The sequence below is a fragment of the Paenibacillus sp. G2S3 genome, assembly GCF_030123105.1.
GTDB lineage: Bacteria > Bacillota > Bacilli > Paenibacillales > Paenibacillaceae > Paenibacillus_AQ.
On the sequence record NZ_CP126095.1, the window covers coordinates 519,043 to 576,713 of the forward strand.

The 57,671-nt window shown below is 46.0% G+C and carries 52 protein-coding genes, 1 tRNA gene, 6 pseudogenes and 2 riboswitches (2 of these 61 only partly in view); of the genes and pseudogenes, 41 read left to right on the forward strand and 18 right to left on the reverse strand.

Features of this window, described 5'->3' with window-relative positions:
• From QNH28_RS02320 to QNH28_RS02330, 3 genes are all read left to right on the forward strand, one after another.
• A protein-coding gene (locus QNH28_RS02320) for a response regulator (RefSeq protein ID WP_283909998.1) crosses the window boundary here: on the forward strand, positions 1–579 show its end. It extends 984 nt beyond the left edge of the window; the window shows 579 of its 1,563 coding nt (coding positions 985–1,563); its start codon lies beyond the left edge, outside the window; the stop codon is at positions 577–579.
• A 147-nt stretch (positions 580–726) separates the two neighbouring features.
• A complete protein-coding gene (locus QNH28_RS02325; RefSeq protein WP_283909999.1) occupies positions 727–1,530 on the forward strand; it encodes an AAC(3) family N-acetyltransferase in 804 nt (267 codons plus the stop codon).
• A 38-nt stretch (positions 1,531–1,568) separates the two neighbouring features.
• Entirely contained in the window at positions 1,569–2,207 is a 639-nt protein-coding gene (locus QNH28_RS02330; RefSeq protein WP_283910000.1) for a histidine phosphatase family protein, read from the forward strand.
• Between the two features lie 63 nt (positions 2,208–2,270).
• Here QNH28_RS02330 and serS read toward each other — a convergent pair whose 3' ends face one another.
• Complete coding sequence (gene serS, locus QNH28_RS02335) at positions 2,271–3,569, reverse strand: serine--tRNA ligase (RefSeq protein ID WP_283910001.1); 1,299 nt, start codon at positions 3,567–3,569, stop codon at positions 2,271–2,273.
• Positions 3,570–4,064: 495 nt separating this feature from the next.
• Between serS and ssuE the strand changes: the two genes are divergently transcribed.
• On the forward strand, positions 4,065–4,613 hold the full coding sequence (ssuE, locus tag QNH28_RS02340) for an NADPH-dependent FMN reductase (protein WP_283910002.1): 549 nt from the start codon (positions 4,065–4,067) through the stop codon (positions 4,611–4,613).
• 107 nt (positions 4,614–4,720) lie between these two features.
• Positions 4,721–5,383 carry a hypothetical protein gene (locus tag QNH28_RS02345; RefSeq protein ID WP_283910003.1) on the forward strand — a complete coding sequence of 221 codons (663 nt, stop codon included), beginning with the start codon at positions 4,721–4,723 and terminating at the stop codon, positions 5,381–5,383.
• An 85-nt stretch (positions 5,384–5,468) separates the two neighbouring features.
• Here the strand turns inward: QNH28_RS02345 and QNH28_RS02350 are convergent, their stop codons facing one another.
• The 4 genes from QNH28_RS02350 to QNH28_RS02365 form a co-directional block, all read right to left on the reverse strand.
• Complete coding sequence (locus QNH28_RS02350) at positions 5,469–6,500, reverse strand: ribonucleotide-diphosphate reductase subunit beta (RefSeq protein WP_036682584.1); 1,032 nt, start codon at positions 6,498–6,500, stop codon at positions 5,469–5,471.
• 241 nt (positions 6,501–6,741) lie between these two features.
• Positions 6,742–9,075: a ribonucleoside-diphosphate reductase subunit alpha gene (locus QNH28_RS02355; protein ID WP_283910004.1), complete on the reverse strand. Its 2,334-nt coding sequence runs from the start codon at positions 9,073–9,075 to the stop codon at positions 6,742–6,744.
• 55 nt (positions 9,076–9,130) lie between these two features.
• On the reverse strand, positions 9,131–9,646 hold the full coding sequence (gene nrdG, locus QNH28_RS02360) for an anaerobic ribonucleoside-triphosphate reductase activating protein (protein WP_283910005.1): 516 nt from the start codon (positions 9,644–9,646) through the stop codon (positions 9,131–9,133).
• On the reverse strand, positions 9,643–11,628 hold the full coding sequence (locus QNH28_RS02365) for an anaerobic ribonucleoside triphosphate reductase (RefSeq protein WP_283910006.1): 1,986 nt from the start codon (positions 11,626–11,628) through the stop codon (positions 9,643–9,645). Before QNH28_RS02365 ends, nrdG begins: the two co-directional genes overlap by 4 nt.
• A 233-nt stretch (positions 11,629–11,861) precedes the next feature.
• A riboswitch (cobalamin riboswitch) is annotated at positions 11,862–12,096 on the reverse strand.
• A 373-nt stretch (positions 12,097–12,469) separates the two neighbouring features.
• Here QNH28_RS02365 and QNH28_RS02370 point away from each other — a divergent pair.
• From QNH28_RS02370 to QNH28_RS02385, 4 genes are all read left to right on the forward strand, one after another.
• Positions 12,470–12,778: an MTH1187 family thiamine-binding protein gene (locus QNH28_RS02370; RefSeq protein ID WP_283910007.1), complete on the forward strand. Its 309-nt coding sequence runs from the start codon at positions 12,470–12,472 to the stop codon at positions 12,776–12,778.
• 94 nt (positions 12,779–12,872) lie between these two features.
• Positions 12,873–12,944: transfer RNA gene (locus tag QNH28_RS02375), tRNA-Thr, on the forward strand.
• A gap of 206 nt (positions 12,945–13,150) precedes the next feature.
• Complete coding sequence (locus QNH28_RS02380) at positions 13,151–13,282, forward strand: YjcZ family sporulation protein (RefSeq protein WP_283910008.1); 132 nt, start codon at positions 13,151–13,153, stop codon at positions 13,280–13,282.
• Positions 13,283–13,690: 408 nt separating this feature from the next.
• Positions 13,691–14,233, forward strand: coding sequence for an NAD(P)H-dependent oxidoreductase (locus QNH28_RS02385; protein WP_283910009.1), 543 nt, complete (start codon positions 13,691–13,693; stop codon positions 14,231–14,233).
• A 61-nt stretch (positions 14,234–14,294) separates the two neighbouring features.
• On the opposite strand, the gene QNH28_RS02390 is transcribed toward QNH28_RS02385, so the two are convergent.
• A complete protein-coding gene (locus QNH28_RS02390; RefSeq protein WP_283910010.1) occupies positions 14,295–14,669 on the reverse strand; it encodes a winged helix-turn-helix transcriptional regulator in 375 nt (124 codons plus the stop codon).
• 453 nt (positions 14,670–15,122) lie between these two features.
• A complete protein-coding gene (locus QNH28_RS02395; RefSeq protein ID WP_283910011.1) occupies positions 15,123–15,515 on the reverse strand; it encodes a YhjD family protein in 393 nt (130 codons plus the stop codon).
• A gap of 490 nt (positions 15,516–16,005) precedes the next feature.
• A riboswitch (cyclic di-GMP riboswitch) is annotated at positions 16,006–16,096 on the forward strand.
• 108 nt (positions 16,097–16,204) lie between these two features.
• On the opposite strand from QNH28_RS02395, the gene QNH28_RS02400 reads away from it, so the two are divergent.
• The 10 genes from QNH28_RS02400 (at position 16,205) to QNH28_RS02445 (ending at position 28,262) form a co-directional block, all read left to right on the forward strand.
• Positions 16,205–18,652, forward strand: coding sequence for a choice-of-anchor A family protein (locus tag QNH28_RS02400; RefSeq protein WP_283910012.1), 2,448 nt, complete (start codon positions 16,205–16,207; stop codon positions 18,650–18,652).
• Positions 18,653–18,824: 172 nt separating this feature from the next.
• A complete protein-coding gene (locus QNH28_RS02405) occupies positions 18,825–19,760 on the forward strand; it encodes an alpha/beta hydrolase (RefSeq protein ID WP_283910013.1) in 936 nt (311 codons plus the stop codon).
• A 730-nt stretch (positions 19,761–20,490) separates the two neighbouring features.
• Positions 20,491–20,880, forward strand: a complete 390-nt coding sequence (locus tag QNH28_RS02410; protein ID WP_283910014.1) for a NusG domain II-containing protein — start codon at positions 20,491–20,493, stop codon at positions 20,878–20,880.
• The gene (locus QNH28_RS02415) at positions 20,864–21,421 is read left to right on the forward strand and encodes a Gx transporter family protein (protein ID WP_042123757.1); all 558 of its coding nucleotides are present in this window, start codon (positions 20,864–20,866) and stop codon (positions 21,419–21,421) included. The genes QNH28_RS02410 and QNH28_RS02415 overlap by 17 nt, the downstream gene beginning before the upstream one ends.
• A gap of 29 nt (positions 21,422–21,450) precedes the next feature.
• Positions 21,451–22,305, forward strand: coding sequence for an ATP-binding cassette domain-containing protein (locus tag QNH28_RS02420; RefSeq protein WP_283910015.1), 855 nt, complete (start codon positions 21,451–21,453; stop codon positions 22,303–22,305).
• Complete coding sequence (locus QNH28_RS02425; protein WP_283910016.1) at positions 22,296–23,201, forward strand: energy-coupling factor transporter ATPase; 906 nt, start codon at positions 22,296–22,298, stop codon at positions 23,199–23,201. Before QNH28_RS02420 ends, QNH28_RS02425 begins: the two co-directional genes overlap by 10 nt.
• Complete coding sequence (locus QNH28_RS02430; RefSeq protein ID WP_283910017.1) at positions 23,194–23,985, forward strand: energy-coupling factor transporter transmembrane component T family protein; 792 nt, start codon at positions 23,194–23,196, stop codon at positions 23,983–23,985. Before QNH28_RS02425 ends, QNH28_RS02430 begins: the two co-directional genes overlap by 8 nt.
• 43 nt (positions 23,986–24,028) lie before the next feature.
• Positions 24,029–25,954, forward strand: a complete 1,926-nt coding sequence (locus QNH28_RS02435) for a peptidase U32 family protein (protein ID WP_283910018.1) — start codon at positions 24,029–24,031, stop codon at positions 25,952–25,954.
• 97 nt (positions 25,955–26,051) lie between these two features.
• Positions 26,052–27,338 carry an aspartate aminotransferase family protein gene (locus tag QNH28_RS02440; RefSeq protein ID WP_283910019.1) on the forward strand — a complete coding sequence of 429 codons (1,287 nt, stop codon included), beginning with the start codon at positions 26,052–26,054 and terminating at the stop codon, positions 27,336–27,338.
• Positions 27,339–27,377: 39 nt separating this feature from the next.
• Positions 27,378–28,262, forward strand: a complete 885-nt coding sequence (locus QNH28_RS02445; protein WP_076300130.1) for a UbiA-like polyprenyltransferase — start codon at positions 27,378–27,380, stop codon at positions 28,260–28,262.
• A 607-nt stretch (positions 28,263–28,869) separates the two neighbouring features.
• Here QNH28_RS02445 and QNH28_RS02450 read toward each other — a convergent pair.
• The 4 genes from QNH28_RS02450 to QNH28_RS02465 all read right to left on the reverse strand — a co-directional run bounded on the left by QNH28_RS02450 (position 28,870) and on the right by QNH28_RS02465 (position 33,382).
• Positions 28,870–29,850: a polyprenyl synthetase family protein gene (locus tag QNH28_RS02450; protein WP_283910020.1), complete on the reverse strand. Its 981-nt coding sequence runs from the start codon at positions 29,848–29,850 to the stop codon at positions 28,870–28,872.
• 17 nt (positions 29,851–29,867) lie between these two features.
• Positions 29,868–30,317, reverse strand: a complete 450-nt coding sequence (locus tag QNH28_RS02455) for a hypothetical protein (protein WP_042184507.1) — start codon at positions 30,315–30,317, stop codon at positions 29,868–29,870.
• A gap of 245 nt (positions 30,318–30,562) precedes the next feature.
• Positions 30,563–32,443 carry an FAD-dependent oxidoreductase gene (locus QNH28_RS02460; protein ID WP_283910021.1) on the reverse strand — a complete coding sequence of 627 codons (1,881 nt, stop codon included), beginning with the start codon at positions 32,441–32,443 and terminating at the stop codon, positions 30,563–30,565.
• 48 nt (positions 32,444–32,491) lie between these two features.
• Positions 32,492–33,382 (reverse strand): FMN-binding protein, encoded by an 891-nt coding sequence (locus tag QNH28_RS02465; RefSeq protein WP_283910022.1) that lies wholly within the window; start codon positions 33,380–33,382, stop codon positions 32,492–32,494.
• Positions 33,383–33,841: 459 nt separating this feature from the next.
• On the opposite strand from QNH28_RS02465, the gene QNH28_RS02470 reads away from it, so the two are divergent.
• From QNH28_RS02470 to QNH28_RS02490, 5 genes are all read left to right on the forward strand, one after another.
• Positions 33,842–34,045 (forward strand): CsbD family protein, encoded by a 204-nt coding sequence (locus QNH28_RS02470; RefSeq protein ID WP_042184513.1) that lies wholly within the window; start codon positions 33,842–33,844, stop codon positions 34,043–34,045.
• A 219-nt stretch (positions 34,046–34,264) separates the two neighbouring features.
• A complete protein-coding gene (locus tag QNH28_RS02475; protein ID WP_283910023.1) occupies positions 34,265–35,677 on the forward strand; it encodes an ATP-binding protein in 1,413 nt (470 codons plus the stop codon).
• Positions 35,678–35,772: 95 nt separating this feature from the next.
• Positions 35,773–37,047, forward strand: coding sequence for an MFS transporter (locus tag QNH28_RS02480; RefSeq protein WP_481858348.1), 1,275 nt, complete (start codon positions 35,773–35,775; stop codon positions 37,045–37,047).
• 19 nt (positions 37,048–37,066) lie between these two features.
• The gene (locus tag QNH28_RS02485; RefSeq protein ID WP_283910024.1) at positions 37,067–37,732 is read left to right on the forward strand and encodes an oxidoreductase; all 666 of its coding nucleotides are present in this window, start codon (positions 37,067–37,069) and stop codon (positions 37,730–37,732) included.
• Between the two features lie 93 nt (positions 37,733–37,825).
• Positions 37,826–38,206: a RidA family protein gene (locus QNH28_RS02490; RefSeq protein ID WP_076285938.1), complete on the forward strand. Its 381-nt coding sequence runs from the start codon at positions 37,826–37,828 to the stop codon at positions 38,204–38,206.
• Positions 38,207–38,289: 83 nt separating this feature from the next.
• Here the strand turns inward: QNH28_RS02490 and QNH28_RS02495 are convergent, their stop codons facing one another.
• On the reverse strand, positions 38,290–39,066 hold the full coding sequence (locus QNH28_RS02495; protein ID WP_283910025.1) for a TspO/MBR family protein: 777 nt from the start codon (positions 39,064–39,066) through the stop codon (positions 38,290–38,292).
• Positions 39,067–39,566: 500 nt separating this feature from the next.
• On the opposite strand from QNH28_RS02495, the gene QNH28_RS02500 reads away from it, so the two are divergent.
• Positions 39,567–42,653: a DEAD/DEAH box helicase gene (locus QNH28_RS02500; RefSeq protein ID WP_283910026.1), complete on the forward strand. Its 3,087-nt coding sequence runs from the start codon at positions 39,567–39,569 to the stop codon at positions 42,651–42,653.
• A 32-nt stretch (positions 42,654–42,685) separates the two neighbouring features.
• The gene (locus tag QNH28_RS02505) at positions 42,686–43,489 is read left to right on the forward strand and encodes a hypothetical protein (RefSeq protein ID WP_283910027.1); all 804 of its coding nucleotides are present in this window, start codon (positions 42,686–42,688) and stop codon (positions 43,487–43,489) included.
• Between the two features lie 50 nt (positions 43,490–43,539).
• Here QNH28_RS02505 and QNH28_RS02510 read toward each other — a convergent pair whose 3' ends face one another.
• Positions 43,540–44,214, reverse strand: a complete 675-nt coding sequence (locus QNH28_RS02510) for a GTP pyrophosphokinase (RefSeq protein ID WP_283912031.1) — start codon at positions 44,212–44,214, stop codon at positions 43,540–43,542.
• A gap of 305 nt (positions 44,215–44,519) precedes the next feature.
• Here QNH28_RS02510 and QNH28_RS02515 point away from each other — a divergent pair, with 305 nt between their 5' ends.
• Genes QNH28_RS02515 through QNH28_RS02530 form a run of 4 tightly spaced genes read left to right on the forward strand, consistent with a single transcriptional unit; the run spans position 44,520 to position 47,115 of the window.
• Positions 44,520–45,302 carry a zinc ribbon domain-containing protein gene (locus tag QNH28_RS02515; protein ID WP_283910028.1) on the forward strand — a complete coding sequence of 261 codons (783 nt, stop codon included), beginning with the start codon at positions 44,520–44,522 and terminating at the stop codon, positions 45,300–45,302.
• A gap of 33 nt (positions 45,303–45,335) precedes the next feature.
• On the forward strand, positions 45,336–46,154 hold the full coding sequence (locus tag QNH28_RS02520; protein WP_283910029.1) for a TrmB family transcriptional regulator: 819 nt from the start codon (positions 45,336–45,338) through the stop codon (positions 46,152–46,154).
• Positions 46,155–46,176: 22 nt separating this feature from the next.
• Positions 46,177–46,479 (forward strand): hypothetical protein, encoded by a 303-nt coding sequence (locus QNH28_RS02525; protein ID WP_042184527.1) that lies wholly within the window; start codon positions 46,177–46,179, stop codon positions 46,477–46,479.
• 42 nt (positions 46,480–46,521) lie between these two features.
• Complete coding sequence (locus tag QNH28_RS02530) at positions 46,522–47,115, forward strand: xanthine phosphoribosyltransferase (RefSeq protein WP_283910030.1); 594 nt, start codon at positions 46,522–46,524, stop codon at positions 47,113–47,115.
• A gap of 57 nt (positions 47,116–47,172) precedes the next feature.
• On the opposite strand, the gene QNH28_RS02535 is transcribed toward QNH28_RS02530, so the two are convergent.
• The 5 genes from QNH28_RS02535 to QNH28_RS02555 form a co-directional block, all read right to left on the reverse strand.
• Positions 47,173–47,469: a hypothetical protein gene (locus tag QNH28_RS02535; protein ID WP_283912032.1), complete on the reverse strand. Its 297-nt coding sequence runs from the start codon at positions 47,467–47,469 to the stop codon at positions 47,173–47,175.
• Positions 47,393–48,175: a diacylglycerol/lipid kinase family protein gene (locus QNH28_RS02540; RefSeq protein ID WP_283910031.1), complete on the reverse strand. Its 783-nt coding sequence runs from the start codon at positions 48,173–48,175 to the stop codon at positions 47,393–47,395. The genes QNH28_RS02535 and QNH28_RS02540 overlap by 77 nt, the downstream gene beginning before the upstream one ends.
• Positions 48,176–48,286: 111 nt before the next feature.
• Positions 48,287–48,625, reverse strand: coding sequence for a DUF4870 domain-containing protein (locus tag QNH28_RS02545; RefSeq protein WP_283910032.1), 339 nt, complete (start codon positions 48,623–48,625; stop codon positions 48,287–48,289).
• A gap of 91 nt (positions 48,626–48,716) precedes the next feature.
• Complete coding sequence (locus QNH28_RS02550; protein WP_349655054.1) at positions 48,717–49,448, reverse strand: serine hydrolase domain-containing protein; 732 nt, start codon at positions 49,446–49,448, stop codon at positions 48,717–48,719.
• On the reverse strand, positions 49,343–49,732 hold the full coding sequence (locus tag QNH28_RS02555; RefSeq protein WP_283910033.1) for a hypothetical protein: 390 nt from the start codon (positions 49,730–49,732) through the stop codon (positions 49,343–49,345). Before QNH28_RS02555 ends, QNH28_RS02550 begins: the two co-directional genes overlap by 106 nt.
• A gap of 469 nt (positions 49,733–50,201) precedes the next feature.
• Between QNH28_RS02555 and QNH28_RS02560 the strand changes: the two are divergent.
• The 11 genes and pseudogenes from QNH28_RS02560 to QNH28_RS02610 all read left to right on the forward strand — a co-directional run.
• Positions 50,202–50,391: pseudogene (locus QNH28_RS02560) on the forward strand (hypothetical protein).
• A gap of 395 nt (positions 50,392–50,786) precedes the next feature.
• Positions 50,787–51,832 (forward strand): annotated as a pseudogene (gene coxB / locus QNH28_RS02565) (cytochrome c oxidase subunit II).
• Positions 51,833–51,957: 125 nt separating this feature from the next.
• Positions 51,958–53,828: pseudogene (gene ctaD, locus QNH28_RS02570) on the forward strand (cytochrome c oxidase subunit I).
• Positions 53,800–54,426: a cytochrome (ubi)quinol oxidase subunit III gene (locus QNH28_RS02575; protein ID WP_283910034.1), complete on the forward strand. Its 627-nt coding sequence runs from the start codon at positions 53,800–53,802 to the stop codon at positions 54,424–54,426. Before ctaD ends, QNH28_RS02575 begins: the two are co-directional and overlap by 29 nt.
• Before the next feature lie 5 nt (positions 54,427–54,431).
• A pseudogene (locus tag QNH28_RS02580) lies at positions 54,432–54,757 on the forward strand (cytochrome C oxidase subunit IV family protein).
• 79 nt (positions 54,758–54,836) lie between these two features.
• Positions 54,837–55,699, forward strand: a pseudogene (gene ctaG / locus QNH28_RS02585) (cytochrome c oxidase assembly factor CtaG).
• Between the two features lie 81 nt (positions 55,700–55,780).
• Positions 55,781–56,244 (forward strand): annotated as a pseudogene (locus QNH28_RS02590) (DUF420 domain-containing protein).
• A 133-nt stretch (positions 56,245–56,377) separates the two neighbouring features.
• Positions 56,378–56,524 carry a hypothetical protein gene (locus QNH28_RS02595; protein WP_283910035.1) on the forward strand — a complete coding sequence of 49 codons (147 nt, stop codon included), beginning with the start codon at positions 56,378–56,380 and terminating at the stop codon, positions 56,522–56,524.
• Positions 56,525–56,728: 204 nt separating this feature from the next.
• Positions 56,729–57,265 (forward strand): IS110 family transposase, encoded by a 537-nt coding sequence (locus QNH28_RS02600; protein WP_283910036.1) that lies wholly within the window; start codon positions 56,729–56,731, stop codon positions 57,263–57,265.
• Entirely contained in the window at positions 57,259–57,435 is a 177-nt protein-coding gene (locus tag QNH28_RS02605; protein WP_283910037.1) for a hypothetical protein, read from the forward strand. Before QNH28_RS02600 ends, QNH28_RS02605 begins: the two co-directional genes overlap by 7 nt.
• Before the next feature lie 5 nt (positions 57,436–57,440).
• Positions 57,441–57,671 carry the 5' portion of a transposase gene (locus tag QNH28_RS02610; RefSeq protein ID WP_283910038.1) on the forward strand. It continues 171 nt past the right edge of the window, so 231 of the gene's 402 nt are visible here — the first part of the coding sequence; its start codon is at positions 57,441–57,443; its stop codon lies beyond the right edge, outside the window.

Genomic DNA, 57,671 nt, shown 5'->3' on the forward strand with positions numbered 1-57,671 from the left:
CAAACTGAGTATTTGAAGGAAATGGACTTGTCTTATCTCGAGAGCGTGGGGCAGAGTATCAATGAGCAGGTACTGGATGAAGTATTTCGGCTGTATGGGGAAGCCTCGGTTGAGGTGTTAAAGCTATATCGTACGGTTGGTAACATGTATAACTATCGCCATTTCCATGATTACTATCGTGCGCTTGAGAATTTGCTCCTGAGTGTGAGTGATTATATTGTAGGGGTGCGCTCTGCTCATACGGAGCATGCTGACATGGAGGAAGCGCTGAACTATATTGAAAAGAACTATGCTCGTCCACTAAATATGGCTATGGTTAGTAACCATGTTTCTTTGAATTATTCCTATTTTAGCGAAGCCTTCAAGGCATATACTGGTGAGAATTTTGTTATTTATTTAAAAAAGGTACGCATCCGCCATGCTAAAGAACTGCTAGCGAAAGACTGTGGCAAGCTTGCTGAAGTTTCGGAGAAAGTAGGTTTTGAGAACAGTAAACAATTTGCCCGTGTATTCAAAGAGTTGGAAGGGATCTCTCCAGGGGATTATAGAGCCAAAATGCTGTCTAAAGATTTGTCGTAAACGGCAGGATAGGAGCTTTAGTATAAATATCATTGCTGTACTGTACCTTGATGGGCGTTAAGGGTGTCGTTAGAAGTGATCCTCCTATATAATGGCAGTGAGAAGCGTTGCTAGGATTAGCAGCAAGAGAGTTTGGAGGAATGAAGGGTGGAAGAAATTCAAGGCAATTTGATTACAGTTCAGACGTTGGCAGAGGATTTTCGGCGACTGGGTGTAAAGGCGGGGATGACGATTATACTGCATTCGTCCTTCAAATCACTAGGCCAATGGGTGGCAGGTGGCCCGGTTGCCGTTATTTTGGCGCTTGAGGAGGTCCTTGGAGAGTCAGGTACACTTGTGATGCCCACGCATTCTAGTGATCTGACGGACCCCGCTGGCTGGAGTAACCCGCCGGTGCCCGAATCTTGGTGGCAGAGTATCCGTGAGCAGATGCCGGCTTATGATCCAGACCTGACCCCACTGAGGGGAATGGGGGTTATTCCGGATTGCTTCCGTAGACAAAAAGAGGTAAAGCGCAGCGATCACCCCATTCATTCATTTGCGGCTTGGGGCAAGCATAGGGATGAGATTATATATGGCCACTCCCTCGAATACGGTTTGGGGGATGACTCTCCATTAGCTCGTATTTATGATCTGGGGGGAAGTGTGCTGCTGCTAGGCGTAGGGAATCTAAATAATACTTCATTACATCTTGCTGAATGCCGGGCCTTCTATGAAGGAAAGAAGGAAGTCATTGGCGGGGCACCTATACTAGTGGATGGTCATAGACAGTGGGTGGAATTCAAGGAGCTAGATTGGAACTCTGACGATTTCGTTGAACTTGCTGAGCAATTCGGGCAAGAGACAGGGCTCATTACAAATGGTCATATCGCCTCAGCTGCAGCTCAATTGATTCCACAGCGTGAAATTGTTGACTATGCGGTGAACTGGATGGAGCGAAACAGGAAGTAGACTATCTCTGGATTTGGGATTAGGAGGAGAAGCAACGGATGAGTACTACAACGATATATCTAACGCGGCATGGACAGACAGAATGGAATGTGCAGAATCGTATGCAAGGTCATATGGATTCTGCGCTGACGACGCTTGGCGTACAACAGGCGGAATGGTTAAGCCGGGGAATGCAGGCTAAACATCTTGATGTCATTTATGCAAGCTCCAGCCCAAGAGCGCTGCGTACAGCTGAGATTATACGCGGAGAGCGGGATGTTCCGCTGAAGATTTCCGATGCTTTCAAAGAAATTGGCATGGGCGTATGGGAAGGCCGAGATTCTGCTGAACTGGCAGCTCAGTATTCAGACCAGCATCGTTATTTCTGGAAGGAACCCGACCGGTTTAAAGTGGAGGGTAGCGAGACCTTTGCAGAGGTGCAGACAAGAGCGCTAGAGAAGCTTCAGGAAATTCTTACTGCCCATCAGGGGGAGACGATTCTTATCGTAACGCATACGGTAGTGATCAAGCTCTTGATGGCTTATTTTGAGGGCAGAGAGTTGCCTAAGCTATGGGATCTGCCTTACATATATCCAACCTGCTTATCCAGGATTGATTTTACGGAGGGCGTGCCGGAGATTCTGCTGCACGGGGATACAAGTCATTATGAAGAGAATGAGGCTGGGATGGAAAGTTGATTCTAAAAAAAGAGACGATTCCTTAGAGCGTACGGCACCTTGGAAATCGTCTTTTTTTTTCTGCTATTTATCTGCCGGTTGTTGTGGAAGCTCAAGCCGCTCTAATCCGTCCATATATTTGCGCAGCGCCTGAGGAATATAGATAGAACCATCCTCTTGCTGGTGATTCTCCAGCAGCGGAATCAGAATTCTTGGTGTAGCCACTGCGGTATTATTTAAGGTATGGCAGTATTGTAAGCGACCTTCCGCATCCCGATAACGGATGCCCGAACGACGAGCTTGGAAATCAAGAAGATTAGAAGCCGAATGGGTCTCACCGTATGCGCCTCTGCTTGGCATCCAAGTCTCAATGTCATACTGCTTATGCGTCTTCAGGGACATATCCCCTGTGCAGACGGCCATGACTCGATAGGGCAGCTCTAATAGCTGGAGAATGTGCTCGGCATTCGCGAGGATCTCGTGAAGCATATGGTTCGAAACACCTTCGTCATTCCGGCATAAGACGACTTGTTCGATCTTCGAGAACTGATGTACACGGTATAGTCCGCGCACATCTCGCCCCGCTGATCCAACTTCACGGCGGAAGCAAGTCGACATTCCAGCTAGTAGCATGGGTGTGTCTAGCTCCACAATCTCGTCGCTGTACAGTGAAACTAGCGACACTTCCGATGTGCCTACGAGCCAGCGATTATCTCCGCTTAACTCATACGTCTGATCCATCCCTCCAGGGAAGAAACCAGTGCGTTCCAGCGCTTCCGGTCGGACAATTACGGGAACATCCATCGCGGTGAATCCGCGTGCAGTGAGTACATCTAGGGCCAGTCTTTGTACAGCGAGATGTAACATCAGGCCGGCTCCTTTGAGCACATAGCTGCGAGGACCGCCTGCTTTGACGCCACGGGGAATATCAATGATATCGTGGAGTTCACCTAGCTCTACATGATCACGAGGCGCAAAGCCGAATTCCGGCACCGCTCCGTTCAACCGCAGTTCTACATTATCGTTATCATCGTGGCCGATGGGTGTATCCTGCGACACCGGATTCGGTGCGAGCAGCATGAGCTCTCTACAGCGGCGTTCAGCCTCGTTCAGATCTGTTTCCAGCAGGCTTAGCCGATGATTGAGTTCTCGTACCTGTGCTTTGACGATTTCTCCAGCAGGGCGGTCACCCTGCCGTAATAATCGTTCAACCTCTTTGGTTAGCCCATTACGTTCGGCTCTCAGTTGTTCTGTTTCTTGTCGCAGGCCCCGGCGCTTCTCATCCCAATCCAGTAATTCATTCAGTGGGAAGTCGATTCTTTTCCAGGTGGCAGTGTTTCTTACTAGTTCTTGATTATCCTTAATCCAGTTCATTTCCAGCATATCGCTCGCTCCTTTTTGTTTAAAAGATAAGAAAGTGTAAGTTTCACACTTCACTTTATCCTTCTATTTCTCGCACAAAACTTACCGTCCTTATAAGACGCCGAAGATATTTATGCTTGAAAAAACGCAAAAAACGCCCTCATCCATGGGACGAGGAGCGTCAGCTCGCGGTGCCACCCAGGTTGATCGAATCTCCTTAACAACAGGAAAAAATTCGACCCTCTTTGGTCTTCGCGGTAACGGGCGAAACCCGGTGAACTTAGGGAGTCATTATAGGCTCCGGTCGCAGACGCCTCACGGTTGGATGCCGGTCATTGGCCTGATTCTTGGATTTAATATTGTTGCTTAGTATATCGCAAGAGTGGGATGAGCGCAAGCGTTTATGGTTTGACAATAATATCTAATCTGCGATAGGATTAATATTAATTTAAAGTATTCCTGTCGGGATAAATGTTTGCAGTGTGAGCTGCTTAATGGGATGAAAGAGGTGGAGAAGTGGCTAAAATTGTTGTGATTAACGGAACGCCTTCTTTGGTATCGCGCATCAATGCAGTTATAGAGTATGCGGAGGCAGGCTTAACGGATCAGGGTTTTGAGGTTGAGCGTATTAACGTTGCAGAGCTGCCAGCGGAAGATTTGATTCATACCAAGTTTGAGAGTGATTCTATCGTCAAAGCGAACGGTCTTGTAGCCGAAGCGGATGCGGTAATCGTGGTTAGCCCTGTTTATAAGGCCTCTTATACAGGTGTACTAAAGACCTTCTTGGATCTAGTGCCACAGAAGGGATTAGCCGGCAAAATCGTACTCCCGCTCTTCATGGGTGGCAGTCTTGCACATCTTCTCACGATTGATTATGCTTTGAAACCTGTGTTGTCTGTACTCGGTGCACGCTACATTCTTGGTGGAGTGTATGCTGTGGATTCTCAGGTGGTTCGTAATGATCACGGAGTGGTAGAGCTTGCTGAGGAGCTGAAGCTACGTCTGAATGATGCGTTAGCTGAGCTTGCAGAAGAAACTACACATCGTGTGGAACGTAAGGCATAAGATAAACAGCACTCCGATGTGGAGTGCTCCATAATAAACGTATAAGCGTCTCTTTCCTACCTGGTATCAGGGAAAGGGACGCTTTTTGCATACTATTTCATTTTTGGATGTGGGGAATAGAATTGAAGAACGGACGTTTATTTCTTATCATAGCCTATTTATTGCTTGTTATTTCAGCTTGCAGTCCACAGGATGATCGGGTCAGTGATGCCAAACCAGATGAAGCATATCAACGATGGAGTTATGACGTTGGTTCCATATTTGGAGACAAACCGTTTAAGCTTCCAGTCTATGATCCAACAATAGGCCCTCTTGAGATGGTCTACAATATCTCTGAATCTTCTTTTTCATTCGAGTTATACCGTTCAGAGGCTTATGGAATCCGAAAGGAGCTATCAGGTCTCCATACCGTAAATGATCTCTATTACTCTTTTTCTTATATGGATCCAAAGCGAAGGTTAAGCGATTCCGAGATTGCCTCCCGTTTTGGTCTTGAAGTGGAGCCATCTCCCAGCCTTTCAAAATATGAGAGGGGAGATATCCAGATTTATCAGCTGGATGGTAATGACAATGGTGAAAGGCAACAATCCATCCTGAATTTTTTGGAGGAAAAAAAGATTAACTCTGCCCAGATTCTAATCTTCGACTTGGAGAATAATACGAATCTAGAATTTCATTTCGTGAGGGAAGAGCATAGTGAAGTAATATCATTTTCTGTGCAAGCGCTAAACGAATTGGCAAGGTATCTGGGGGATATCGACAAGGAGTAGACATTGTAGACATAGCAAAAAGGCCATCTCACTGTGAAAGTAGAGAATGGCCTCTTTTTATATACGGATCGTTATATATCCAGTCTTACAAATCGTCGAATCCGTTATCGTCGCCAACTTTACCATAGTTACGGGACTTGGCTTCGAAGAAATCGGTTTTCGTAGCATTCAGTGCATCGTCGGAGAAAGGCTTGATCCAAGGCATGCAGTTAACATCAACACCTTGGTAAGCTTTTTCCATACCCATCAAAGTCAGACGCTTGTTCGCTGTATATTTGATGTAGTCGCTAAGCTCGTTAAGGTCAATACCGCGAACATTAGTAAGGGTGTAGTAAGCCCAGTTGGTTTCAAGCTCTACTGCGCGGTCGATCGTACGATACACGTAATCCATGTTCTCTTTAGTGTTCAACTCAGGGAAATCTACAAGCAGCTGCTTAAATACTTCTGCGAAGAAGTAGCAGTGCTGATTCTCGTCACGTTGGATATAAGAGATCATTTGGCTGGTCGCCATCATCTTCTGGTCACGGGCCAGATTGTAGAAGAAGGCGAAGGTGCTGTAGAAGAAAATCCCTTCCAAGATGAGATCCGCTACCAGCGCATGGAAAAAGGTCTGTCTCGTAGGGTTATCACGGAACTCTTGATAAATATCAGAGATAAACTGATTGCGTTCCAGCAGGACAGGGTCTTTTTTCCAATATTCAAAAATTTCTTTCTGCTCACTTTCCGACACGATAGAGGAAAGAACATAGGAATAGGATTGGTTATGCACCACTTCTTGTTGGCCAATAATGGCAGAGATAGCTTCTAGAGAAGAGTCAGTAAAATAACGCTTCACGTCGCTTACGAACATCGTCTGCATCGAATCCAGCACAGCGAGTAGGGAGATATTAATCTTAAATACGCGTTGTTCCTCGGCATCCAGCATCGGGAATTGTTGCGCATCCTTGGACATTGGGATTTCATCCGCGATCCAGTGATTAAGCAGCAGCACCTTGTACAGCTTGTACATATGTGGCATGCGGATATCGTTCCAGTTCAGAATACCGGAGCACTCACCGTCGATGATGCGTGTGGATTGGTTGGGCGCTTCAGTGTTAAAAATCTTTTGTAGTTGCATTTATTTTCCCTCCATTTTTTTGCGCGGTTAATTCGTCTTGTCTGATCTTTAATTAAATTAGGTTGATGAAGTAACGGAGAGAAAGTTTGGAGCTGTAGGAGCGATAGCGTTCGCCTTTATCCTCGGATTTCTACCGTGAAGACGGTATAAATCAAGAAACCTGAGGATAACAGCGACCGGAAGCCCAAACATTTCTCGCAGTTACGATTAAATCACCAAATTTTTTAAAGCAGTAAGACTCTTAGCTAGCGCAAGAATCACACTCTTCTATTGTCAAAGCACGGCTACGCACATAATAAGTTGATTTCAATCCGCCCTTCCAGGCATTCAGATGCAGCTCAAGGAACTCGGTAGCCTTGATGTCAGGACGAACATACAGGTTGAAGCTTTGGCCTTGATCGACGTGACGCTGACGAGCAGAAGCCATGCGAATCGACCAGTTTTGGTCAATCGTAAATGCAGTTTTGTAGTACCAAATCGTCTTGTCGGACAGATCCGGTGCTGGGTTAGCGATCTTGTAAGTTGTTTTCTCTTCATAGGAAAGCAGTTCATACAAAGGATCAATGCTGGCTGTGGAGCCGGCAATAATCGATGTGGAGCCGTTCGGTGCAATCGCGAACATCCATGCGTTACGAACACCGTCTTTAGCCACTTCTTCTTGCAGCTCGCGCCATTGTTCAGTGGTTACATATTTACCTTCTTGTTCACCGCTAACGTAGCCTCGTGAAGTAAAGTATGCACCTGTCTCCCAATCGGAACCGGCGAACTTCGGATAACGGCCTTTTTCACGGGCAAGCTCCATGCTCGAACGAACCAACAGGTAGTTGATGTGTTCATACAAATGATTGTTATATTCTACGGCTTCATCGGATTCCCAACGAATGCCCTTGAGTGCCAATAGGTGATGCAAGCCGAATGTGCCGAGACCTACTGCGCGGTACTGGCTGTTCGTGTATTGTGCTTGCAGAACTTCAATATTATTAATGTCGATTACGTTGTCCAGCATACGTACTTGGATAGGTACAAGTCTTTCCAGCACACCAGCTGGAATTGCACGTGCCAAGTGAATTGAATTCAGGTTGCAGACTACGAAGTCCCCAGGGATTTTGGAGATAACAATCCGGGTCTTGCCATCTTTGGTTACTAATTCTTCCTGTTCAATAACGGTAGCGGATTGATTCTGCATAATTTCAGTACATAGGTTGGAAGAGAAGACCATACCTTGGTGACGGTTCGGGTTCGTCCGGTTAACCGTATCACGGTAGAACATATACGGAGTACCTGTTTCAAGTTGCGATTTCATAATCCGTTTCATGATGTCGATCGCAGGAACGGTAATCCGGGACAATTCCAGATTGGCTGTAGCTTCAGCATATTTTTCACGGAAAGTACCTTTACCAAGCTCTTCATCGTAGAAGTCTTCCAGACCGAGTGGACGACCATTCTCATCCGTCCAGCCCATAACCTTCTTCACTTCATGTGGGCAGAAGAGGTTCCAGTGGCTGCGTGATTCTACAGCTTCCATGAACAAGTCCGGCAGGGTTACACCGTGGAACACGTCATGTGCACGCATACGCTCGTCACCATTGTTCAGCTTAAGATCAAGGAAAGCGAGAATATCTTTATGGAATACATCAAGGTAGACAGCGACAGCACCTTTACGTGTACCAAGCTGATCTACGCTGACTGCTGTATTGTTCAATTGGCGAATCCAAGGGATTACGCCGGAGCTAGTGTTCTTGTGGCCACGGATATCCGAACCGCGTGCCCGTACTTTACCAAGGTAGACGCCGATACCGCCGCCCATTTTGCTAAGGCGCGCTACATCTGTATTGGAATCAAAGATGCCTTCTAGGGAATCGTCTACCGTATCGATGAAGCAGCTGGAGAGCTGTCCAGCGACCTTTTTGCCGGCATTGGACATTGTAGGGGTAGCAGCTGTCATGTAGATGTTACTCATAGCCCAGTAAGCTTCTTTTACAAGCTCAAGACGTTTCTCGGCTGGCTCAGTGTGCATGAGGTACATAGCGATAATCATGTAACGTTCTTGCGGAAGCTCCATTACACGGCCGTCAAAATCATGCGCTAAATAACGGTCGGATAGCGTAAGCAGACCAATATAATCGAATAGAAGGTCGCGCGTATAATCGATACATCCACCTAGCTCGACGATTTGTTCTTTAGTGTAGTGAGTTAGAAGCTCTTCACGATAGATTCCTTTTTTAACAAGATCCGTAATTAGTGGGTACAGCTCACCGTATGGCTCTTCTGGATAAGCTTTATAGCGGCGATGAACGGCTGCTTTTTTATAAAGGGTAGTCAGAAGGGCACGGGCAGCTGCAAACTTCCAAGTAGGCTCTTCTTTCGTTACAAGCTCAAGAGCGCTCATAGTGAAGGCGTTGCTGATTTCTTCTCCGCTTACGGAGTCACGGCGCAGTTTGGAAATTACTCCCCGCAGCAAAGTTTCTTTATTCAGTTGATCAAGACCATCCAAGATACGGTCGGCGTAGACGGAAAGGCGGTTCTCATCAAAAGCCAGTTGGCGATTGTCTGGTTTTACTACGAATTGTGGCATAGTTATTTCATCCCTTCTCATTTTGGGTAAATTTTCAATATCAAAAATTGATATATTATAGCGCAGTAGGCTGCCACAGAAAGACCTCCGAGCCGTGCATACTGGCCGGAATGTCGATTATGCGTTGGTTAGAGCTTCCTCGGTAAGGAAGTGTAGTATCTTTCAAATCTTCTATAAATCGTCCATCTATTAATACTTGACACTGTGAAAGTAGATTCCACTCCGGCGAACCGGGAAGGGCTGTAATTTCCTCGTACGTATAACCGCTGTAAATCCAGATGGAGAACCCTGGCAGCACGGTGCGAAGCTCATGGATGAACCCAAGCACCTCTTCTGCAGAGAAAAAAGGATCGCCGCCTGCCAGTGTTAGACCATCCAGCAAAGGGTTAGCGGCGATTTCTGCAATAATTTCATGTTGACGTTCTAAGGTGAAGACTTCTCCATATTTAAAGTTCCAGGTCTCGGGATTAAAACATCCCGGGCAACGATGGCGGCAGCCGCTGAGAAAGAGGACGGCCCGCATGCCCTCTCCCTCGTTAATCGACTCCGGATAGTAACCACAAATATTCATAGATGCTTAACGCGATCCCGTACTTCGGCTTGTTTGGCGGCATTAAAGCGGGTCTGATAGTCGCCAGTTAAATAACCAGTAACTCTGCGCAAACGACGGATGTGCACGTCATTCTCATGTGCGTCGCAGGAAGGACAGTTTGTCCCAATTACGCCTTCGTATCCGCAGCCGGAGCAGCGGTCAATCGGATGGTTAATGCTGAAATAGCTAACCTGTTGTTCGAGCGCGTATTTAATGATTTTGATAAAAGCGGATGGATTACTACGGGCATTGCCATTTAATTCGACATAAGAAATAGCCCCGGCATTGCAGTATTCATGGAAAGGAGCTTCCAAGCTGATTTTCTGAGCAGCACCTAGATCATAGTATACAGGGATGTGGAAAGAGTTCGTATAATACTCACGGTCAGTTACACCTGGGATCGAGCCCAGCACCTTGCGATCAATCTTGGTGAATTTACCGGACAAGCCTTCTGCTGGTGTTGCGAACAAAGTGATGTTGAGATTCAGTTCCTCACTTTTCCGATCGCAATACTCCCGCATATGACGCACGATAGCCACGGCTTTGGCATGTATTTCCATATCCTCGCCATGGTGTTTGCCATACATAGCTTTCATGCATTCCGCCATACCAATAAAGCCAAGGGATAGACTACCATGCTTCAGTAGTTCACCTACAGAGTCTTCAGGAGCGAGATTCTCGCCGCCTTCCCAGACGCCTTCTCGCATCATGAAATCGGACGCTTTAGCTTTTTGTGCGGCTTGGATGTTGAAACGATGAAGAAGTCCTTCCAGCGCAATGTCCATATAATGATTTAGATCTTCATAGAAGCCAGCTTCGTCTGCGACAGTACGGCGGCCGGTTACTGTGCCATGTGCCAGACCGAGTCGAACCAGATTCAAAGTATTGAAGGAAAGGTTACCCTTCCCGGAGCAATGATTACGCCCAAAACGGTCACCGAGCACTCGTGTTCGGCAGCCCATTGTGGCAAATTCCGTATCAGGATCACTTGGATTATAATACTGCAAGTTGAGCGGAGCGTCCAGATTAGCGAAGTTCGGATATAGTCTGCGTGCAGAACATTTCGCCGCTTTTAGGAACAATTCATAGTTAGGATCGCCTTGCTGTTGGTTGATTCCTTGCTTACATTTAAAAATCTGAATCGGGAACACGGGTGTTTCTCCGCTGCCAAGTCCGTTCATCGTTGCTGTTAGCAGGGAGCTGATCACAAGCTGACCTTCTGGTGAAGTACAAGTTCCGTAGTTAATGCTGGTGAACGGAATTTGCCCACCGGATCGGCTGGACATGGTATTCAAATTATGTACCATACTTTCCGCCGCTTGTAGGGTTTCAATTTCGGTCTCTTTCAGTGCAAAACGGAACGCCTTCGGATATAACTCCGCCAGATCGGTCCGGCTCATCGTAATCTCGCCCAAAGATTCATCAGCTTGTCCTTCTTCAAAATAATCCAGACCCTTGCGGAACAGCTTAGCGAAGGATTTAGTTACATAAGGTGCTAGATCATAGTCGAGCTTATTGGCGGATACACCGCCATATTGAGCATTTTGCTGGGATTGAAAAATGATTGCTACCAGTGACATAGCCGTCATTATGGAGTTCGGAGGACGAACACTGCCGTTGCCGGTGTTGAAGCCTTCGCGGAGAAGCTTATCAAACGGGATAAAAATACAGTTCGTCGTTCCAATCGCATATTGATCCAGATCATGCACATAGACAACATTGTCATCAATGGCCTGCACTAGCTGTGGTGGCATCGTAAAGTTACGGGCATACCATTTCGAATATTCACTGCCGAACTTGCTCATTTTACCGGAGAAACTCTCTCCGTTCAAATTGGCATTCTCGCGCAGTAGGTCCAAATCCCGGCTGTCGATAATATCACGCCCTAAATCAATGAGCTCCTCTAAAAGAACTTCTCGTGCATTTGTTGTACCGTTAAATTGTCTCTCCAACAACGTCATTGTATAGCTCTCCTCTCAGTATAAAAGAAAAACATCTATCGTTCTATCATTAAGAAGTTGGACCACATAAGCGGCCGTATATTCATTGTGATCTCATAAAAAAAGCATCCCCTAGCGAGGATGGCAGAAAATGCCCGATGCGTTATGTAAATATCCACATAGATATTTGCAGTGGTCTATAAGAAGATGACCGCATGCGGACACCGTTCCTGTTCCTCGCAGGCATTCATATGTTGGTGTCGTCGAAACAGGCAGGTCTCCTGGCTTCCGTAGGACCTCTCAGCGCCTTCCCAAGGGTCTTCATAACCCTCAGTGGCTTCTGCCAGGAGATCTGTCCATCTTAAGCTTCTAAAAGCTTGTGAAGGGCATCCGGTTACAGTGGCGGGACCGCAGCGGATTTTCACCGTACTTCCCTATTAAGCTCTAACTCCTATAAAGGATCAAAGCGCCTGTCTCCACTATATTTTGTTGTCGTTAGATAAAAATAACCCAAGATGTTGTGTTTGTAAACAGTTTTTTAGAAAACCCGCGCGGGGAGTGGGTTCTTCAAAAGTACTCCACAAATGATCCACAGGCTGTCCATAAGTAATCCACAATTGATCCACAGGCACATGGAAAATGATTCATAAATTGTCCGAAAAAACGCCACAAAGAGTCCATAAATGTAGTGCGGACGACCCTAGAATTCATGTAAGAAAAAATACCTGTGGCGAAAGGCATGTTTCGGAGTACTTGGAGGAAAAGAAGGGGTATAATAACGCTGGCATCGTTTGTGGGAGATCGGTGAAGTTGTTACAATAGAAGAAGACACATACTTTTTAAATTCCGAGGAGGTATTCTCATGCCTATTGCTGAAGTAACCGTTATTCCGATTGGAACAGGCAGTACCAGCCTTAGCAGCTATGTTGCGGATATGCAGCGAGTGCTGAAGACGGTAGAAGGAATTACTTATGAACTTACATCCATGGGAACAATCATCGAAGGGTCTCTTCAGCGTATTTTTGCAGCAGTCGAAGCGCTGCATGAATCTCCTTTTGCTGCAGGTGCAGAGCGTGTCTCTACCTCACTTAAAATAGACGACCGCCGCGATAAGCCCTCCACTAGCCGTGGAAAGCTGGAGTCTGTGGAGTGTAAACTACAGGTGGAATAGTAGTTCGGGAGAGTAGGGGATAGGGAGAAATTGGCTTGCGTTTCTGACTGAAAGTTGTATAATATTTTTTGTTTGACAGAAAAATCAGCCTTAAGCTGGTGTAGCTCAGGGGTAGAGCAACGCACTCGTAATGCGTAGGCCGGGGGTTCAATTCCCTTCACCAGCATATCTAAGAATTGCGCAATGGCACGGTTTCCTGGATTTCGGGACCGTGCCATTTGTCTTGAAATCACCTATCTTCTAACATTCTTCTAACCTTTGCCTGCGGTCGGGGCTCTAAATGGATAGACATCTAATTACCAATTTACCCAAGCGATATAGTAGGGATTGCATAAGCTAAGATGAACTTAAATGCAAAGGAGGAAATTTAAAATGAGCGAAAATGTTGCTGGTTTTGGTGGTGTTGGATATGGTGGTGGTATCGGAGGAGCCTTTACATCTACCGGTGCAATCTTGGTACTGTTTATCCTCCTTGTAATTATTTCTAAGACTATCTTGCTATAAAATGTGAAGGACATTTTGGTTGGAAGCTTGAGGATGTTCTTCCACTGAGTTATATCAGCCTTATTCTGGTGTAGCCCAGGAGTTCAATTCCCTTCATCAGCATATCTAAGAATGGCATAACGGCGCGGTTTTCGGGGATCCCGGAACCGTGCCGTTTGTCTTGAAAACACCTATCTTCTAGCCTTTACTCAAGTAAAATGGAGGAATGACCCAGTCTCTCTTGTGTGATATTTGGGTGTACACCGAAGACGAGATTCGCCCCGAAGACTATACATCAATCATACGTGCAGGCAGGTTGCAGTGCTTACCTTTAGGTAAGTACGTGAACTAAAAGTGCATACTTACGCGATGGCAAGATGGGAGGTATACTCAAGTCCTAAATCTGATTCAAACATGGAGGATACACCATTGAAAACACTTATTGTCGTCACACACCCAAGCATCGAAACATCTGTTGTTAATAAACGCTGGATCGAAGAACTCCGTAAATATCCAGACAAATATACGGTGCACGAGCTGCACAAAGCCTATCCCGATGAAAAAATCAACGTGGAAAAGGAACAACAACTGATTGAAGCGCATGATAAGCTTGTCTTACAATTCCCTGTCTATTGGTTTAGTAGTCCACCTCTGCTTAAAAAGTGGCTGGACGAAGTATTTACTTACGGATGGGCATACGGCTCGAAGAGTGATAAATTAAGAAATCGAAAAATCGCATTGGCTGTCACCGCCGGAGGAAGAGAAAAAGACTTTAGTGAAGAAGGTAAACTCCGCTACGGGCTTGACCGTATTTTATCTCCCTTTGACACGACTTTTTTGTACTGCAACGCTGATTATCGTTTCTTCTATGCCTTCTATGGCACGGAATATGAAACGGTAGGAAGTACGGATTACTTAAAGAAATTGGACATCAGTTCGCAAGGCTATGTTGAATTTATCGAAAATATGTAATTAGAGTTGAAACAAAAAGCAGCATTTTCATTAATGAAAATGCTGCTTTTATCATAAGTCGTTAAATTGTAATCGGTATTGTTATCTCTTGCGCGGCTGGAACGAAGTTTTTCTCTCCCCAAGTGCACATCATATCCAGCACCGGAATAAGCGATTGGCCTTTCTCGGTCAAGGAATACTCAACTTTAGGGGGAATCTGGGGGAATTCCTCGCGCCTGACGAGACAGTCCGCTTCCAGTTCTTTCAACATAACGCTTAACGTCTTAAAAGGTATTGTACCGATACCCCGTTGCAGCTCATTGAACCGCACGATCTTGTTTTCAGAGAGATAGTAGAGAATAGTCATTTTATATTTACCATTAATGATAGACAAGGTGTAGCCGAAGCTAGTGTCCTTCTGTTGAATGCCAGGCAGTATACAGATTTCATCACTCATGGGCTATTACCCTCCTTCAGAAAATATTCAACGAAAAGGCAAACGCCTGCTGCCGCTCCGTACTCAGGTCACGACTTTATTATGTTTTACAACCTGCTATCAAGTCATCCTGCGAACAACGAACTCACTATATCATTTTTAAAAAAAAAGTTCAAAGCACTCGATGGCTAACTATCAATCGGTCGATTTTCTCTGTCAGTGAAGCGGGCTTCTTTGGTTGGAAATCAAAAGTGTAATTCAAGCGGATAGCCTAAGCGACGAATTGAAGTTTTTAATGTAATTTTCATGTGAGCATCATCTTATTTTCAGGTTCGAGGTATATATTGAAGACACCAAACACCCCCCAGTGTTTTGTGGTATAAATCTCTCAGGTCTTGCCAACTCCCATGGTAAGGCCTATTTTTTTTGTTCGCTAATTGAATGGGGGGAGGGGGCGCAGCTTCTTACGCAGCTTTACTTAATCTGATATTGCTCTTCATAGCTCTTAAAAGATGAAATATCCAGTCCCAGATATCTGCGCATATGAATGGCAGCTTGGGCAGCAACGATGTCGTTTAACAGCAGCATTCGTTCATGGTATCCACGGCATATGAATTTGGCTTCGATCCCCGTGTTAAGTCTGTTCTGCTCATATACCTTGATTCTCCGTTTTCTCATCTCCGAACGAACATCTCTTAGATCTGTCGTAGCAACTGCCGCGGCGGTTCCAAGAACCTCCAAATAGGGGGCGGGTGTTCGTAAATGTGTAGATAGAATGGCGGAGTCCCGTTCGAAAGCTGATAAAATCATCGGAAGCAATAAATAAGATTTCACCAGCATGTTGTCCCTGCTTTCAGCTCTATGCATGAATCTCATCACCTCTAATGGGAACGTATATTCGTATTCTACCCCGATATCCCAAAAATAATCAATGGTATTTCTAAACAGCTAATCCAATGTGACAAAATTCACAACTAAATCAAAAAGAATAAAATATATTAAAATTGTAATAATAAAAATTAATGCTTTAGACTTATAAAAAGGAGAATTAAAATGAAAGAGGAAGGAAGTCTCCTCCGTGGAATGGTATTTGGTTTGATTCTAAGTATTCCATTATGGATATCGATATTGGGCTATATAAAGTTACTTTAAAATTGAAGAAAAACCTTTATGTGAAGCGCCTTTAGGCGCTTTTTTTGTGGCTGCTAACATGTGTGATTATCAAAAGGAATTGATTGACAATTGTGGGGATAGAGCGCTAAACTATCATTAGTCCAAAAGTATTAAAAGTCATAGACGATTATTTAATAGGATGCTTAAAATGCTAGTTCTAATTTGCACGGAAATACATATATTATCATGATAATAGCAAACCGCCTGAAAGGGTGGGACGCAAAGTCCAGGAGTCTAAAGTGTCTTAAAGGCGCTATGACCGTCCGACTGCCATGAGAAGGGAATTCCACTTCTTTTTGGCGGTCTTTTTTGTTATTAGGTCCTTAGAGTTTCTGGTAATTATTCTGATTAAATATAAATCATAGATTTAGGAGGTGTGCTTTTTGAAAAGAAGAATGAAACCGCTGCTTGCACTAGTATTAGCTGGGGTATTGACGGTAGGTAGTGGGCTTTCCTCTTTGGGAGCCGGGACTGTTAATGCTAGTTCTACTACACTCGGGATTGCAGGAAACTACAATGTGTTTGTCCTAGGGGATGTTACAACCTTCTCGGATACGGAGGGAAGGTTTGCTGCTGGAGGTAATGTTACTTTAACCAACTACAGCGTTGGTGATAGGCTAAGTGCTGCTGAGGTCTCCTTCACTGACACCCTTGTTGTTGGAGGAAATCTTACTTTCAACAATGGCTCTGTTTACGGGAATATCGTGCATGGTGGAATCTATGCTGGTAATGCAACGCTCCTTAAAGGAGGCAAGAGAACTCAGGGAAGTCCGATTGATTTTGCAGCTGTAGGTCAGTCTTTGAGAGATAAATCAGCTGAACTTGCAGCATTGCCGGCGAATGGAACAACAGTGTACCAATATGGCAGTCTTACCTTGACAGGTGCAGATCCTGTGGTCAATGTTTTTAATGTTCCAGGAGATAACGTTTCTAGTACCTACGGAATTACAATAAATGTTCCTTCAGGATCTACTGCAATTATTAATATTGATGGTTCTAACGTAAAAATGAAAAACTTCGGATTTTTACCTAATAACGTATTGAACAGTAAGAAAATTTTGCTTAACTTTAGCCAAGCCGCGTATCTTGATATGGCAGGCATAGGTGTAATGGGAAGCATACTTGCCCCCTATGCTCATGTTGATTTTATTAATGGTCAGGTTAACGGAACATTCGTGGCGGCTTCGCTCACAGGTACTGGTGGTGGCGAATTTCACCACCATCCATACGATGGCGATGATCCAGGAACGACGCCAACACCAACGCCGACCGTGACACCGACGCCGACCGTGACACCAACGCCGACACCGACCGTGACACCAACACCGACGCCGACCGTGACACCGACGCCAACCGTGACACCAACACCGACATCAACCGTGACACCAACACCGACGCCAACCGTGACACCAACACCGACGCCGAGCGTGACACCAACACCGACGCCGATCGTGACGCCGACGCCATGCGTGACACCGACACCGAAGCCAACACCGACGCCGAAGCCAACACACACACCAAAGCCAACACCGACACCGAAGCCAACGCACACACCGAAACCGACACACACACCAAAACCAACACCAACGCCGATCGTGACACCAACACCAACGCCGATCGTGACACCAACACCAACGCCGATCGTGACACCAACACCAACGCCGATCGTGACACCAACACCAACGCCGATCGTGACACCAACACCAACGCCGATCGTGACACCAACACCAACGCCGATCGTGACACCAACACCAACGCCGATCGTGACACCAACACCAACGCCGGTCGTAACACCAACACCGACGCCGATTGTGACGCCAACACCAACGCCGATCGTGACGCCAACACCAACGCCGATCGTGACACCAACACCAACGCCGATCGTGACACCAACACCAACGCCGGTCGTGACACCAACACCAACGCCGATCGTGACACCAACACCAACGCCGATCGTGACACCAACACCAACGCCGATCGTGACGCCAACACCAACGTCGATCGTGACACCAACACCAACGCCGATCGTGACACCAACACCAACGCCGGTCGTGACACCAACACCAACGCCGGTCGTGACACCAACACCGACGCCGGTCGTAACGCCAACACCAACGCCGGTCGTGACACCAACACCAACGCCGGAAGTGACGCCAACACCGACGCCGATCGTGACACCAACACCAACGCCGATCGTGACGCCAACACCGACGCCGATCGTGACACCGACACCAACGCCGATCGTGACGCCAACACCGACGCCGGTCGTAACGCCAACACCAACGCCGGTCGTGACACCAACACCAACGCCGGAAGTGACGCCAACACCGACACCATCGTCGGAAGCAACACCAACGCCGACACCGTCATCGGAGGTAACGCCAACACCGACACCATCGTCAGAAGCAACACCAACGCCAACACCGTCGTCGGAAGCAACGCCAACACCAACACCAACACCGGAGGCTCCGGTGTTCCCAACACCGACGCCGTCATTCGTAATCGGCACTATCGTTGTTAATGATGATCCTGTGCCGCTAGGTCCTGTAGCATCGTCGACTCCAGCACCAGTGCCAACACCAACACCGTCGAGCAACACAGAGATACTTGTTGATGATGATGAGATTCCATTAGGACCAGTACCGGTAGTAACACCATCGCCGGCACCAGGTGATATCGCTGTAGTGGATGATACAATTCCGCTAGGTAATCCACCTGTGGATGAGCTTCCAAAAACGGGAGAATCTAGTCCAGTCCCTTATTATGTAGCTGGTCTAGGTTTTGCACTTATCGGATTGCTGATGAGAAATAGATTCTCGAGCAAGAAATAATAAACGGTGATTGTAGCGTGAACACAAGCTATGCCGTGAAGAATAGTAAAGCCGCTTTCGGGACATATTCCGATAGCGGTTTTATTTTGTCATGATTGTTATATTTTGGCGCAATCTAAGTAGATGGTATACTGATTTACAACGGATATGAGGAAAGGACGGGGAAGATGAATTGGTATGGTTCTTCATTAGCGCTGTTATCGTCATAGTAGCTCTGATCTATGCGGGCTTTTTCTTTTATGGAATTGCTATTAAACGAGCACCGAAGGAATTCTTGAGTAATAATCGTGATTTGAAGGTTGATCCCCCGGTTGCCGGGGCTTCTTGGGGTGAGGGGAAGGATTGGATCTCCAGTCAGAGCTTTGAGAATGTTGAGATTACATCTGAGGACGGACTACAACTAAGAGGATACTTGCTCCTTTCGGATCGTGCTGAAGGACGTACAGCGATTATAGCCCACGGTTATTCTGGAAAAGGCAAGGATATGGGGGCGTACGCCAAAATCTATTACGAGAGACTGGGCTTTAATATTCTGATTCCCGATGCCAGAGGACATGGGGAAAGCGCTGGGGATTATATTGGTTTTGGTTGGCATGAGCGTAAGGATTATTTACAGTGGATTGAATATATGATTAAAAAGACTGGGCCGAGTGCTCAAGTGGTGCTTCATGGGGTCTCTATGGGTGGTGCTACAGTGCTAATGACCTCAGGAGAAAATCTACCACCGCAAGTCAAAGCGGTTGTCTCGGACTGCGCTTACAGCTCAGTTAAAGCACAATTAGCCTACCAACTACGGCGTATGTATCGCTTGCCAAGCTTCCCTTTTATTCAAAGTGCGAGTCTAATTACTCGTTTGAAAGCAGGGTATGGTTTTAGTGAAGCGTCTGCCTTGAAACAGGTACGAAAGGCGAAGGTGCCGATTCTTTTTATTCATGGCGATGCCGATAACTTTGTACCTTATAGTATGATGAATGAATTGTATGAGGCATGTCAGAGTCCCAAAGAGAAGTTCGTAGTGCCTCAAGCAGGGCATGGGTTAGCTTATGATATGAATAAGACGGGGTATATAAACGTAGTAACAGCTTTTGTGAATCAATATGTAAATTAGAAGTCCTGAACGTAGACAGCGCCCGATATCCGCTAGGTAGCGGTTATCGGGCGCCTATATTTTTCCACACATGGCATGTGTCCTTATGTAAGGTTCGTACAGCCATGCTTTTTCGTTATATTCATCCCCCGCCGTTCGTGAGTAACGGGTGTCTTAATTCCTTGTTATTTCCAGCAGCCGTGTGGCGAGAATAATCCTTCCAATACGACAAAAGCCCTACCTCTCTTTTGCCCTTGCGGCTCCATTGACCGCGCCAGTGTGAATCGGAATGCTATATTTCGAATTTAGTCTCATAAAAAGGAAAGTTTCTGCAAGAAAACATGAAGCCTCTGTGTCCAAAATGCCGAAGTGTAAAATAGTCGGCCTGACATCTTCTTGATGGGGATATTCAATATATCGAAAAACAAATACGATATAAATATAACACAGTATTGTTTAAAAGGCAAATATAATAATGAATTCCAAGATAAGGGTTGTTTGCTTTAGAAGGGGAACAAGCAGAGCAAGAGAGAGCGTTTGATTTGAATATATCGTATGCTGGATTATTTGTGGATTAATTCGGAAAAGCTAGAAAGCCAGAGTAAATGGAGCTGTGGTGGTTATTTTGCGTGCCTATTTTGTGAACTGTTCTCTAAAACTTACATTAAACCCCAACATTGATTGAAGGATTGGGGGTAGACCGTTATAATTAATAAGTCTGGTTTTTAATTAAAAAATAAGGGAGATTTTTATGAAACGCGCAGATGTGTGGTTGATTTCCATCGTGTTGATTGCTGCGCTCGCTTTTCTCGCACCGAGATGGTTTTCGGACAATGATGATAAAGGTGGGGCCGGTAAAAATCTCGTAGCCAATGTAACGGTGGACGGCGAGTTATTTAAAACGGTAAAGCTTACAAAAGAAGAACAAACCATTGAGGTCCGTACCGATCGAGGTTACAACATCTTGAAGGTGCATGATTACGGGATTGAAATGTATGATGCCGACTGCCCGGATCAAGTATGCTTAGGTTTTGGTTTTATTACCCTGCCCAAACAGACGATTGTCTGTCTACCGCATAGAGTATTAGTGGAAATCACAAGTGCGTCGGGGGAGGATGATATAGATGCCTATGTCCAGTAGTGAATCTGCAACAGCTTTAAAAAGAACGGTAATTATTGCGATTTTCGCTGCAGTGGCGGTAGTGCTTAGTCTAATAGAGGCACAGATTCCGTTATCAGGAATGGGACTGGTGCCTGGTGCTAAACTAGGATTAGCTAACATTATGATTTTGACGTGTATTTACTTTTTACGTGGACGGGATGCATTCCTGCTTGTCATACTCAAAACGTTGCTTACTGCATTTCTCCTAGGTACTTTTTCAAGCTTACTATTCAGTTTATTCGGTTCGCTGTTTAGCTTTGTTGTAATGTTCGTGTTAATGCTGATTAGTGGCAAAGGCAAGAGTATAAGCTTGATCGGAATTAGTATAGCTGGTGGGATTGCACATAATATTGGTCAGCTGCTGGCAGCTTCTATGGTATTCTCATCCCTTAGTATTTTTTATTATCTTCCCATGCTGCTGATCACTGGAGTAGTAACAGGAATTGCCGTGGGCTATGCAGTCCGTTATTTGGTGGCTTCATTGTCAAAAATATCGCTGTTTGAAGAATTTTTGGACTGATTAGTCACATCAGCGGAAGGATGACTAACATGAATGAATCATATGAAGGTCAAGAATTAGAGGGAGAAGGACAAGCTATCATCTCTCTGGATGGGGTATCGTTTGGTTATGATCCTGAGCATCCGATTCTTCAAAATATAACGTTATCTATTTCACAGGGACAATGGGTTAGCTTGGTTGGTCCTAATGGCTGCGGGAAGTCTACGTTAGTTAAGCTACTAAATGCTTTGTTACCTAAGAGTGCTGGCGAGATTGTGGTTAGTGGTATGCAACTAAGTGAGGAAACGATCGGAAGTATTCGGCAATGCATCGGTATGGTGTTCCAAAATCCAGATAATCAGTTTATTGGAGCCACTGTAGAGGAAGATATCTTATTCGGCCTGGAAGGGCTTTGTTTGTCGTACGAAGATATGGCAGAACGCCTGCATGCGTATACGACGAGGCTGGGAATAAATCATCTATTGTCCAAGCACCCAGGTGAGCTCTCTGGAGGTCAGAAGCAGCGTGTCGCTATTGCCTCCATTCTTGCTATGGAACCAGGCATCGTCATTTTCGACGAGGCCTCTTCTATGTTGGATGAGGGAAGCAGAAATGATCTTCTTGGCATTTTGCAGGATATGCGAGCGGAAGGGAAGTATACGATCCTTATGATTACGCATGATGCAGATGAGATTTTGGCATCGGACCGGGTGCTTGCGCTGCATGGAGGTGGTTTGGCTGCTGATGTTACACCGGCGGAGCTGTTCCGGGACGAGGAGCTTATGCAAAAATGCCATCTGCGCGAACCGTATCCGTGGCGTCTTGCCCGCGAGCTGCAGAAGCAGGGTATTCATGTGGATGTTCCCGCCAGTGAAAAGGAGCTTATAGACACGTTATGGCCATAGAATTACAGCAAGTAAGTTACTCCTATGCTGACCGAAGCCTATGGAAGCTGACGGCGCTCCGCGACATTAATCTCAGCGTTCCACTAGGCTCTATGGTTGGTATTGCTGGGGCGACAGGCTCTGGTAAATCGACGCTGCTGCAGTTGTTTAACGGGATATTGAAACCAACGGAGGGTACGGTAAAAGTACTCGATGTAACCATCAAGGCGGGTGAGAAATCACCTAAGCTAATGCCACTACGCCGTAGAGTCGGATTGGTATTTCAATTTCCAGAGCAGCAAATGTTTGAAGAGACGGTCGAAAAGGATCTTATCTTCGGTCCACTTAACTTCGGCATGAGCCCCGAAGAGGCAAAGGCACGTGCGAGACAGGCTATGTTGGATATGGGTCTGGATCTGGCGCTGCTAGAGCGGAATCCTTTTAAATTGAGCGGTGGGCAAATGCGCAAGGCAGCTATCGCATCCGTGCTAGCTATGGACCCTGAGGTCATCGTTCTAGATGAACCTACGGCTACGCTTGATCCCATCAGCCGTGCAGAGCTAATCCGCTTGCTGGAGCGATTATGTCGTGAGCAGGGCAGAACGATCATCGTCGTCACACATCGGATGGATGAGCTATTGCCTTACGCGGACAACTGGCTTGTCCTTAAAGAGGGCAGCACGGCGTTTCAGGGCAGCGTTAAGGCGCTGGCAGATAACCCTTCGATTCTGGAACAGTGTGGCTTGACGGTTCCGCAGTCCCTTCGTTACTGGCGTGCAGTAGCTGATCGCTTTGGTCTTACGGATGAAGCGCCTCGCTTAACGGCAGAGAGCTTAGCGGAGCTAATCGCTTCGCTGCCATCTGGATCAGGCAACTCTAGCGAGCAGCACGAAGGAAAGAGGGATGGCCATGAATGAGAAGCTAATCATAGGGCGCAGTATTGAGACCGGTTCATGGGTGCACAAGCTAGATGCGCGTGCCAAAATCACCGGAATGCTATTATACGTAGCCGTTATCCTGCTCTCCCGTTCATGGATGGCTATGGCGCTGCTGGCTATTTTCTCAATAGCTGTTATGGCTTCCACTCGGATTCCGCTTAAATACTTCCTGAAAGCAGCTAAGCCTTTACGTTATTTAATGCTATTCATCTTTATCGTACAGCTGCTGTCTGTGAAGACGGGGGAGGCGGTGCTGACGCTTGGTTCGTGGTCTGTTTATGAGGGAGGGCTAAGATTAGGCGCATTTTCGGTCATCCGCATGTTCTTTCTGATCACTTTCACGGCGCTACTTACATTCACCACAACGCCGGGTAAGCTGAATCAAGGGCTGGAGGGGATTTTGGCTCCTTTCAAAAAGTTTGGCTTAAAGCCCGACCGTATCACACTGATGATCAGCATTTCCCTTCGTTTCATACCTACGATTCTAGATGAGTCGCAGATTATCATGAAAGCGCAGGCCTCACGGGGTGCCGATCTGAAAGAGCTGCCTTTGAAGGAAAAGGGACGAATGTTAGTCTCTCTGCTGGTTCCGATTATCGCTAGTGCGTTTAGGCGTGCACAGGATCTGGTGTATTCCATGGAAGCCCGTGGCTTTCGTATGGATGCTCCGCGTAGTCAGTATCACCGCCTAAGGTGGGGTATATTCGATACTGTTTTTATTACTATGTTTATTGTAATGGGGATTGCAGTAGCTTTGGTGTAAAGTACAACTTGTATGGAGAGTATCAACTTGGGAGGGAACTTGAATGGCACGTTATTTTAACGGTAGAGAGATTGAATTATTAGCACCCGCAGGAACGTTTGAGATTTTCAAGGAAGTGATCCAGTCACGATGTGATGCAGTGTACTTTGGTGGACCCGTATTGAATATGAGAATGATGCGAAAAGGATATAATCTGTCTCATGAGGAGATCGTAGAGGCGCTAGATATTGCTCACCGTCTAGACAAAAAAGTGTATATCACAGTGAATAACCTATTTAGCGAAGAAGATGTGGAAGAGGCTAGAGAATATCTGCGTTTCCTTGACAGTGCTCGTCCGGATGCATTGATTGTTCAGGATATGGCAGTACTGGAGCTAATTCGCGAGATGGAGCTTAATCTTGCTATTCACTCTTCGGTCATGATGAATGTTCACAATCTGGAAATGATCTACGCATTGCGTGATCTGGGTGTAAGTCGTGTGGTTACTTCGCGGGAAATGGATTTGCAGACAGCTAAGCTGCTAGGTCAGCGGAGTGGGATGGAACTGGAGTATTTTATTCACGGGGATATGTGCTCGGTTCACGGTGCGAATTGTTATTTCAGCTCCCATGTATTCGGTATGAGCAGTAACCGTGGGAAATGTATGAAGCCATGCCGCTGGGATTATCGGGTTAAAAAAGACGGGTATGTATATCCGGCTGAATACCCACTAGCTGTAAAAGATATGTTCATGTATGAGCATCTTCCGGAATTGATTGAATCAGGGATTACCTCCTTCAAAATAGAGGGCCGCATGCGGGATAAGGAATTTATGGTTATGCTAGCGAATAGCTACGGCGAAGCTATTGATCGCTATATTGATGATCCGATAGGTTTTGATCGCACGGTCGATACGAAAGAACTTTATAACAACCGTAAACGTGACTTTTCGACGGCGTATGCTTTCGGCAAACCAGGTCTGGCTAACATTAACCGCCGTTATGAAGGTACTGGTAAATTCTATAGCACTGGAAAAGTATTCAGTACACCAACTGCAGAGCGTGAGTTGTCTGAGAAACGAGTTGAGCAGCTGCGGGAAAGATTGGCTGAGGTCAAGCAGCCGCAGAAGACAAAAGCTAAGTTAGCTGTACGTGTGAATAATATGGATCAGGCACGGATGGTCTTAGAGCTTGGCGTAGATAGCCTGTACTTGCCAGGGGATGTATTTGAACCAGATAAACCTTTTACAAAGCGTGACATCAAGGAACTGGGTGAACTGAAGGGCGATAGCAAAATCTACTTGGGATTGCCACGTATGATGACCGAGCTGCATTTTGACCAATATGATCAATTGCTTGGCGGAGAACGCTTGCCGATTGACGGTCTTATCGTTACAAATTTAGGAGCCATTCGTCGTTATAACAATACAGGTTATCCGCTAATTGGGGACAGTAATTTAAATGTATACAATCATCTTTCAGCGCAATTATATACTAACTTAGGTTTGACTCAGCTTTCGGTGTCTCCGGAAATGACGTTAGAGCATTTTGCTACCTTTGCCTCTAGTTGTGAAACGCCTTTGGAAGTTGTTGTTCATGGTACGCCTGCACTAATGTATATGGAACATGATCTTTATGAGAATACGGAGTTAATGGAGCCTATTGCTGAAGAGGATAATCAATATGTACACAATAATGTATTGGTCCTAAAGACAGACAAAGGTGAGAATCCGGTATATCGTGATCAGCACGGCCGTTGCCATCTTTTATTCGCAAAAGAGCTCTGCTATTTACCTTTGTTGAGTGAGATGAGTGGACTAGGAATATCAAGCTTCCGCATTGAAGGAGCAACCTATAGCGTCGAACAGCTACGTGAAATTATTGTTTCTTATCAACAGGCAATTAACGGAGTAGATAAGAAGGAAGACATGCTTGGTGGCCTTAAGCCAATCTATGCTGGGTATACTTTGGGCTCGCTGCAGTTCAACTAATTGTATTTAAATGGGAACTAGATATCACCGAGTGATAGGGTGATGCACAGGACTCTATGAATAAGTTACTATTTTCACAAAAAGGAGAGAACCCTTCATGGAACAACAAGACTTCATCGGAAGAGAAGCAGTAGCATCCAAACGTAAGCAGTATTTCTATCCTTGTACACAGCATTTTTACCGTGATGCACCTCAGCTTGTTCGTGGTTCAATGCAGTTTGTTTATGATGAGAAGGGTAAATCCTATACCGATTTCTTTGCGGGTGTATCCGTAGTCGCATGTGGTCACTGTAATCCAGCCATAACGGTACGCACGATTGAGCAGCTGCAGCAGCTGCAGCATACGACAACTATCTACTTAACTCAACCGAGTGTAGACTTGGCTGAACGTTTGGAAGAGGTTATGCCGGGTGGACTACGTCGGACCTTCTTCGTTAACAGTGGCTCTGAGGCTAATGAAGGAGCTTTGCTGCTCGCCCGGATGTATACGGGACGTAAAGGGTTTATAGCGCTGGAGAGCGGATTACATGGCCGTACCAATCTAACTATGAGTGTGACAGGTCTGCCTATGTGGCGTACCGATAAATACTTGGATCATGATGTAGAGTTTATACCGCGCCCTTATCATCCGGATTTATCGCTGGAGGAAGCGGCATCGTTATCCCTGGAATCGCTAGAGCGGGTGCTTGAAGAGAAGGGGAACACTATCGCTGCCATGATCGTAGAGCCAATCCAAGGCAACGGTGGAATGATTATGCCAACCCGAACCTACTTCCGTGATGTAAAAGCATTGTTAGAGAGATACGGTGTACTCCTAATCGCTGATGAAATCCAAACTGGATTTGGACGTACTGGTAAAATGTTTGCTATGGAGCATTTTGACGTTGTGCCCGATATTATAAGTATGGCCAAAGCACTCGGTAACGGAATTCCAGTTGCAGCCTTCGCTACAACCGATGAGATTGCCCTTGCCCTAAATCGTCCTTCAGCTTCCACATTTGGGGGGAATCCGGTATCTGCTGCAACAGCGCTGGCTGTGCTTGATTATATTCGAGATGAACGGCTTCCTGAACGCTCGGTACAACTCGGAGAAAGATTGAAGGCAGGTCTGGAGACTCTACAAGCTCGGTATCCTTCGTTAATCGTTGATGTACGGGGAACTGGACTTATGTTAGGGGCGGAGCTAGCTGGTGCAGATGCTGAAGGCGCAGCGGCACTTACAGATCAAGTGCTGGAGGCGATGAAGGACCGAGGTTATCTAATTGGCAAAAATGGCATAGGGCGCAATGTACTGGCCTTCCAGCCACCGATGATTATTACGGAAGAGGATATCGACGGGATGCTTATCGTCCTGAACGAAGTTCTTGCAGACCATAATCATTAATGGAATTAAACACAGTAGTGAAGAAAGAGGAATGCACGAATGGCGATTCTAAACATATGTAAAACTGCAGGTCTAAAACTAAAAATGTTCAGCGAATTGGTAATGTTCTCTCATACGCTTTTTTCGCTACCATTTGCTATTATATCGATGGTATGGGCTGCAGGGGGCTGGCCATCGGGACATGTGATGATCTGGGGATTGATTGCGTTGATAGGTGCCCGTAATGGCGCAAATGCATTCAATCGGCTGGCGGACCGTACGTTCGATGAACAGAATCCTCGTACGGCACATCGACATCTGCCTCAACGCTTACTGGCGGAAAAAGAAGTTGTTGTCTTTGTTATTGTCAACTATGCCATTTTCATTGTGGCTTCAGGCATGCTTAATTTGCTCTGCTTGATCTTGTCACCAGTGGCGATCGTATTGATATCAACCTATTCTTACACGAAGCGGTTTACTTTTCTCAGCCATTTATATTTAGGGTTTGTTATTGCTTCTGCACCGATTGGTGCATGGTTCGCTGTAACCGGAAATATCGCATTTACACCGTTTGTTATCGGAACGGTGGTTATGCTTTGGATTGCCGGCTTTGATATTATTTACGGCACGCAGGATATCGACTTTGATCGGCGTCATGGTCTATGGTCTATTCCTAGTTTCTTTGGACTGGAGAATGCCCTGCGCATTGCAAAAGGTCTACATTTCATCATGATTATGCTGCTATTGTTCTTATATTTATGGCGGGATCTCGGCTGGATGTATCTGGTGGGGATTGGCATTGCGACGCTGCTCCTGATGACCGAGCATAAGATTATAAAACCATCGAATCGTAAGCTGATGAAGGTGGCTTCTTATAATTTGAATCAGGTGATCAGCATAGTGATTTTATTGTGTACACTGATTGATTTTTTTTATGTTAGCTAGGGAGCAATAAGGCGGTGGTTAGGAAGCAGCACTGCGTGGAATGTTGGACTTTCGATCGCTGTTATTCTCGGATTTCTTTGATTTGAACCGCTATTTGCGGTAGAAATCCGAGAATAGCGTATGCTTTCGAAGTGAGCTTTCCTACGGAAAGCTTTCGGGCGAGCGCTACGCTTCTACAGTTCCAAAATTCCACTCCGTTCCGTCCTAACCTCCAAGCTAACAACAAAAGACAATAGCCTACCCAAAAGGGGGGAGGCAATGGGATCGGAAGCTGGCTACGCGGCTTTCCTTTTTTGTTTTTGTGGGCATCTGCGAGGGGGGGAGAGCAGTGTGAGAGGGCTGAACTAATCTAAGGTAGACTTATAGGGGAAAACTCCCTATATTTCCGAGCTTAAGTGACTTTCGATCTTGTTATAGGGAAAGTCTCCCTCTAAATTGGCTGATTAGTCTATAAACCATACAAATTCAAGTTTTTAGAATCTCCGAGAGCTAAACACGCTCGCGGGCGCTGCGCTACGTTCGGCTTGTTTAGCAAGCACACAAAAAAACGGATACCAACCCAAGTAAATGGGTGGTATCCGTTTTTGATTGCTCCGAGAGCAGGTCCTTAGCGATCACGGTCGGCAAAATATTGCAGTAGCGTATCCAGGTCGGCATGCGCCGGATAGGAGGAAAGCTGCTGAACAATCGCTCCAGCCTTATCCAGGTAGTTCTGACTGAACTGTTCGGCGCGAGCTAGGGCATCGCTTTTTTTAATAAGGGCGAGTACATATGCTACCTCGGCGTCGGAAGAATCAGGGCCGATTGCACGAATCACAGGCGAAAGCTTTGGATCCTGTAATGCATAAAGCACTGGCAGGGTAACCTGACCATGGCGCAGATCGCTGCCAGCTGGCTTACCCAGTACAGCCTCGGACTGAGTGAAATCCAGCAGGTCATCTTGTATTTGAAATGACATCCCTAAGGCTTCACCAAAGGTATACAGAAGGTTGGCGACTTCCTCTGAGCTTTCAGTGGATAATGCACCCACACGTAAGCAGGTAGCCATAAGAAGAGCCGTTTTGTTTAAGGACTTCTCCAGATACTGGTCCATTGTAATTTCATAATCAAAGGCATGTTCCATTTGCTGATACTCACCTAGGCAGAGCTGAGCGGTAGCTACAGAAGATAAGTCATGAACATATTTGTTTTTGTCTCCGGTATATTTGCTTAGCAGTTCGATAACCCGGGCGGACATATAATTGCCAATATGCACAGCTGATAGTGTGCCCGTCTTAGTATGTAGGGCGGGTTTGCCCCGCCGTAACTCAGAATCGTCAATGATATCATCATGAATTAATGAGGCAACATGAATAAATTCAGCGGCAGCAGCTAATTGAAGCGCTCTTCGACCCGTATCCTTTCGGCCAAAGCGACTGCCAACAATGACCATAAGAGGACGGAGGCGTTTACCTCCAGAATTTATAAGCTCAAGAACACTCTGCCCGAGTTGAGATTTCTTAGGAACATCCTTATCACGTGCCACAAGATTTACAATTTCACGATTAATTTCATTTATGTCTATGTTTAAGGACTCATGCAGCTTCATCTTATAGATCCCACCTGTCAAATGGCTTTGCTTGTGCGACTACGCTGTCTGCACTCTTGAATCAAGAACTGTTCGATTCCAGCCGCTGGATCATGTTCCGCGAAGTCTCCATTTGACCGTCTAATTTGCATTTTTTTGATCGAAGGAGCTAGATAAGCAACTAGGTCGAGCTCACGGCATTTCACCGCAAACTGAAGGTAAAAGCTATACAAATAATCTCCATCCAAAATGTTGCGTGTAAGGTCGGGATGATGTGGGATACATTCCATATGGCGCTCAGCTGCCAAAGTGAGAATAGTGTAAATACCCAGCAAATTGACTTTGCGGTTGTATTCCAGATCATGGCGTTCTAGTACCGAGATTAGCTGCTCACATGCAGCCGGAGAGGGATTAAGCTCAATTCCGGCAATAGGTGACATTTCAGTATGCAACAACCGGAGGGTATCTTCTATGAGTTGTTTGTTCACAAGATTCTCTCCTTCTTGTCGGTTTTGCCGGAAGCAACCATACCCTTGATCATCCCTACAAAACCATTCATTAAAGAATAAATTCACCATTTCCTGATATTAGGAAGATTATTTTCTTCTTGTAAATAAGGAGAGTAATGTGTCCTAGGGACACATTACTCTGAAGTACATCCATATTTAGCTTTACTGACATATAATCTACATATTTGTTTTGAAATAAATTACACGAATTCAGGACTTAATAATCAGTCGGTGTAAAGATACCAGCGTCTGACGATCGGAATTCTCTTCCAATGTTTCTTAAGCCAAGGAAGTACATAGTAATCTAGGCCAAACGTGCTGCCCGATCCGCCGATGCAGGCGATACCCGCGCCAACATACCATAACATTTCTGTAGAAGCCATTTTGGTCGACCAGATCATGACGGACATGGCTATCGTCGCTATAGAAGCAATAGCTGTGAATAGGCCAACGATGAGCATAATACCGAACACGATTTCTGCACATACCATACCGATTTGGAACCATTTCGCGAGGAAAGTATAACTTCCGTCGTTGTTGTAGAACATCAAATCCATGAACCAATTTGTAATATTATACACAAAACCAGGAACTGGTAATGCTTCAACCGCTTCTTTTGCAGTGGATACTGCTGAAGCTGCAGATTGTGCATCTACTGTTGTTTTAACTGCATCCACCGCTACACTGGCTGCTGATGAAGCATCCGTTGCAAAAGGAGCGGCAGGAATTAGGAATATCTTGTTCGGATCTTCCCAAATTTTCCGTAGCTTATCAATACCTTCATATAACCACATTCCACCAAGCAGCATGCGAAGCGGAACGAGCCAGAAGTTAGGTGAACGCTTGGAGAAGTGTCCGCCCAAGAAACTCTTTCGGTTCTCAACATGGAAGAACTCATGCATCATGTAAGTCCATACTTTATTGAAGCCGACAACCTGAGACAGGTAGAACATATTGATAAAGTGTTTGGATAGCATTGCCATGAAGCCAGTAAGCATAAAGAACTTGCCTGGCAGACCAACGTTTGCTACCCCGTAGCGGCTACCGATGGACACCATGGTACCGTGGAAGCCTGGTTTGTAAGCTTTTTTAGCAGTGTTTTGAATGTCAGCTGCAATGTTACCAGCAACGATCGGAGCTGCTTGTTCAGCATTCTCAACCATTTGTGGTACAGGACGAGTTTCACCTTCAGGAATGAAGAAAATATTGTCCCCTACTACATATACGTTCTTATGATCTACACTTTCAAGGTTCTCATTCGTAACAATACGTTTGCGTCCTTGTTGTTGTACTTCAAGTCCACCAACGACTTCAGAACCTTCAACACCTGCAGTCCAAACGATGGTTTGTGAAGCGACAACGTTTTTCTCACCAAGGGCAACACTACCTTCGCCTACTTCAGTGATCTTGGCGCCTGTAACAATTTCCACGTTCAGTTTGCGAAGGTGAGCTTCAGCTTTTTGAATCAGCTTATCTGGAAGGATAGGCAGAATCTTCGGAGCCATATCAGCCACAATCAATCTTACTTCGGATGGGTCGATATAGAACTCCTTGCACAATTCCTCGCGTTGCTCAGCCATTTCCCCAACAAGCTCGACACCTGTAAAGCCGGCACCAATGATAACGAAAGTTAGCATTGCACGGCGTACAGTTGGATTTTTCTCCATAGCGGCTTTGGTATACATGTCGCGGATTTGACGTTTCAATGCTACCGCATCATCGTAAGACCAGAAGGAAAAGGTATTCTCTTCTGCACCTGGAATGCCGAAGAAGGTTGGTTTGCTACCTGTTCCGATTACAAGGTAATCGTACGCATAGGTAGTTTTATTGGATTTAAGTTTCTTACCTTTGAAATCAATATTGCTGATTTCGTCAAGAACAACATTCACTTTAAGACCAGCAAAGATTTTCTTTAGATCGATCTTGATTGAATCCTCTGGTGCACGGTTCGCGGCAACCTCATGCAGCTCAGTCAATAGAGTGTGATATGGATTCCGGTCGATCAGTGTGATTTCAACATCTTTGTTTTTCTTAAATTTCTTTGCCAGTTTCTTAGCCGTAAGTACGCCGCCGTAGCCGCCGCCCAAAATGACTATTTTTTTCAAAAGAAATTCACCTCATTCGTCTGATTAACTGCAGAAGGTTATGCGAAATTATTTCGCGCCTTCGAGTGCTTTTTCAGCAAGTGTAAAATATTCACCAACATGAATACTCACGCCGGAAATTGCATCAGTTTTACCTTCAGCTGTAAGTTCTGGAGCAGTACCTTTTTCAAGGAAGTATTGCTCAACTTTTGCGATCTCTTCATGCCATTCAGCGGAAGCACCGCCAGCCTTCATACCATACTTACCATCGACGGAGAATTGTTTCTTGTCGTCGCCAGCAGCATTTACACCGCTGAATTTAACAGCAACGATATTACCGTTAGCAACAGTCAAGTCCACAGTGGATTTCCAACCGGAGTCTTTATCCATTTCGCCTTCAGCATGGTAGCCTCCGTCTTTGTATTGACCAGCTTCAACAGGTCCAGCAGCCAGAGCAGCTTGAGCAGCTTTCACAAAGTCAGATACGTGTACAGATACACCAGAGATAGCATCAGTTTTCCCCTCAGCGTCTAAAGTTATAGCTGCTGGATCTTGTTTTTCAATCAGGAAAGCTTCAGCTTTTGCTGCCTGCTCGTGCCATTCAGAAGAAGCACCGCCAGCTTTCATGCCATATTTACCATCTTCAGAAAGTTTTTTCTTCAAGTCGCCAGCAGTGTTTACGTTAAAAGCATCCCAGTCAGCCTTAGTGATCTTTCCACCTTCTACAGTTAGAAGTGCGAAATATTGCCAGCCAGTTTTAGCGTCAACATCAGCAGTAGCGTAGTAAGTTCCGTCTTTGTACTGACCGGCTTCAGTTCCAGTGTTACCGGAATTTGTTGCAGGAGCAGTTGTTTCAGCAGGTGCGTTAGTAGGGGCTGCGGTGTTGTCTGTGTTGTTACCACAACCTGCGAGCAATCCAAGGATAAGTGCGCTCGACAAGATAACAGAAGCTTTTTTCATTTCAAATGACCTCCAAAAATATAGTTTAAAATATATATATTAAAATGTAAAACATTTTAATAGTGGAGCGAAGTGATAAAAATCACTTTATAAATGATATTTGTCACTTTTATTTCATGGACTAATACCGGTTTGTAACAGTGTCATGACATATATCGGTGTGGATTAGAAAAAAATTTAATGATGTTGTTTTATCTCCGATGGCATTCTAGCACACGAAGCAGGTAAAGTATTGTGAAAAAAATCACTTAAAAAATTAAATATTTAATTTATATATTCATTATATCAAATTTTAAGAGATTTGAATACCTATTTTAAAGACTATTATGTGACAGAATACGACCTGGTTTGATAATCCCTTGGAAAAAGCAAAGATTCATCGCGAATAAGGAAGGGTAAAGTATAGATAACACAGGATAATAATCCTACCCTACTTAAAGCTAAGGAGATGAGCATATAATGGACAACAATGTGTTTAAAGGAAAATGGAAGCAGCTCAAAGGCGAGGCTAAAAAACAATGGGGCAAGCTTACAGATGACGATCTTGATGTGATTGATGGTGAAAAGGATAAATTGGTAGGAAAACTACAAGAGCGTTATGGCCATTCGAAAGAAGACGCTGAGAAAGAGTACCAAAGCTGGGGACGTTCCTATCGCGATTAATTCGCACTAATAAGATTTATATAAAAGTCCATAAGAAGAGCGCAAATCGCATCTGATTTGCGCTCTTCTTATGCGATGATTGGTGGTTAGATGTTGTATTGAATGGAGGCTTAGGCTTTGTGTGAATGCAGAAATACGGATTCATGAAGTCAGCGCACTAATATGATAGTATTATGAGATGAAATCTGTAATTTATCTTGTGCAAGTGGGAGCGAATCTATGGGGTATCTTAAAATATTTTTCGGGAATACCGCAATTCTTATAGCTGTGGCCTATTTGGCTAATCTGATATATAAACATACAATTTCAAATACAACTGTAGGAATAAAGAAGACAAGCTGGGTGATCCTGGCGATCTTTGCTGGTTGGATCAGTATTCTTTTTGGTTATAATCTGGACGACCATGTGATCTTTGATTTGCGGTTTGTACCCCTAATCATCTCGACGCTGGCGTATCCTAGACCCATCACACTTATATTGATCGGTATAGGAACGGGACTTACAAGGTTAACTTTTGGGGTGAATGAGGCAGCGGTTGCAGGAATGATTAATTTATTTATTTTGGGGGCTATTTGTGCGGCGCTTAGCTATTGGGTCAGACGCTCAACCCTCGGTATTGTGAAACAAGGTCTGATCGTTATTCTGATCGTAAATCTAATGAATGCCATAAACATTATGGTGTTAGGCGTTATCCCTGTGGAAGAGTACATAAGAGAGATCATGCCAATTACGTTCCCTGCAGGGTTAATTTTAAGCATATTGTTCTCATTAATTATCCGTGATTTTCAACTCGGTCTTCTAAGGAATGAGCAAATCCAGCATGCTAACGAACAGTTGTCTGCTCAGACAGAAGAATTACATAAGAATAAGCTTGTGCTTGAAGAACGTGCTAATCAATTAATGATGGCGTCCCAATTCAAGTCCGAATTTCTTGCCAACATGTCACATGAGCTTAGAACTCCACTGAATAGCATCATTAATTTATCGCAGTTAATTGAAGAAAATGATGATTCGCTTACTGAAGCAGAAATAAGAGAATATGCAGCCATTATCCATCGTTCGGGTGATGAGTTATTGATGATCATCAGCGATATTCTGGATTTATCCAAGGTTGAGGCAGGTCGATTAGATATTATAAATGAAGAATTAAATGTTAGCGAGATCCCAGATTTGCTGGCAATGCAGTTCACTGTAACGGCCAAACAAAAAGGACTGAATTTTAATATCTCCATGGATGAGAATGTCCCTCCAATGATTCATTCCGATCCACATCGAGTGCAGCAGATTTTGCGTAATTTGCTCTCAAATGCTTTTAAATTTACAAAAACAGGTTACGTATCGCTGCATATCCACGAGCAGGAATGTGGGGAAGGGGATGCCGTGCAACATTGGCTTGTATTTGATGTGGAGGATAGTGGCATAGGAATCGCACCGGAGAAGCATGTCATGATCTTTGAAGCCTTTCAACAGGCAGACAGAACGACTAGCCGGAAATATGGTGGAACAGGACTAGGACTTTCTATTAGTAATGACTTGGCCAGATTGCTCGGCGGGTTCATTTCTATGGAGAGCAAGGAAGGGAAGGGAAGTCGATTTTCGCTTTATCTGCCCCTTGAAATGGATAGTGAGTAAAGCTCCAATATTATTTGGTGATTTGGCGTATTGACAGTAGATTGATGCGGAGTAGAATGAAGCCAATGCCGCATCAAAGGAGTGTTACTGCCTCTATGGACAACATGGATAATAAGCATAAGGTTACGGTTTCAAAACGTGCTCGTAAACCCTCAGTACATCGCAGAAATTTGCGTATAGCTACGTTGGAGGGTGTACCGTCAACTATTTTTCAGGTATTGCTGCAAGGGCAGTTCCTAACAGGATTCCTACTATATTTAGGAGCCACCTCTAGTCAAATCGGATTTGTGCTAGCGCTTACTACATTGGTTAATGTGGCGCAGATTGGTGTAGCTTTTCTGATTCAGAAGTTGCCAAGTCGCAAATGGGCCATGGTTACTTTTATCGGACTGCATAGGATACTTTGGGGTTCTACGGGACTGATACCGTTTATTTTTCCTAAAGAATATTGGGTTATCGCATTTATTGCCTTATACACTACTGCTTTTATTGCCAATACTGCTGGTGGTGTGCTGTGGAGCTCTGTGATCAGCGATCTAGTTCCAGCACGGGTACGTGGACGTTATTTTGGGATTCGTAATACTGTCCTGAATGCACTTGGAAGTTTGGTTATGTATGGCGGAGGTATTATTCTGGACCGTTATCCCGGGGGTCATGGTTTTCTGATTCTATATATTGTTGTATGGATCTTCTCGATATCGAATGTCGTAGTATTCTTTTTTTATCCGGATGTACCGTTCGAGAAATCAGAAGAGCATAAATTTTTGCCCATGTTTAAGAAACCGCTTAAAGATACATTATTTATGAAGTCAACCTTGTTTCTGGCTGCCTGGCTGTTGTTGCAGAACCTAACGGTTCCGCTATACTCTTATGTCATGTTGCAGTTACTTCATATTAATTATGAAACGTTGTCATTGCTTAATGTGTCCCAGACCGTGTTTATGATGGCTAGCTTCTACGTTTGGGGTAATCTAAATGCGAAATACAGCAACAAGCGACTGTTGTTCTTTACTTTACCGATTATTGCGTTGTCTTCATTGATGTGGGGACTCTTGTCTGTGATGCCGATGCTGCTGGTGTTATTTGCGGCCCATATCGTTTTTGGTGTTGGTGTAGGCGGTTTCAACCAGCTGGCCTTTAATTTTATTATTGGAGACACGCCGAAAAAAGAACGTCCGATGTATATGGCCACATATGCGGCGCTTACGGGTTTATCATCCTTTTTTGGCCCGCTTATTGGCGGTCAGCTCTATGAAAAAATTGCGCACTGGCCGCAATGGACTCAGGTATACGGTATGCAGCTAGTGGTAGGGACGCTGATGATTGCACTTGCGTTTCTGCTAGGTCGTCGTATTCTAAAGGACGAATAGAAGTAAAGGGGGTTATTCCTTGTTAAGGATAGCGATGGTATTAGGTGCCACCGGATTGGTAGGCAAAGCAGTTACGGAGGAATTGTTAAATCGTGATGGCTGGGAAGAAGTGAGGGTGCTTGTACGGACACCGTTAGCTATAGAACATCCTAAGCTTAAACAAATCGTTGTAGATTGGGAGAACCTAAGAAACTATACAGAGTCGTTCGAAGGGGTACATTCCATCTTCTGTTGTTTGGGGACTACGATAAAAAAGGCGGGTTCACAAGAAAAGTTTGAGCGAGTCGATCTAAACTATCCGCTTGATGCTGCAGCCATAGCGAGAGAACAGGGTGTTAAACAGTTTTTGGTCGTCTCTTCTATAGGGGCAAATGCGAAGTCGAGTAATTTCTACAGTAGGACTAAGGGAAAAGCGGAAGAAGGTTTAACCGCTATTGGATTTCAAGGTTTGCATATATTTCGTCCTTCCTTGCTACTGGGACAACGTGAAGAATTCAGATTAGGGGAGAGAATCGGAGCTAGTTTGATGAAAGCGCTGGATTTTGTAATGGTGGGTAAGGCGGCTAAATACCGTGCCATACCTGGCACGACAGTCGCAAAAGCTATGGTTAACATTGCGTCTGCGGATACCCATGGATTACATATTTATATGAATGAAGTAATACATGTGATTGGGAAACGCTAAGCTCTCTGGGGCTCTAATAAATTTGCATTAAGATGAGAACAGGACTTACAATAAGCAATAAATAATCAGCGCATAATGGAGAGGGGTAATAAAATGAGTAAAAAACAAGTAGCTACAACCAAAGCACCCGGAGCAATCGGTCCTTATAGTCAAGCTATAACCACGGGGAGCTGGGTTTACACTTCAGGACAACTTGGCCTGAATCCGGAAACGGGTAATTTGGCTGAGGGCGTACAAGAACAAGCGCGTCAAGCGCTTAACAATGTACAAGCCATTCTTGAAGAAGCTGGTGCAACGCTAGATCATGTAGTAAAGACAACCGTATTCTTAAAGGATATGAATGATTTCGCGGCCGTTAATGAGGTTTATAGCACCTTCTTTAAAGAACCTTATCCTGCTCGCAGTGCTATTGAGGTTGCACGTCTGCCTAAAGACGGACTTGTTGAGATTGAAGCGGTAGCTCGTAAGAAATAAGGAGTTATCCTTTTGCACTTTTATTATTTTAAACAATGGCAGGCTAAGGTGGATAACCTTAGCCTGCTATTTTTATATTAGGATCAGTAACTTCTGTATCTGTTGTACCTACTACGACGTGGTGTAAGCAGTAGCCAGATGCTGTAGAGCAGCAGGAGGCCTGCTGTAATCATCCCAGTTATATAGACATTGTTGGTCTCTTTGTGTTCCAAGGCAATTGCGATGAAAGCCCATACGAATACCAGTGGATAGATGCTATCTCGGTAAGGATAGCTGACCACAACCGCAAGCAGGGTTCCCACGCAGAGCATGATAACGGCCCAAGTGCTACCGCTAAGACCCCAGCCTTCCCAATGATTCTTCTCTAGAACAACGCTGACGTTCACGATAGTGGCCACAGAGATCCAGCCAAGGTATATACTGAAGGGTAGCTTCATCAGCCAATTCTCACCTGAAGTAGGATTTGCGATCAGGCGTGTTTTTCGATAAATGACAATCAGTGTGATTAACATGAGCACCATAGCAACCAGAGAGAGCTCAATGTATAAATATTGCCAGAGGAAGAGCCAGCTCATATTAAAAATACAGCTCAGAACAAACCAAAACTGAATCTTCCGTACAGAATCTCTAGAGGCTGTATAAGAGCGGAATTGATAAATAACGAAGCCGGCTAACAGTAGATAAATCACTGACCAGATGGAGAATGCGTAACCAGCAGGGGTCAAGTAGGTATGATATTTGTCGGAGATTTCACCGGTGCTGTGACCACCTAATGGCAAGGTTACCGAGAGCACATTCACGATAATCACACCTAAAAAGAACAAAAGATTCCACCACTTATAAGGATTATAACGTCTCAAAGAATTCACTCCCTAGCTTTTTTAATAGGGCAATTCCTACTTAGAATATACCCGCTTTCGGCACAATTAAGACTATAAACAGAAAAGAAGTGACTAGTGAGTCATAATGTTCATGGATAACATGGCAGTGGTACAGGGTATTTTACGATGAAGGGTAGAATCTTTGATTAAAAATAAGCTGAAATGAACCAAATTCGTGGGTGTTTCTATGTACTTCAACTTTATTTGCACAAAAATCTACAGAAAATATGCAGAAACGTTTTTAAATCAGCGCTTTTTCGTATAAGATGAAGAGATGAAGATTCAAGAGCAGATTAGTTTTATCCTAGTTCTTTATCCTTATATTTCTTACAGGAGTGTATCTCATCTCTAAAAGGATGGAGAAACTACTTCTACTTGTATAGCTTCAAAATTTATTTCTCGTGGAAAAGGTTGCAGTTACCACCCGATGGTGGCGGACTGGTTCTTTTTTTGCTTGCTTAAAAGACAGGAGATCACCGATGACTAAGCATCTTTATGCAATATGGTTGGGGGATGTGTTATTTTGCTTCTCTGGCGAAACTTCGGAGCCGAAGGTTGACGCTTGGACCCGAGTGGTGAAGCGGCTGGAGCTGCGGGGAGGAGTGCGCCCTTTTGCGAGTGCTGCTCTGCGGCTGGCAGAAGTGAAATATCCGGCTCCTCCTGTAGAGGGGAAGCCAGCACGCCGTGGATTGCCCGGACGAACATTCGAAGGGCTCGCCTTAGTCCCTAGCGATGCATTTGAACTGCTTCTGGCATGGGATGAGACGTTATGCCGAGATCAGGGAGTGGAGCCTGGTGGCGAATTGCGCTATTGGGCGGCGGCAGCTCGTTTTGCGCTGGAGCTGATGGGTACAGGGGGAATTACGCCAGGAGCCTTGCCCCCACGTCCGGTAGGTTCGCGGCGTCGTGGTGGTGAACAGGCAGCGACGGTTTGCTGGTCTCCAGCTTTTCGAAAGCAGGAGGATAAGGAGATCTTTCTGCAGCTGGCGGCTTCCATGCCGGTATTGGCCCTAGGGACGCATATCGCTGAGGCGGGGGATTTATCCTCGCGGGAAGAGGCTGGTGCCTATGTGCTGTACTCCTTTATGCAGGCGGTAATGACTGCGGAGATAAAAAAAGTGATTGCGGGTATTGAGAGTGAACTTACACCTTTCAAAGCTAATTATCGCCGCGGATACTCCCCTTTAACTGAGCTATGGTGGAATAGTCTTCTTACAGGTAGCCGGGATATACCCGTGCAGGGAACGCAAGCAGAGGTGACAGATCTTCTGGCCACCGTGAATGAAACAGCTGGTAGTGATGTTCCGCAATCAGAACCTGAAGAAGCGCGGAGTGGACAGCTAGGTCTTGGGCTACGTCTGGAGCCACCTGGAGACAATGACGAAATCTGGCGGTTAACCTTCTGGGCGGAGAACAAGGAAGAAGGGGAATTCTGGATTCCGGCAAAATCCATTTGGAGCAGTAAAGAACGAGAGTTTACGTTATGGGGGAAACGCTATCGTAATATACAGCAGCAGCTTCTTATAGCGCTGGGGCGAGCAGCAAGAATCTCACCAGATATTCAACGCGCTCTGGATAAGCCTGCACCTACGGGAGCGGATTTGGAGCCAGAACGTCTTTATTTCTTTTTGAAGGAGACGGTGCAGCAGCTGCGTGAGCGGGGAATAACCGTGCAAATGCCATCACGCTGGAGCCGTGAGGGACGCCGCCGGATTGGCATGAAGATGAAAATGCAGCCGACCGTTAGTGGAATTGATAGTCCTGCACCTGTGGCTCTTGGGATGGAAGAGCTGATTTCATTCCGCATTGAAGCTTCACTTGGGGAGAGTACAATCAGCGAAGAAGAACTGAACGCATTAGTGGAAGCTGGTGTACCTTTTGTTCGTTTCCGTGGGGAATGGATTGAGATAGACCCTAAAGAAATTCGCCAGGTTCTTAGATATATGAAACGCCACGAAAATGGGGAAATGACCGCAGCCGATTGGATGCGGCTAGAGGCTGAGGATGGGGAAGAACGGCTCTGGAAAGGGATGTCGGTCACGGGGATGGAAACATCCGGACTACTGTCATCGCTGATGCGGGGTGACGTATTGCGTAATCTTCCAGTCCGTCCTGTGCCAGAAGGTCTGCATGGAACCCTAAGACCTTATCAGGAGCGCGGTTATCAGTGGCTTTCAGTCCTTAGTGGTCTGGGCTTTGGGGTGTGTCTGGCCGATGACATGGGTCTCGGTAAGACGGTTCAGGTCATTACCTGTCTGCTGGATCGGGCATTAAGTGCTCCACTTGAAGAGAAGCAGGAGCCCGTGCTGATTCTATGTCCAACATCACTTCTGGGGAACTGGCAGCGTGAATTGCAGCGCTTTGCGCCTTCGCTTAAAGTTCACATTCATCATGGTGGACGCCGTGTGCGGGGGGACAGCTTTTTAGAGCTGGCTGCCAGTCATGATATTGTATTGACGACCTATCACTTAGCGGGTCGTGACAGCGAGGATTTAGCGAATGTTCACTGGTCCACTGTAGTGCTGGATGAAGCTCAGTATATTAAGAATCACCGGACGAAACAGGCGCAAAGTGTGATGAAGCTATCAGCGCCGCATCGCATAGCTATGACAGGGACTCCAGTAGAGAACAGACTAGGCGAGTTATGGTCTATTTTTCACTTTTTAAACCCGGGCTATTTAGGAACCTATCATTCCTTCCGGCAGCGTTATGTGTCTGGTGAGGGCGGGGAACGATTGAAGGAATTACATCGCTTGGTGTCCCCTTTCTTGTTGCGGCGCCTGAAGAGTGATCCGGATATCTCTAAAGATTTACCGGAGAAGCTGGAGCTGAAGTCTTATTGCCCGTTGACGGAAACACAGGCGGCCCTGTATCAGGGTGTCGTGGATGAAATGCTTGGTGTGATCGGAGAGAGCAGTGGGATGGCTCGCAGAGGACTCGTATTGTCTTCTCTAACGAAGCTGAAGCAGATTTGTAATCATCCTCAGCTATTCCGCAAAGAAGAAGGCCGGGGTCCACGAAGTGAGCATTCCGGTAAAATGGAGGTCATGTTCGAGATTCTGGACAGCATTGCGGAGGTCGGAGAATCTGTGTTGATTTTTACTCAATATGTAGCGATGGGCGAGCTCTTGGTTAGCAAGCTGACTAAGCGTTATGGAACCGCGCCGCTCTTCTTGCACGGCGGAATTCCAAAACGAGAGCGCGACGAGATGGTTCATGATTTTCAAGAGGGGAAGGGCCCGTCCTTCTTTGTACTTTCTCTTAAAGCGGGTGGCGTAGGTTTGAACCTTACAAGGGCTAATCACGTGATCCATTACGACCGTTGGTGGAATCCGGCAGTTGAGAATCAGGCCACAGACCGGGCATTCCGAATTGGTCAGGATAAAAATGTTCAAGTCCATAAGCTGATTTGCCAAGGTACGTTGGAAGAACGTATCGATGAATTGATTGAGCGCAAGAAAAATCTTTCCGAGCAGGTTGTTGGCTCTGGAGAAACATGGTTGACTGAGATGTCTAATCATGAGCTGAAGGAACTGATTGAACTGCAGGATCAGGACTGGATGTAAGACAGATATGAGTGTTACGGAGGGATCAAACAATGAGTGAACGGTTAGAGATGCGACTGGAAGTTGTGCCTGGATTAGTAAAAGCAGCATGGACGGTGCTACCTGAGAAAGTGACGGGAGGGTCACGGTCAAAGGGTGAATGGAACGCCAGTGCTCCTGCTCAGGAACAACAAGCGGATCAACCTCTCTCTCTGAAGGTTCCGGTATGGCATGCTGCCCGAAGAAAAGAAATATTACGAAGTTTGGCACTAAGTCCGGGGGAAGTATTTGCCTTGCTGCAAGGGCGTTTGACGGGCGAGCTGGCAGAGCTTGAGCTTCTACCTACGGATAGTGAGCTGGAGCAAGCCCTTTTTGAGGGTGAGGGTGTGGAGCATAAGGCGGAGACTCTGAAGCTTATTAAAGAACGTCTTGCTGAAGAGCCACTGCTGGCACTTTCGCTGAGAGGATTTACTAAAGGAGAGCTTTTGGACGGAATTTTTGCCCTTTGGGCTGAAGGGGGTATTTCTAGCGACGAAGCTGAGACAGAGGAAGAAGAAGTCTCGGTTAGTGATCTTTCTACGGAATTGGCTCGGCTTGAACGCAAGGGTCCGGCCATTTCCTCTGGAGAATGGCTGGCAGAAGCGGCTGCAGAAGGTTCGCTACATCAGCCTGGCCCGCAATTCCATGAGATCGCGGCGAGACCGTTTCCTTCGCCGGTGGTAGTAGCTGAAGTTACAGAAGACTGGGGAACGTTGCTGCCTCAGACACCAAAAGCCATTGAGGGACTAACTTTAATTATGCAACGTGTTGCAGAGGCAGCTGCGCGTCGGGCGAATAAGGGCCTGATTAAGCAGTAGTTGGACATACGAAAGCCGCATCTCTGTTGAGAATGCGGCTTTTAGTTATTCTAATGCTGTCCACTGGAGGGAGAATCACCCTCGGAAAGTTCTAGAATCTCGCGGCGAAGACGCAGCATTTTTTGATCTAGTTCATCAGCGGCGCGTGCGGCTTCTTTCAGTTCCTCAGCGACATGTGAAGGAAGCTGTTTATCGAATTTATAATACAGAATATGTTCCATGCTTGCCCAAAAGTCCATAGCCAGGGTTCGCAGCTGTATCTCAGCCTTAACCCAGCGTGTTCCTTCCAGCAGGACGAGTGGGATTCCCACTATAAGATGGAGGCTTTGATATCCGTTTGGTTTAGGATGAGCTATATAATCTTTAATCTCAAGCACGCGGATGTCTTCGCGTGTACTAAGATGATCTACTAAACGGTATATATCTTTAACGAAGGCACATACAATCCGCATTCCGGCAATATCGTGAATGTATTGCTCCATATTTTCCAAGCTGAAACCGTAGCCTTTGCGCTCCATCTTTTGAAGAATACTCTTGGGTTCTTTGATCCGGCATTTGACATGTTCGATGGGACTGAAGCCGTCGCGGGATTGCCATTCTGTCTTGATCACATCGATTTTATTCTGAAGATCATTTAACGCGTGGCGATAGAGTGCCGGTAAGGCTTCGAACTCGTTAACCAGTTTGGCGAAATCCTCGTTGCTGTTACCTTGCCACTGTTGCAGATCCTTTACGTGTACCTGTAGCTGACTAAGCGTAAGCTGTGTGCTCTCATGTTCTTCCACTGAAACTCTCCCGATTTCGTTATTTGTGATAATTCTATTTTAACCGATGTAGAACCCCTGACGCAAAATTACATTCAAAATCAGGAAATATAATCCATAAGTGTAAGAGCAGAGTGGCATAAATCAATTAGTATGGGTTTTATAGGAACATTCTCCTCTAAATCGCGTATTAAAGCACATTAATGAATCTACTCGATACATTTGGTATGATAGAAACACGTATCGCTGGAGAGGGAGGAACTGTAATGAGTTTTATCAAAAAAATTAAAGATAGCGCGAGCCGGGTTACCGAAAAAGCCCAAAACTCAGTAGAGATCGGCAAGCTGAACGGACTTATTTCCGATGTTGAACAAGAGATGGAAGTTGAATTTACGAAAATGGGCAGACTTTTTTATGAAGGATATCGTTCAAAGGATATGTCGGTAGCTGAAGGTAAAATGGTGGAGCTGTCCCGTAACTGTTCTAAGCTTCAGGAAAAAATCGAAGTCCTGCGTACACGAATTGCTGAGCTGAAAAATGAGCGGCTATGTTCATGTGGTCATATTGTGGCGCTTGATGCAAACTTTTGTCCGAAATGCGGAAGTAAGCTGGAACCATTGTCCGCTTCGAGAAAGGTGCCTTCTACACCGGTATTTGTTCAATCTGTGAATGAAGATGAAGAGGATCAATATTATGGCGCAGATGAGCTTACGGATGAAGAGAAGGAAATTGCAATGAAGCTGCATCCGCAGAGTGTTGTATATGCTGAAGTTCAGCATATGGATGATGAGCTGCCACTCGAAGAATATAAGGCGAGCGAACAAGATATTGAGCGGGAACGTAAACAAGCCGAGCAGCTGGAACGGGAAAGAAAAAGACAACTTGAACTAGACCGTCGCTTCGGAGAATGGCACAAGAATGAGCATCAGGAGGAATCTGCGGTCACTGAGGACAATGGTGTACGAGATATGATCCAGTGCCAAATCTGTCGGAATGAATTACCTAAGGGCTCCTTATGGTGTCCGCGATGTGGGTCAGAGCAAATATAGTACGGATTTCAGTCAGCTTAGGGGGACAACAAGATGGAACAGCTGCTGCTGCACCTGCGCAATCTGGGCTTCACGGAGATGGAGTCCAAAATTATGGTCGAGCTTGCGACAAAAGGTCAGGCTTCTGGCTATGAGGTTGCCAAACAGCTCGGAGTTTCAAGATCGAATGTGTATGCGGCGCTACAACGCCTTACGCAGCAGGGATATGTACGATGTGGCGAAGGAGAACCTGCGCGGTACAGTGTTCTCAATCCAGAGGAGCTAGCGACCATGATCTCGGGACGGGTTCAAGCTTCACTGACTTATATGGAAAGTGAGATGCCCCGCGGGGGACCGGTTAGCCCTTCGTTTTATAATGTGGAAGGTGACCGAAATGTATTGGGCGCTCTTATTCGCCAACTTAATATGGCTGAGCAGGAGATCGTAGTGGATATGTGGCGCGAGGAAGCGTCACTTCTGCGGAGTGAACTTGAACAGGCTGAACTGCGTGGCGTTCGACTCTTATGGGCGTTTGACGGAGGCAATGCTGCTCCTGGCTCTTTTCCGGTATGGCCGCCTCTTGGAAGAGATTCACAGCGAACAGATGGACGGAAGTTCTCATTCGTGATCGATCGGAGCTGGTGTATGCTCGGGATGCGCTATGAAGATGGATCGGCGCAAGCGGTTGTAACCGAGCACCCGGTGTTAGTAGATCTGCTATTGAATCATTTTACGCAGGAAATGGTACTGTTCGAGCTGGAGCAGGATATGGGCGCAGAATTAGAAGCGCGTTATGGTGAACGTTACAGCAAAATTCACAGCAAATATGTGATGCATGATCCAGGCGATGGTGGGGAAGAACAGGCGCAGTAGCTATTACAGGGAGGTGAAAAGCATGGAATGTATCGTACATTTTGAAGTGGTGCATGAGGATGGTCCTAAGAAATTGCGTGGACTGCTGTTTCTGGATAAGGGCGCAAGTCCCGGAGAAGCAGAGCTAGTTGAAATGTTCAAGGACATGAAATTTAACGTGAGACTGGAAGATCGCGAGAAATTGATCTTTAAGCCGGTAAATCCGGGCGATTTCGTGGAGATTCGAATTACGGGTTATGATAACGGGCAAGAAAAGAGCAAAGATGATCATAATTTAAAATCTATCGTTGGAAATTTATTGCCACAAAAACCGACAGGTCTATAAAGTGGGGAGAAAGGATTCATTGATGGGAGAAGGAGGAGCACTATGGAGCTGTTGAGACAAAAGGTGTTAAAAGAAGGTATTGTACTCGGGCAAGGCGTGCTCAAGGTAGATTCTTTTCTGAATCATCAGATGGACCCCTTTCTAATGCGTGAGGTTGGCCGTGAGTTTACCCGCCGTTTTTCCGGCGAAGAGATTACGAAGGTACTGACGATCGAATCTTCGGGAATTGCTCCGGGGATTATGACGGCATTAGAGCTGGAGGTTCCGCTGATTTTTGCCCGTAAGCAGAAATCCTTGACACTGACAGAGGATATTTATGTAGAAAAGGTTTACTCCTTCACGAAGAAAGAAACGAATGAGATTACCGTTTCCAAGAAGTTCATCGCTCCGGGTGAGCGGGTTCTGATTGTCGATGATTTCTTGGCGAATGGCGAAGCCGCCTTCGGACTTGCTCGTATTGTTGAGCAGGCAGGAGGAAGTGTGGTTGGGATTGGTATTGTGATCGAAAAAGCATTCCAGCCAGGGAATCGGCTTCTGCAGGAAGCTGGCTACCGGATAGAATCGCTCGTGCGAATCGCTTCGCTGGAGGACGGAAGAATTTCTTTCGTGGAAGAAGAGGAAGGGCTGCTTAGCTGAGACTCTTCTTTAGAGTAGATTCGGATGAAGTTAACAAAAAAACAGCAAGAGACAGGTTTATAAGCCCGTCTCTTGCTGTTTTTTTGTGATGCACGGGTATGGCTTACGCGTTGCCACCGCATGCCGCTGCAGGATCGGCGTGGCGCTGCGCGCTAACCGCCGCCAGCGGCGAGACACCCGCAGCGCCCCTGGCTCGCAGCGCACGGCAAGCGGCCCTTTGCCGAAGCTCTCGCCATCGCCGATCGCCGGCCGGGCCTCTGCGAAGTTGACGGCTACGCTACGTCCACGCAGCATCGACACGAAGGGCAACGCTACATGCTTGCCCTTCAGTACCGTTGGGAACAGCCGCAGCAGTTGCCCGCGGCTGCACCCATGAACGACGCAGACGTCGAAGCTGGCCGTCATCGGCCTTCGCCTGCGGGCAGATCAAAAGCCCGCCGCCGTAGCTGGGCAGGTTGCAGACCGAGACCAGCCATGCCTTCTCAAAGACGTGCTCCGTCCCGTCGCACGCAACACTCACCCGGCATGGCTTAAACGTCATCAGCGTATGCAATATGCCGATGATATAAGCCAGTTGGCCTGCGCCAATGGCATTGCACAGCCGTTTGTAACGGCTGGCATTCACATTCTCGGCCACCTGAGCGTCAAAGCCGTTGGCAACGGCTGTTAAAGTCAGTCCGTTTGCGCCTGAGATCAGATCGGCTTCGATATAACGTTCGCTGAGTGCAGCTTCCAGCGCGGATTCAGTAGAAAGTGGAATGCCGAAGCCACGTGCGGAGTCGTTACCGGAGCCGGCAGGGATGATTGCCATGGGAATGTTTTTGCCGCGAAGGGCGCCCAAAATGCTGTGTAGCGTACCATCGCCGCCTATTACAATCACGGATTTCCAGTCCTCACGATGTTTAAGTGTATTTAGAACGAGGGCTTCTGCACCCTCTGCGCTATGCGTAAACAAGGTCATATAAGGCAGCATCCGCTCTTTCATGAGCGCCTCTACAGTATGCCAGGTCCGCCCGCCCGCACCCCCGCCGGAACGCGGGTTTATGATGAATAGATACATTTAAATTCCTCCAGCCTGTAGAATTCCGTTGATGCCCGTCTTCTCATTGTAAGGAGTGGATGGGCAAAAGGGAATACTTTTCAGCAATAAGAGGTGTTAGTTCAGAGGTGCTTATAGATGTCGAATCTGACTTTCTGCGATATCCCCAACCCAAGGAAGCTTATACCATCTGCTGCTCAAAGCATGATAGATCATAAGTAGCCACACAGCAAAGCTAACAAGAGAAAGGATTGCACTCAGCAGGGAACCTAGAAAAGGGATAAATCCGGTTAGAACATGGAGAATCATCAGCACGCCGAACGTAAGTAGTGATTGCAGAGCGTGGAACAGCACGAAGCGGTTGCGTTTCTCCAGAGCAAGAAAGACTACGCCTCCGATAAAAGGGAAAAAATAGCACAGCGCGCCCGCAATATTATCGGGCAATCCGGTGGATGATTTGAAAGGGGACAAAGGGATCACACTCCTTCTACTTGGAGAAGAAGGGGTTGTTTCTCTGATCCTTCTTCCTTAAAAGCCTATGACTTGTCAGGAAAAAGTATGTTTAGCTCATTGTGGGTATAATATACTTTTCCAATAGCTTGCGGGGGTTCTTCCAATTGTTTGTCTTGCTCTCTGCTGTAAAGACCACAACCGCATCAAGCTTGGGTAGGAGAATAATTTGCTGTCCACCATGCCCGTGGGCAAGCTTGTAGGGTTGGCCGGTCATCGTACCCATCCAGAACTGATACCCGTAATCTCCAAATGCTGGATATCCCGTAGTCTGTGCGGTCAGTGCTTCTTGCAGCCAATGCTTCGGAATGATCTGCTGCTTCGCAAATACACCATTATTAAGTAGACAGATACCGAATTTAGCCATATCTCTTGAGTTCAAGTACAGACCAATATGTCCCATGCTGTGTCCTTCGGGACTCGGTAACCAAGCCGTGTACGTCATTCTGAGAGGGCTGAATAAATGCTCAGCAGCATAGGTGAATGCATCGAGACCTGTAGATTCAGTAAGGATCATCGAAATCAGATGGGAGTCGATACTGCGGTATTGAAATTGACCGATATGTTCCGGGATTATGTTCATACTAAGGGCAAAGGATCCCCAGCGACGACTGCGATGGAGGTTCCGGACGAAAGGCTCACCTAGCTTCTTGCCCGTGATCCAACTAAAACCGGAAGTCATGGTGAGCAGATGACGGAGAGTGATTTTTGATAAATGAGGGGAATGTAAGTATGGAACGTGTTTACGAAGAACCTTGGAAACCGAGACATCAATATCAGGGATATCTCCCGATCAATAGCGATTCCGGTAATTATGCTGATAAAGCTTTTAGTCGCAGATCGAAGATCATTTAATGCCCCGGCATGATGGTTGCCGTAATAACGTTCGAAGATGAGCTTGCCATGGCGAACAATAAGCATACTATGCATCTTTGGGTATTCTTTCTGAATAGCATAATGAGCTTGTTCAAGACCCTCCCGGCGTGTTGCAGTTTCCTCTGGTAGCGCGGTAGTCATCACGGGAACTACGTTATAAGATGAAGTCAGTAATGGTGTAGGTTGGCTCATAGAGATCTCCTTTTCTTGCTGTGGTAAGTAATAGGTGTGACCTGCTGTAGAGCATATTGTATTTTAACCCAACACGAGCAATATGACTTACGGAAAGTATTATAAAAAATAAAAATTTTCCAATTAGCACATTTTACAAGGAAAGGTGGAAGTTGGACCGGAATATGATACAATATAACGATAAGGCCCGAAAGGGGTGATTCAGTAAGTGGCTCTTCGGGTAATAAAAGTGTCAAGGAGCTTCCGTTCAACAGGCGTCCTTACTCTCAGCCCAAATCACGACGAACCTGCTTCACCGGCGAACCAGTATCTCAAGGCTTTGAAGCTTTGAATTTTACGTTTTGGCGGATAATGCAAGCCACGTATGTGTAATGGTTACTTCACTTGCATTCGAGGTTACGGCGTACTTTTCATCATGCATTCTCTACAACGGAGCATTCATTTTCAATGTTTTGGGAGGGAACTGATCATGGCAAGTAAAGGTCATAACGAAGTCAAGGAAAGTTTACGGGAAATGACACGCATTTTCCGGCCCAAAGATCCCAAAGAAATTCGTAAAGGAGTACGTCCGAAAATATCGGATTACCGGAGGCTATGAAGAAGAACTGACCATGGTCGTGGAGCATGAGCTGGTAAAGATGAATTCATCCGTCTCCTAGCTAACAGATACGAGTGTCACTTACTTTTGACATCATTTTGAGTAATAACATCCACGAGGATTCTTATAAACCGTGCCCGAGCAGCGTTTGTTGCAGGAATCGGTTTTTTGTATGTACTTTTATGAATAAGAAATATTGTCTCTCATAAAATAGTCAAATGAATTAATAGACACATTTCACAATGAATGCGCTTTAATGATCATTTTTTATTTGATTGCGTTTTCAAAAATGCGCAAAAATGCAGGTGGGACAAGGGAATATTATGTCGAAAATTACAATGTGAACTAGTTGTGAACGATTGACAAAACTTTCCCTTAAACTTATATTAATAGTGATTGTTATAATTGACAGAAAAAAACAGGAACCTACGAAATCGGGAAAAGCGGGGTAGATCAATGATGAAAACGTGGCAGGCTGTAAAGCGACTCCTTCCCATGACCGCTATGTTTGGTCTCTTTCTTGCCGGGTGCGGCCGTGAGGACTTGTCAGTGCTCAGACCACAGGGACCTCAGGCGGAAATGTCTTACGGATTAATGGAGCTGTCGATCAGTATTATGATCGTCGTGTTGCTGATTGTCTTTACGATTGCAGCTTATGTACTGATCCGTTTCCGTCGAAAGCCGGGTCAGAATGAAATCCCTGAGCAGGTTGAGGGTAGCATCAAGCTTGAGATTCTCTGGACAGTCATTCCGCTTATCCTCGTAGTGGTACTGGCAGTTCCAACGGTGAAAGCAGTGTTCGCCGCAGGAGATGATCATGCCAATGACAAGGATGCGATTAAGGTTAAAGTAACCGGCCACCAATATTGGTGGGAGTTTGAGTATACCGATTACAAGGTGACTACAGCGCAGGATCTGATTATTCCAGTAGGCAAGGATATTGCTTTGAACTGGAAACTAAAGACGTGCTGCACTCTTTCTGGGTCCCTTCCCTTTCCGGTAAAATCGACACTAACCCAGCCGGAACGATTAACCGCTTCAGCTTCAGTGCACCTAATGAAGGCGTTTACCGCGGGAAATGTGCGGAGCTATGCGGACCGTCTCATGGACTCATGGAATTTAAGGTGAAATCGGTTAGTGAACAAGATTTTCAGAAGTGGATAGATTCGATGAAAGCACCTGTAGCTGTGCTGCCAGAGGATCCTGCTTTAGCTGAGAAGTTCAAAGCGGCGTGTCTGACTTGCCACGCTGTAGGTGATCAAGGGATTAATAATGCGCCGAACTTGACCGGAATTGGTTCTCGGGAGTCGATTGCAGGGATCCTGCTCAACGATGACACGAGGGAAGATGGTGCGCCAATTGAGGAGAATCTCAAAACTTGGCTGCATGATCCACAATCGGTAAAACCGGGCAATCTGATGCCTAACCCCAAAGATCTAGGCCTAAGTGATGCGGAGATTGACGGCATTGCTGAGTATCTGGCCAACTATAAGCTGGACTAATGCCTTAGCCTAAAGGCGGGCGGAACTTTCGAAAAGGGGTACGAACTTTGGCTCAAGCAGCGCATACCTTGAATTCATCCAAGCCTCTGGGGCATGGCCACAGTGTGAAGCGCCATACAGGACTTATGGATTGGCTAACAACCGTCGATCATAAAAAATCGCAATTTTGTACCTATGGGCCGGAGGATTGTTTTTGGGATCGGCGGAATTGAAGCGCTTCTGATTCGCTGGCAACTCATCAAACCCATGAATGACTTTTTGGACGCCCAAACGTTTAATGAACTTATTACTATGCATGGTACGACGATGATCTTCCTCGGCGTCATGCCAATCATCTTCGCCTTAATGAATGCCGTCATACCGCTGCAGATCGGTGCACGTGACGTAGCCTTTCCTTTTCTAAATGCACTTGGCTTCTGGACCTTCCTATTCGGCGGAATTCTACTGAATCTCAGCTGGGTAATGGGTGGCGCTCCTGATGCCGGATGGACCTCCTACACCCCACTATCTACGAGTACATACAGCACTACACATGGTGTAGACTTTTATACGATTGGTCTTCAAATTGCCGGATTAGGCACCCTCATCGGGGGATTAACTTTCTAGCCACGATCATTACGATGCGCGCGCCGGGAATGACCTACATGCGGATGCCGATGTTTGCTTGGACTACATTTATTACTTCCGCAATTATTTTGTTTGCATTTCCAGCAGTTACAGTAGGTTTAGTACTGCTGACATTCGACCGTATTCTTGGTGCCAATTTCTTCGAGGTTGGAGCTGGGGTAATCCGGTGCTATGGCAACATATCTTCTGGATATTTGGCCATCCGGAAGTATACATCCTCATTCTACCTGCCTTCGGAATTATTTCGGAGGTCATCCCGACTTTTTCGCGGAAGCGACTGTTCGGGTATAGCTCAATGGTGTTCGCAACCATCCTGATTGCCTTCCTGGGCTTCATGGTTTGGGCTCACCATATGTTCACTACCGGACTTGGGCCCGTAGCTAACGCTTTGTTCTCTGTATCGACGATGTTGATTGCGGTTCCGACCGGAATCAAGATCTTTAACTGGTTGTTCACGATGTGGGGCGGGCAAGTACGTTTCACGACACCGAACCTGTTCGCGGCAGGATTCATTCCTACCTTTACAATGGGTGGCGTGACTGGGGTCATGCTGGCTTCTGCTCCTGCTGACTTTCAGTTCCATGATACGTATTTTGTTGTAGCGCATTTTCACTATGTTATTGTGGGCGGCTTGGTGCTTGGCCTGTTTGCAGGTCTACATTACTGGTGGCCTAAGATGTTCGGTCGGATGCTAAGTGAAAAGCTGGGCAAATGGACCTTCTGGACGTTTATCATCGGATTCCATTTGACATTCTTTGTACAGCATTTCCTTGGACTTATGGGGATGCAGCGTCGGGTATTCACGTATTTGCCGAATCAGCAATTCGATTTGCTAAATTTAGTGAGTACAATCGGAGCTGGACTGATGAGTGTTGGTATGATTATCTTCTTGGTCAACATCTTCCTGACTTCAAGAAAGCCAGCGGATGCAGGTAATGATCCGTGGGAGGATGGACGTACACTAGAATGGACGATTCCTTCGCCACCACCAGAATATAACTTCAAGCAAACCCCACTTATCCGTGGTATTGATGCATTCTGGAAAGAAAAGATGGCAGGAAATAAAGGGATGACTCCGGCAGAACCGGTCGGCTCGATCCATATGCCGTCTGCAACCATATTGCCGTTCACTATGTCTGTTGGGATTTTCATCGCCGGCCTCGGCTTTATGTTCAGTCGGGATGACTTCGGCAACGCCTTTATGAGCTTTTTGTTTAATAATTATATCGTTACTGCGATTGGTCTTATTATTACATTTGGATCTATGCTGATACGTTCACTGTATGATGATCACGGATGGCATATTGAACCCGAAGAAGCTCGGAAGGAAGTGAGCGGACATGACAACGGCACATGCAGAAGCTTCTAAGGAAGAATTTCCTCACGAGCCGGAAAAAGCTACGCTCGAAGGACGAAACAAGGTTCTTGCCTTTTGGTTGTTTCTAGGTGGGGAAGCGGTATTGTTCGGCACGTTGTTCGCTACGTTCCTCGCATTGCGTAATCAGACGAATGAGGGGCCATCGGCGAATGAACTGTTTCACCTGCCGCTGGTAGCTGCTGCAACATTCATTCTTCTGGTAAGCAGTCTGACGAGTGTATTCGCTATCCAAGCGATGCATAGAAACCGTCCGGCTGTGCTTCGTAACTGGCTTTTGGTAACTGTAGTCTTAGGGCTTGGCTTCCTGATTCTGGAGATCTATGAGTTTACTCAATATGTGAGACATGAAGACTTCGGAATGACTACAAGTGCATTTAGTTCGGCATTCTATACATTAGTAGGGTTCCACGGTGCGCACGTAGCTTTCGGGATTGCATGGATCTCCGTCCTGATTGGGCAACTCATGCGTAAAGGATTAACCGTAGTTACTGCACCGAAAGTGTATGTGTCAGCCATGTACTGGCATTTTATTGATGTGGTATGGGTGTTCATCTTTACGGTTGTATACCTACTTGGAAAGGTGGGCTAGACACTATGACGACAGATCAGCATGTGCCAGAGAACGACAGGTATAAGCATCGTCATCGGCATGAAGGGCCACAGAGGCATATTGTTGTCTTTATACTGTCCATTGTCTTGACCTTAATTGCTTTCGCCGCTGTTGCGGCTGGAGGCGTGAATGCCACCTTTGCGGTTATTCTACTACTGGTGATGGCAGTCATTCAGGTCATTGTACAGATGGGCTTCTGGATGCACCTGAAAGATAAAGGACATCTAATCCCGATTATCTTCATGCTGGGTGGTTTTTTACCGCCGGTACCTGTATTGTCATGTCGCTGTATTGGGTTTGGTGGAATTAACGGACAAGAAAGAAAGAGGCGGGCTGCGATGCCCCCTCTTTTGGTGTTTTAATAGAACCTGCGCTAGGAGGTTAGGGATATGCTAGGATTACAATATTTTAGCTTTGCTGAACTATGGAGCCCGCTGTTTCTGGCGGTCATGCTGCTGCTGACGGCGGGTTATTTCGTTTGGATTGGTCCGATTGCTGGACGTTATGCCGATTCAATTCCGGTTCCGTTCTGGCGTAGAGCATTATTTGTGTGTGGCATGCTAGCGCTTTATCTGGCACAAGGGGTCCCGTTAGTCTATTAGGGCATATGATGTTTTCCTTCCATATGGTTAGCATGGCCTTGTCATATCTGGTGGCGGTGCCGCTGATTATGCTGGGGATTCCGGATTTTATCTGGCGCAGCATATTGAAAGTAAATCCATTTCGTCGGCTGTCTTTTTTAGCTCGACCGGTGGTAGCTGCTCTAATGTTTAATGGACTATTTTCCTTGTACCATATTCCTGTTATCCATGATTATGTGATGCTGCATTTTACCGTTCACCGAATCTACTATATTGTTTTATTCCTAACAGCTGCCTTAATGTGGTGGACATTGATCAATCCGCTACCGGAGCGCCGAATGGCGAGTGGGCTGGGCAAGATTGGGTTTATTTTTCTTAACATGGTATTGCTGACTCCAGCATGTGGACTGATTATTTTTGCAGATCAGCCGCTTTATGCCACATACAGTGATCCGGAGACTTGGGCACTTGCGATGGGCTATTGCATATCGGGTGATCCTTCTGCTTTACTTCAGAATTTTGGGGGTCCTGCGTTCTTTGAATTGATGTCACCAAAGGTGGATCAGCAGGTGGGAGGCATCGCGATGAAGTTCATTCAGGAATTTATTTTTGCCTCTATGCTTGCTTATGTGTTCTATCATTGGTATAAAAGAGAACGGACAAGGCGATGATGAAATATTGACGCCATCCTCAGCACTCGAGGAGAGCACCTTGACCCGTGCATAACTGGTAGACTGCCAAGGAGGAGAATCATGGATATTTTTACGGTGTTTCCAACTATTAGTACATCGTTCATCGTGCTCAGTGCGGTGCTCGTTGCTATTGGCTGGTGGCTCATCATTAAGGGCAAACGCGAGGCGCACAAGAAGACGATGATTGCTGCCGCTATCGCTGCGCTCCTGTTTTTATTGTTTACGTATCTAGAACGTTGTTTGTGGGAAATACCTCATGGGGCGGACCGGATGAACTTCAGACGATTTATCAAGTGTTTCTGATCTTCCATATCGTGCTGGCAACGGTAGCTGCGGTATTCGGACTTACTACTTTAACTCTTGGATTTAAGGCGAAGTACTCCAAGCACCGGAAGTGGGGTAGAGTGACATCCATAATCTGGTTCATTACCGCGATTACTGGCGTTATGGTGTATGTGCTGCTTTATGTTCTGTATCCAGGTGGACACACCAAGCCGGTGTGGGAAGTTATTTTGGGCGCGTAAGTTAGCAACGCAAATAGAGCGTGTGAATTAGTGTGAATAGTAGTGAAATGAGCCTGTGCATCTGCATTTTCCTTAATAGGAAGGTGGATGACGGGCTTATTTTAGTTTCTGGAATTGGGAGACTTCTGAATTCGTGGAATTGTACTGTGAAACCACTTGTGATCTGAATGGTGGCGTGAAGCGGCCACAGTGGGGGAATGAACTAGGTAAAGAGCCGAAGGAGTGGAGTATGGAATTTGGTAGGAGATCCGAGCGAAAAGGAGTCTGGAAGAAGAATTGAGAAGGAAAAGTGAGAAGGAAAGTACTCAAAAAGTAATCTATTTGCTTACTTTTAGGGAAAACCTCTCTGAAAAGATGAGTTTTGAGCTGGAAAAACGATAATTAGTTATGATGAACGAAAGGCAGCCCCTGTTCGCACACCGTAGGTTAAAATGGAAGTTGAAGGACAACCATTTCAGAGCTAAATGCGAAAGGAGCTGTTACTATGAAGAATACCATAAAATACGTAGGTTTGGATGTGTCAAAAGAAAAAATTGCGGTGGCAATTGCAGACGAAGGTCGAGAATCAGCACGATATTATGGAGCTATTCCCCATACCCCGGATGCAGTGGCTCGAATGATTCGGAAACTCAAAGGTTTAGGAATTACACTAGAAGTCTGCTATGAAGCCGGGCCTACGGGGTACGACTTATATCGCTGGCTGACAAAGATGGGGATTTCCTGTGTGGTGATCGCACCTTCGCGTATGCCACAGCGCCCCGGCGATGCCATAAAAACCGACCGACGGGATGCAGAAAAACTGGCTCAGCTGCATCGAGCTGGAGAATTGACCGCGATCTATGTGCCGACTCCAGAACTCGAAGCCTTACGAGATCTCATTCGTGCGCGAGAAGATGCTAGGCAAGACCTACATCGGGCTCGGCAACGACTCATTCATTTTCTGTTGCGCCACCAAATTCACAAGCCAGAGGGCATGAAAAACGCTGGACCAAAAGGTACAGGGAATGGCTCTCTATGTTGAAGTTTAATAATGTAGCTCAAGAACGGGTATTCACCGAATCCCTGCAACAGCTCCGGGAAGTGGAGGAGCGAATCAAGCGACTTGAAGCCGCAATGCGAGAAGAAGCACAGATCTGTCCGTACGCACCTGTCATTCAAGCGTTACAAGGTCTGAGGGAATCGCCCTGCTGACGGCTATGACTTTAGTTGTCGAGATTGGGAATTTTGAACGTTTTCGTTCACCGGCTCAGCTCATGAGTTATCTGGGACTCGTGCCACGGGAGTATTCATCGGGAGCAAGTACCAAAAGAGGTAGTCTTACAAAAGTCGGAAATTCCGGAGTACGGCGCGCACTGGTGGAGTCCGCATGGAGTTACCGTCACCGCCCTGCTGTTAAAGGAGACTTAGCAGTGCGCCTAGAGGGGCAA

Coding starts and splice junctions, on each gene's coding strand:
- QNH28_RS02330 (WP_283910000.1), top strand. CDS start 1,569: ATGAGTACTACAACGATATATCTAACGCGGCATGGACAGACAGAATGG.
- serS (WP_283910001.1), bottom strand. CDS start 3,569: ATGCTGGAAATGAACTGGATTAAGGATAATCAAGAACTAGTAAGAAAC.
- QNH28_RS02345 (WP_283910003.1), top strand. CDS start 4,721: ATGTGGGGAATAGAATTGAAGAACGGACGTTTATTTCTTATCATAGCC.
- QNH28_RS02350 (WP_036682584.1), bottom strand. CDS start 6,500: ATGCAACTACAAAAGATTTTTAACACTGAAGCGCCCAACCAATCCACA.
- QNH28_RS02355 (WP_283910004.1), bottom strand. CDS start 9,075: ATGCCACAATTCGTAGTAAAACCAGACAATCGCCAACTGGCTTTTGAT.
- nrdG (WP_283910005.1), bottom strand. CDS start 9,646: ATGAATATTTGTGGTTACTATCCGGAGTCGATTAACGAGGGAGAGGGC.
- QNH28_RS02365 (WP_283910006.1), bottom strand. CDS start 11,628: ATGACGTTGTTGGAGAGACAATTTAACGGTACAACAAATGCACGAGAA.
- QNH28_RS02370 (WP_283910007.1), top strand. CDS start 12,470: ATGCCTATTGCTGAAGTAACCGTTATTCCGATTGGAACAGGCAGTACC.
- QNH28_RS02380 (WP_283910008.1), top strand. CDS start 13,151: ATGAGCGAAAATGTTGCTGGTTTTGGTGGTGTTGGATATGGTGGTGGT.
- QNH28_RS02390 (WP_283910010.1), bottom strand. CDS start 14,669: ATGAGTGATGAAATCTGTATACTGCCTGGCATTCAACAGAAGGACACT.
- QNH28_RS02395 (WP_283910011.1), bottom strand. CDS start 15,515: ATGCATAGAGCTGAAAGCAGGGACAACATGCTGGTGAAATCTTATTTA.
- QNH28_RS02410 (WP_283910014.1), top strand. CDS start 20,491: ATGAAACGCGCAGATGTGTGGTTGATTTCCATCGTGTTGATTGCTGCG.
- QNH28_RS02415 (WP_042123757.1), top strand. CDS start 20,864: ATGCCTATGTCCAGTAGTGAATCTGCAACAGCTTTAAAAAGAACGGTA.
- QNH28_RS02420 (WP_283910015.1), top strand. CDS start 21,451: ATGAATGAATCATATGAAGGTCAAGAATTAGAGGGAGAAGGACAAGCT.
- QNH28_RS02425 (WP_283910016.1), top strand. CDS start 22,296: ATGGCCATAGAATTACAGCAAGTAAGTTACTCCTATGCTGACCGAAGC.
- QNH28_RS02430 (WP_283910017.1), top strand. CDS start 23,194: ATGAATGAGAAGCTAATCATAGGGCGCAGTATTGAGACCGGTTCATGG.
- QNH28_RS02435 (WP_283910018.1), top strand. CDS start 24,029: ATGGCACGTTATTTTAACGGTAGAGAGATTGAATTATTAGCACCCGCA.
- QNH28_RS02440 (WP_283910019.1), top strand. CDS start 26,052: ATGGAACAACAAGACTTCATCGGAAGAGAAGCAGTAGCATCCAAACGT.
- QNH28_RS02445 (WP_076300130.1), top strand. CDS start 27,378: ATGGCGATTCTAAACATATGTAAAACTGCAGGTCTAAAACTAAAAATG.
- QNH28_RS02450 (WP_283910020.1), bottom strand. CDS start 29,850: ATGAAGCTGCATGAGTCCTTAAACATAGACATAAATGAAATTAATCGT.
- QNH28_RS02465 (WP_283910022.1), bottom strand. CDS start 33,382: ATGAAAAAAGCTTCTGTTATCTTGTCGAGCGCACTTATCCTTGGATTG.
- QNH28_RS02470 (WP_042184513.1), top strand. CDS start 33,842: ATGGACAACAATGTGTTTAAAGGAAAATGGAAGCAGCTCAAAGGCGAG.
- QNH28_RS02475 (WP_283910023.1), top strand. CDS start 34,265: ATGGGGTATCTTAAAATATTTTTCGGGAATACCGCAATTCTTATAGCT.
- QNH28_RS02480 (WP_481858348.1), top strand. CDS start 35,773: ATGGACAACATGGATAATAAGCATAAGGTTACGGTTTCAAAACGTGCT.
- QNH28_RS02490 (WP_076285938.1), top strand. CDS start 37,826: ATGAGTAAAAAACAAGTAGCTACAACCAAAGCACCCGGAGCAATCGGT.
- QNH28_RS02500 (WP_283910026.1), top strand. CDS start 39,567: ATGACTAAGCATCTTTATGCAATATGGTTGGGGGATGTGTTATTTTGC.
- QNH28_RS02505 (WP_283910027.1), top strand. CDS start 42,686: ATGAGTGAACGGTTAGAGATGCGACTGGAAGTTGTGCCTGGATTAGTA.
- QNH28_RS02515 (WP_283910028.1), top strand. CDS start 44,520: ATGAGTTTTATCAAAAAAATTAAAGATAGCGCGAGCCGGGTTACCGAA.
- QNH28_RS02520 (WP_283910029.1), top strand. CDS start 45,336: ATGGAACAGCTGCTGCTGCACCTGCGCAATCTGGGCTTCACGGAGATG.
- QNH28_RS02525 (WP_042184527.1), top strand. CDS start 46,177: ATGGAATGTATCGTACATTTTGAAGTGGTGCATGAGGATGGTCCTAAG.
- QNH28_RS02530 (WP_283910030.1), top strand. CDS start 46,522: ATGGAGCTGTTGAGACAAAAGGTGTTAAAAGAAGGTATTGTACTCGGG.
- QNH28_RS02540 (WP_283910031.1), bottom strand. CDS start 48,175: ATGTATCTATTCATCATAAACCCGCGTTCCGGCGGGGGTGCGGGCGGG.
- QNH28_RS02555 (WP_283910033.1), bottom strand. CDS start 49,732: ATGAGCCAACCTACACCATTACTGACTTCATCTTATAACGTAGTTCCC.
- QNH28_RS02575 (WP_283910034.1), top strand. CDS start 53,800: ATGACAACGGCACATGCAGAAGCTTCTAAGGAAGAATTTCCTCACGAG.
- QNH28_RS02600 (WP_283910036.1), top strand. CDS start 56,729: ATGAAGAATACCATAAAATACGTAGGTTTGGATGTGTCAAAAGAAAAA.
- QNH28_RS02605 (WP_283910037.1), top strand. CDS start 57,259: ATGTTGAAGTTTAATAATGTAGCTCAAGAACGGGTATTCACCGAATCC.